Raw genomic sequence first — 44,929 nt, forward strand, 5'->3', positions numbered from 1 at the left:
TTCGCCTTTGGCGGTGAGGCCGTCCGCTGGCTCTGGCTCCAGCCCCCTCGCGCTCCCCCGGCCCTATGCCAGTTGGACACCTCTTTCCACCGGCCAGAGCCGCCATGAACGCGCGCTAGTGGACTGCATCGACCTGGTGCGCGACCTCCATCTGGCCAACGCCGGCACCTGATCACCCGCAACCCCATGAGCCCCGAAAGACTCCTGGGCGGACCCCGCTACGCCCTGCGGCTCGCTCGCCTGCCGACTCATGCTCACTTTTCGTGATTGCAGTAGCGCGGAGAGCGACGACATGTTGTCATTGGTCTCGCCCCTTCCCCCGGACGAGAACCTCCGATGCCACCACGTTCCCGTGCCCGCACCGCCGCCCGCCCCCGGACACAGAAAGAGCCGCAGAAAAAGAAGCCAGCCCGAGAAGAGGAGCCCCACAGGCGGCTCGATCGCCACACATTCCTGATGTGGCTGGCCGGAGCCGTGCTGATCCCAGCCATCGCCGCGATACCCGCCTATGTGCGCTTCCTCGGCGATGACACACCACCCTCGCAGACCGTGAAGGTGGCGCAGACGCTCCCATCCTTCGCAAAGGCGAGAAAGATCACTTATGCGGGCTCCGGTGTGCTCTACGCGATCTTCGCCGACGGAACCCTCCGCCGATTCGTCCACACCGACCCCGAGAACGGCGGCGCCAAGTGGCTGACCCCGCAGGGAGAGGAACTTGGCGGCGGCTGGAACCGATTCCGCTGGCTGGAGGCAGGAGCGGACGGTTCCCTTTATGGAGTGGACGTGTCAGGCGAGCTGTTCCGCTTCAAATACCAGCCGGGCGCACGCCTGGAAGCCGACTCCGGCCAGAGTATCGGGCACGGGTTCAGCGCATTCAAGGATTTCACCGCCGCTCCCGGAAACGGCTCGGACCAGATCTTCTACGGCCTCCGCCCTGACGGCGAACTCTGCTGGTTTCGCTATCTGGGACCTGACGCCGCCGAACCATGGATGAACGCCGGTCGTTGCAAGGTGGTCAAGCAGGGCTGGCAACACTACCGCCGCATCGTCGCTTCGGGAGGCGGTGTCCTGTTCACCATCGACGCACGCGGAGAGGCGTACTGGCACCGCCAGCGCGCACCCGAGAAAGGCGGCCGGACCTGGTTCAGAGACGAATATGAGCCCAACGGCACCGGATGGTGGATCCATCTGGACGAGACGGCCTACCGGGGCGTCTTTTACGTCCTGCTCCGCAGTGGCGAGCTTCTATGGTTCAAGTATCTCGAACCAGGCATCTACAAGCCGGGCTTCACCGGGTGGACATACCTCGGCAGACCACGTTTCCCCGCAGGAAAGATCACTAGTTGACAGGGAAGAACGCCGTCTGGCGCGCCACTCGGGCGCCGAGGCCCTCAGCGGTGCCGATGTCCCGATTCGTGGACCACATCCGGGCCCACGTCGAACGGGCTCTGGGAGCCGGCGCCCACGAAGTAGCCCAGCGCTTACGCCTCGGGGATGACGATCCCCATGCTGATCGGGTCCCGCTCGTCGGGATCCGGACCGCTGCGCACGCCGGTGTCGAGAGCGTCGACGCGGGCGATCTCCTCGGCGGACAGTTCGAAGTCGAACACATCGAAGTTCTCGGCGATGCGGGCGGGATTGACGGACTTCGGGATGGCGGAACGCCCCTGCTGCAAGTGCCAGCGGAGCATGACCTGCGCCGACGTCTTCCCGTGCGCGTCGGCGATCTCACGCAGCACCGGATCGGAAAGCACGCTTCTGCGGTGCTCGCCCCAGCCGGGATAGAAGGTGATGCCGCCGATGGGCGACCACGCCTGGGTGAGGATGCCGTGCTCGGCGTCGGCCCGCTGCACCTCGGGCTGGGTGAAGTAGGGGTGCAGCTCGATCTGGTTCACCGCGGGCACGACATCGGTGCGTTCGATCAGCTCGGCCAGGTGCCGGGGCATGAAGTTGCTGATCCCGATGGAACGGACCTTCCCGTCGGACAGGAGCTTCTCGAGCGCTCGATAGGCGGCGATGGTCGCGTCGAATCCCTTCGGCGCCGGCTGGTGCAGGATCAGGAGGTCGATCCGCTCCACACCGAGCTTCCCGGCGGCCTTGTCGAAGGCATGCAGAGTCTGGTCGTACCCGTAGTCGCTCACCCAGACCTTGGTCTCGATGAACACCTCCGAGCGGTCCAGCCCCGAACGGCGGATGCCCTCACCCACCTCGCGCTCGTTGCCGTACGCGGCGGCGGTGTCGATGTGCCGGTAGCCCGTCTTCAGCGCGGTCTCGACCGCCGCGGCGGTCTCTTCCGGAGACGACTGGAAGACGCCGAAGCCGAGAGCCGGCATCACGACACCGTTGTTCAGCTGGAGAGATGTAGTCGTCATGACATCCACTGTAGGAAGCCTCGGCCGTGCGAGGGAGAGCACCCCAGTACCTCCCAGGCCAGGAATAGATGGAGCGCCGAGCTGACAGCCCTGGGAACAGCTCCCCAGCAGGTCGGCCGGGGTCCTTGCCAGCACCCTCACCGCGCAGACTCCCACGTCACAGTTGTTTCCCGTTCCAATGCCCCGCTCTTCTCAAGCGTCCACGTGCTACCTCAGCAAAGACAGTCGACAACCTCGCCCAAACCATCCGCCGCATTTCTCGCGGCCTTTGCCGCCCTCGGCTCCATGTGACCAAGGAGCCGATAAATATCAGCTATGCCGCGGCCCTGACCCATACACTCCGACAATGACGGATGTGATCTTCCCTCCCAAGCTGACCGATGGCGACGTCGTACGAGTGGTGACGCCGGCCGTGTCCCGCGCGTTCGTGATGGAACACGACCACACCGACATCATCAACACGCGATTCGCCGAACTCGGCCTGACGCTCTCCTATGGCAGCCATGTCGACGAGCGAGACGCGTTCAACTCCTCCAGCATCGCCTCACGCGTCACCGACCTGCACGAGGCCTTCGCGGACCCATCGGTCGCGGCGATTCTGACGGTCATCGGCGGCTACAACTCCAATGAGTTGCTGCCGTACCTGGACTGGGAATTGATCCGCGCCAACCCAAAGATATTGTGCGGATACTCCGATATCACGGCACTGCAGAACGCCATCCTCGCCCGCACCGGGTTGGTCACCTACTCCGGCCCACACTGGTCAACCTTCGGGATGCGAGACCACCTCGAGCAGACCCTGCGCTGGTTCACCTCGGTCATGTTCGACACCGCTCCGATCACCCTGACCCCGGCAACACACTGGAGCGATGATCTCTGGTTCCTCGACCAGGACAAGCGCGAGCTGACATCCAACGAGGGATGGTGGCCGATCCGGCCCGGCGTCGCCGAGGGGCGAATCGTCGGCGGCAATCTGTGCACCCTCAACCTGCTGCAAGGCACCACCTTCATGCCATCTCTCGACGACGCGATACTGATCATCGAGGACGACTTCGAGTCGCAGCCGGCGACCTTCGCCCGCAATCTGACCTCGCTGCTGCAGCTTCCCGACGCTCCGGGAATTCGAGGGCTGGCGATCGGACGATTCCAGCACGCCAGCAATATGACCCGCCCGATGCTGGAACAGATCATCGACGCCCAGCCGGCACTGACCGGCGTCCCCGTCCTCGCCAACATCGACGTCGGCCATACCAACCCCTTGGCCACCTTTCCGGTCGGCGGCCAGGCCCAGCTCACCGTCGCCAACGTCCAGACAGGCCTGACGCTCCTACGTCACTGACGGGGGGCTGGCCAAGGTCGGTCCACACGACACGACGCTCGTGCATGTCGTGGCGCTTGGTGAACGAGACAGAAGCCGCAATATGCGAGAAGAAGATGGTGACTTATGAACGTCCATGCTGAGTTGGCCGCTGAACTGGCAGCCGCCACCTGGCGCAAGGCCACCAAGTCCGGCGCCAATGGAGGCGACTGCATCGAGGTCGCCCCTCTAGGCGGCGGCCGTGTGGCACTCAGAGACACCGAACGACCCGATTTGGCGCCATACGTGGTAAGCGGATCAGTCTGGGCGGCCTTTATGGATGGCGCCAAGAACGGCGAATTCGACTTCTGACCCCAACGCCGGCAGCACCACGACCGCCGTACGTGCACGAACCGCTTGCCGCGCCCGCCGGGCGAGTGGCAGCTTGATCGCCATGACTGCTGTGCCCCCCACCTGGGTTGATGACCTGTTCCCATTTCCCACGCCGCCCGCGCTCGCCAAACTGGTCGACATCGCCTGGCCGCACGCCTTCATCGACGAGGAGGTGTACGACGACGGACTCCTGACAGCGCACTACGACTTCATGTTCGACCTGGAATCCGTTCCCCGCGCTCCCGACGGCTGGGAAGAGGCCTATCCAGGTCCGGCGTGGCGAGGCGCCCACGTGCCGTTGTTCGCCACGCCGGAGTATCTGCAGTTCGGCCATCTGGGCAACGGCACCCACGTCGGATGGGTGGTGCCCGCGCCCGAACTGGGCGGAACCGATCACCCTGTCGCCCTCTTCGGCCAGGAGCCCGGAGGACGCGTCATCGCCAGGGACACCCGGGCCGGCCTGGAGTGGATGCTCTCGTTCGGCCTCCGCAAGGAGAACCTCAGCGACGACGACCGTTCCCTCATCGCCCGCGTCGCCACCGAACTCGACCTCGACCCCGCCCCTGAACGCGCCGTCACCCCGGACGGTTTCGACGTGGTGGTACCCCTTGAGCTCGCGGTCCCGTCCGGATGGAGACACGAGCCCGACGCGTACGGAATCGGCCCCGGGGTTCTGGCCCCGGCGGACGCGTTCGCCCCGGACGGCCCCATGGACTCCTACCGGCTGGATGACGTCCTCGCCGACGCCGCCCAACTGCTGGGCGCGGGGTTCCCGGCAACCGCCCTGCACGGAATCATGGACGCGTTCCACCGTGACATCGCCCACTTCACCAGCCTGCTCCCCTCTGGGTGCGCGCCTACCAGGACCTGGGCCACCGCAAATCACGACCCGGCTCGATCACATGCTGCCGATGTACGAAGGCCTGCAGCCGCTTTCGTTATTCGCGGAACTTCGCAACAGCCGGATTCATTTTCTGGACAGCACGAGCCCTTGGGGGAAGGTGGTCATGGGCACGAGCAGAACCAACTGCTCCCCCTGACGAACAAGGTGAGCGCCTAATCCCACCAAGTCTTCAAAACTGACAAAATTCCGAGAGGCGCGCATTACGACTACTCTTGACTTCTTCTGGAACTCCACTTTGACCTCCCCGGCTGGCGCGTTCCGATATGTGCACATATCGCAAGTGGCATGGCAGAACATAATGGTCCTGTTCTGTGGCGGGCAATGCAGCCGGTCATGCCGTAACTGACGAAGAAGGCCCTCGATGACATCGAACAAGCCGGATTTCATTACACTCGTGCTCGTAGGGGCATTCTCCCTCGCCCTGGCCGCCTGCGATGCCCATGGCCAGATGGCCATTCGCGGGAGCACATCCGCATCCCCATCGGGGGCAGCCGTCAACGCACCATCGCCATCCCCGTCCGTTTCTGCCACCGGGCTATCGACGACTGGGGCTACACCAGATCCGAACAACGACTCCCCTGTGCTGAACATGATCCAGGAGCGCGGAGGCGGCAGCCTTGCCGCCCCGAGGGGAGCCATGGCCTACAGCGACAATCCCAGGAATACTACGGTTGTAGTACCCCAACAAGAAGGTTCCGACTACTGGGGGACGGACTGGTGTCATTACTTCTACCGCCAGGCTCGCTGGTACGGGGATCTTTGCTTGCGACAGGCGCTCGCCGGTAATGGCCAAGCATTGACCAACATATACAACTTTTATCTCTACCAACCTGGCACGCTCGGCCAGTTGGTCCTGCAGGCTGATTTCAACGATCCACGCTGGAGAGTTATCAGCAGCCCGCTATTTCCGATGTCCAATGTGGTTCATTGGTTGGCGTGGCCAACTGCTGGCGAGGCGACGGCAAACACGCTGTGGCTTAACATGACAGACTACCAACAGAACCAGAATATCTGGCTTCCCTACCAGAAAGTGGCTGCTGAGATTCGAGCCGGAAACGGTTCCCGATTCGGCATTCAGGCAAACCAGCCACCACAAGACCTGTCCGCATGGGCTTGGGGGGTCTCCACTTTTACCAGCATGACCAACGCCATTGGCACACAATGGACTGCGCCGCAATGCGCCGCCAGCTATAACGGCTGCGGAACAGGTTGAATTCGTAGAGTGAACGCCACCTGGGCCTTCCATGCGCCTTCTTCCGCCTGTACCGACTCGACACCTGACAGCATCTGAGCTTCGACCATGAACCCGGCATCGCGCAGCCAGGCTGCCACCTGAGCGGGCTGACGGTGGTGAACGTGGACCTTCATGGGATGGCCGCCATAACCTTGCGTCTTCAATCGTGACCCGTCACCGACATGGAAGCCGACCAACACGAGTCCGCCGGGCCGCAGCACCCTCTGGAAGTGGCCGAAGACAGCGGGGATCTCAATATCTGGGACGTGAATCACCGACCAGAAGGCGAGCAGCTCGGCGTCTCAGGCCTCCTGGCCGAACTGACCGGGACCGGGGTGTGCGGCGTCCTCCGCTTCGCGGTCGACACCGGCGGCCCGGAGTCCTGATCCGGTGACGAGGGCGTCGCCGAGCTCCGAGCGTAGATAGAGGACCGAGCGGCCGTGGCGGGCGCTGGCGAGGAGGCCGGCGGCGCGGAGGGTGCGGAGGTGCTGGTTGACGGCCGAAGGGGTGACGCCAAGGCGGCCGGAGAGTTCGGTCGATGAGGCGGGGGTCTCGAGCATGGTGAGCAGCCCTGCCCGGGTGGCGCCCAGAAGGTCGGTGAGCACCCCTGGGGAGTGACGGGGCTCCGGTTGCCACAGCGTGCCGACGCCTCGAGTGCCGTACATGATCAAAGGGGGCTCGGACGGGGAGATGGGGACGGTGGAGGCCCGGGTGAAGAGGGTCGGGACCAGGGTGATGCCCTCGCCGCTGGTGGAGCGCCGGTAGCGGGTGTCGCTGATCAGCCTCATGCGTACGACGCCGTCCTTCAGCTGAACACGCTCGCTGAGGTCGGCGAACATCGCGGCCAGGCCGCGGGCCGAGATGACCTGGCCGCGGTGGACCACGTCGGCCTGCAGGACCGCGCGCATCCTGGGCCACCAGGGCGCGAAGCAGGTACGCCAGTAGTCCCGCAGCGCGTCCAGGATGCGGGACGACGGGTCGCCGCGCAGCGGCTCGGGGAGCCGGGGGTGGATGACGCGCAGGTCGTCGAGCACCCGGTCCACCGGGACGCGGGCGACTGTGGCGAGTTCGTCGTCGATGCGGGTGAGCGGGGCGTGGGGGCGGGGTGACAGGTAGTCCGGTGTCCACATGTCGTCGTTGGTGAGCGCTTTCAGCAGGGGCACGTCCAGCGTGGATCGGGCCTGCTCCGTGCGGCGCAGCCAGGGCAGGTGCACGGGATAGCGCCCGGGGTCGCGGAACGTGCGCAACGACAACGTGAGCTCGTTGAGCGGCGAGATGGCAAAGCGGACGTCGGCCACATCCATCCCCGCGAGCTCATACTCGACCAGCCCGGCCATGAAGCCATACGCTACATCAATTGGCGGCAAAGGCCCCATTGCGAGATAAAAGCCCCCGTGATTCAGACCTTCTTCCCTCAGGACCCCGTCGCCCGCTCACTGACCGTCAGCACGATGGCGTTCGCGCTCGCCAGCGGCGTCTTCTACACCGTCAGCACGCTGTACTTCACGCTCGTCATCGGGCTCAGCGCGACGACGGTGGGTCTCGGGCTGGGCATCGCGGGCGGCACCGGGGTGATGGCCTCGTACGCGGGAGGGTGGCTGGCCGACCGGGTCGGCGCGCACCATATCCAGACGGTGGCGACAGGGCTCAACGGGGTTGCGCTGCTCGCCTACGCGTTCGTCTCCGACGCCGTCGTGTTCGCCCTGATCGCCTGCTTGGCCGTGATCATGCGTTCGGTGTGCTCCTCGGCGAAGCAGGCGATGCTGGCGCGGTGGTACACCGGCCCGGAGCGGGTCGAGGTCCGGGCCCGGATGCGCGTGGTCACGAACGTCTTCATCGGCCTGGGTACGGTGTCCGCCGCGGCGGCGCTCCTGATCGGCACCGCGTCGGCGTACCGTGTGGCGATGATCGTCGCCGGCGTCTTGCTGCTGATGGCCACCGTGCCGCTGGCCGGGCTCGGACGTCAGGTGCCGGAACTAGCCGCCAGGATGACCGCCGTCGGGGAGCGCACCGCGTCCACCGGACCCTCGCCGCTCAGGGACCGTACGTACATCGCGAGCGTGGCGTGCAACGCCGTGGTGGCCACGCATTTCGGCCTGCTGAACGTCGGCATGCCGCTCTGGGTGGCCGCCACCGGCGCGCCCACCGCCATCGTCTCCGTGCTCCTCGTCCTCAACACCGTGGTCGTGGCCGCACTCCAGGTGCGCGCCTCGCGCGGCACCGACGACGTGCGCAAGGCCGGGCGCACGGTCATGCGCGCGTCGTGGCTGCTTGCGATGGCATGCGGTCTGTACGCCCTGGCCGGCTACGGAAACATGATCGTCGCCTGCGTCCTGTTCGTCCTGGCCGCGTTCGCCCACACCATGGGTGAGATCCTGGGCGAGGCGGGCGGCTGGGGCATGGCCTTCGAACTGGCCGACCAGCGCAGCGCCGGCGCCTACCAAGGCCTCAGTCAGACCGGCTACGCGATCGCCGCCATGTTCTCCCCGATCTTCGCCACCACCGCCGTCGAACACGGCACCGCGGGCTGGGTCGGTCTGGCCGCCCTCTTCGTCCTGGCCGGCACGGGCGCCACCGCCGTGGCCCGACACGCGGCCACGATGATCCCCGCCGCCTAGCGAAGAGGCGGAGCTGCGACGAGTCCACGTCCAGATGGTCCCGCTCCCGACCACACCAGGCACACCGTCGAGGCCGCTCACCGCGTGGATGGTGTGGCCGGAGAAGCAGTGGAACATCCGAAGATCATTCATGCGCGAGACCGCATCCCCGCTAGTGGGCGGTGTGGCGCGGGGGTGCCGGTACACCGTCCAGGTGTTCAGGTCCCGCTAGTCATGGATCGGAGGGCGTCGGTGACGTGCCCGCGGGCGAGCCTGACGCCGCGCGGATGGTTCCAGCCGATCGCCGCAGTGGGGACGCCGTCCGCTTCGGCCAGGGCGGCGAACCGGCCGCTGCCCGGCTCTCCGTCGAGTGGGCGCAAGCGGGCGCCGGGTGGGATGTGGCCGTGGATCTGGAGCTTGACGTCGTACTGGTCGGTCCAGAAGTACGGGATCGGGGTGTACGGCGCGCCGTCGCCCATGATGTCGGCGGCCACGGCCATGGCTTGCTGGGTGGCGTTGGTGCGGTTCTCCAAGCGGATGCTCGTACCCAGGAGCTCGTGGTGCCAGCGGGCCACGTCGCCCACGGCGTACACGCCCGGTGCGGCCCGGCAATGGGAGTCGCACTCGACGCCGTCGGTGAGCGACAGGCCGCTTCCGGCCAGCCAGCCGGTGGCCGGAACGGACCCGACGGCGATCACCACCACGTCGGCGGGGACACTCTCGCCGCTGGTCAACTCGACCGCACCGACCAGCCCGGCCGCACCGACTCGCTCGGCCGGACCACCCCCGCCCGGACCATCCCCACCTGGGCCGTCCCTGCCCGGACCATCCCCGGCAGCCGCTCCTGTCAGGCCGGCCACGCCCACCCCGGTGCGTACCCCGACTCCATGGCTTTCGTGGAGTGCCCCCACCAGGCTGCCGAGTTCGTCGCCGAGCTGGCGGACCATCACGGTCGGCAGGGGGTCGACGAGCGTGACCTCAGCTCCCAGGGTGCGAGCGGTGGCGGCGATCTCGCAGCCGAGTACGCCCGCGCCGATGACCGCGACCCGCCGCGCCCCGCGCAGCCGCTCGCGCAGGGCCAGGGCATCGTCGAGAGTGCGCAACGTATGCACCCCGACGAGGTCCTGAGCGCGCAACGTATGCACCCCGACAAGGTCCTGAGTACGCAACGCGGGCACCCCGACGAGGTCATCAGCGCCCAACGTGTGCACGCTGGCAAGGTCCCCCAGGAACGGCGGCCGGCGCGGGCTCAGCCCGGTGGCGATGACGAGCGTGTCGTACGACAGCGTCCGCCCGTCGTCGAGATCCACTGTACGGGCGGCGGTGTCGAGCCGTTCGGCGCGGCGGCCGAGGATGAACTCGGCGCCGAGCGCGTCGAGCCGAGCGGGTTCGCGCAGGAAGACGCGTTCGGCGGGCCAGGATCCGGCCAGCACCTCCTTCGACAGCGGTGGCCGGTCATAGGGTAAATGCGGCTCCTGACCGACCAGCCGGATCTGCCCGGCGTACCCCTTGGCTCGCAACACCTCCGCCACGGTGAGCCCCCCGGCCGAGGCGCCGACGATGAGCACGCCGCTCACCGCTCCTCCGTCAAAGCGATGGCCGTGGCCGGGCACAGCAGCGCGGCCTCGCGGACGGCCGTGTGCAGTTCGAGCGGCGGCGTCGGGTCGAGCAGGACCACTACGCCGTCGTCGGGATGCTGGTCGAAGACTTCAGGAGCGCTGAGCACGCACATGCCCGCGCCGCAGCAGCGTTCCCGGTCCCCGTCATGTGCATCACACCACGTCCCAGGTGACCGGGAGCCGGTGCACGCCGTAGATCATCATGTCGGTGCGCAGCGGTACCTCCTCGGCCGGTATGTCCAGGCGCAGCGTCGGGAACCGCTCGAACAGCGCGGGCAGGCCGACCTGCAGCTCGACGCGGGCCAGCTGCTGACCGAGGCACTGGTGGATGCCGTGGCCGAAGGCCACGTGCCCGGTGGCGGGGCTGCCCAGGTCGAGTACGTCGGGGTCGGCGAACTGGTGCGGGTCGTGGTTGGCCGCCGGGATCGACACGGTGACGGTCTGACCGGCCCTGATCAGCTGGCCGCCGAGCTCCACATCCTCCAATGCGGCCCGGTTCAAGCCGGGAACGATGCTCAGGTGGCGCAGCAGTTCCTCGACGGCCTTGCCGGCGTCGGCGCGCAGGAGCGCGAGCTGGCCGGGGTGGCTCATCAGGGCGAAGGCGCTCAGGGCGAGCATGTTCGCGGTGGTGTCGAAACCGGCGCCCATGAGGATGCCGCCGATGACGGACAGCTCGTCGTCGGTCAGGTCGCTGTTGTTGGCCAGGCCGCTGAACAGGTCATCGGTGGGCCGGGCGCGCTTGGCCGCCGCCAGGTCGCGCATGAACCCCTGCACCGCGGCGAAGGCGGCGACCTTGTCCTCCGGAGATATGCCCATGCCCCCGAGCACGGCCATGTGGTGCTGGAAATCGGCCCGGTCGGCGGTCGGCACGCCCAGCAGTTCGCAGATCATCAGGGCCGGGAGCGGCAGCGCGAACGCCTCCACCAGGTCCACCGGCGGGCCGTGCCGCTCCATCGCGTCCAGGTGTTCGGCGGTGATCTGCTCGATCCGTCCCGTGAGCTGGCGCATCCGGCGGACAGTGAACTGGCCGGTGAGCAGCTGGCGGTAGCGGGTGTGCTCGGGCGGGTCCATGGAGGGGAAGGCGCCGGGCGGTGCTGGCCGAGGCTTCGCGCTGAGAGTCGCCCCGGGGAACGGGCTGTGGGTGAGCTCGGCCCGGTGGCTGAAGCGCTTGTCGGCCAGGACAGAGCGGACCAGGTCGTGCCTGGTCACCAGCCAGCCGATATGGCCGTCGGGGTAGATCATCGGGGCCACGGGATGGTCGGCGCGCAGGTGCCCGAGCTCTTCGGGCGGGTCGAAGGGGCAGCCTGGGCGACGCGTCATCGGAATCGGAACAGGGCTCGGGATCGGGATCGGGCTCGAGGGTGCGGACATCTCATTCCTCTCTGCTCTGGAGGTGACGCGGCTTCACTTAACACCACTAAGAGTAAAAATACAACTGATGTAAAAACAGTCGTGATGTAAGCTCATCCCCGTGGAGGAGACACGGCGCGAGCGCAAGAAGCGCCAGACCAAGCAGCTGCTCGTCAGCACCGCGTACCGGCTGTTCAGCGAGCAGGGCTACGAGCGGACCACCGTCGCGCAGATCACCTCCGAAGCGGATGTGGCCACGAAGACGTTCTTCAACTACTTCCCGAGCAAGGAGGATGTGCTGTTCTCCGATGCCGAGCACTACTACGAGGCGGCGCTGGAGGTCCTCGCCGAGCGGGCGCCGGATGAAGGAGTGCCGGAGCTGCTGCTGCGGACCTACGACCGGGTCATCGCCCGATATCTCGCCGACGGCCCGCTGGCCGGCGACCGGGAGCGGATGGAGGTCTACGGCAACCTGATCATGACCGTCCCGGCCGTACAGGCGAAGGCCCTGCACGTCCTGTTCGACCTGCAAAGCAAGATCGCGGGCGCGTTCCTGAAGGCCTTCCCGGACGAGCTGGACCCGATCAGCGCGGCGGCCGCGCTCGGCTCCCTGCTGGGCGCCGTCCAGGCGGCGACGCGCACCTGCGGGGAGCTGCATGGGCAGTCGGAGGAGGAGTACTTGAAGGCCGGCCGCCGGGCCGTCGAGATCGCCATGCGCGGGCTGGGGACATTGTGACCGGGCTCGCACGTACGCATCCCCGCTAGGCCTGGTCCGCGACCACATGCTCAGGTGTGTCAAGCCAGAGCTACTGGGCCCCTGAGAAGTGACGGTCATGCCGTACCTGGATCGCTTAGGCCCGCCCACCGGAAGTAGGCGTCCACGGCCTCCTCCGGGAGTCGTCGGGCTTTCCGCTCCACTAGGTATTTCGCCTATCACGACGGCTTCTGGCGGACGCAGCGTGATCCGCGGCTGGATCGCTTCGTCGAGAAGGTCGTGCGCACCCGGGCGCCAGTCAACCGTCGCGTGCACCGGCGCCTTCAGACGTCACCGACGTGGGCGATGAGTGCTAGCAATATGATATCATTCAGATATCAGGCGGTACTGAGGCTCGTTGACTGCTGGACTCATCATGAGCGCGAACACGGGCAAGGACATGTCCGCACGTCGAATGGATCGACGGCGGCGGTCGCAGGCGTCAATCGCACGGCGGCCGAGCGCGAGATCTTCGGCCCGCGCGGCGAACGGTCCTCGCCGACCGGATCCGTCGAGCGACGTCGAGCCGGCCGCCACCTCTTCCGGCTGGGCCCGCGCTACGGCGATCGCGGACGCCTTACCCATACGACCGGTGGTGATCACGACCGATGGTTGACGGCGTGGATGTGACGACCCGATCGTGGGCGGTGCCGTGGCCGGTGTGGCTGGTGGCCGGGCTGATGGTCGCCGGGTTGCTCAGCCTGTCGGGGGCGTACGGCTTCCATGGTGACGAGATGTACTTCGCGGTGGCGGGGCGGCATCCGGCGTTCGGGTACGTGGATCAGCCACCGCTGAAGCCGTTGCTGTCGGCGGCGGCGGTCGCGATCCTGGGGGCCTCGCCGACGGCGGTGCGGATCCTGCCGGCGCTGGAGATGGCCTCGGTCGTGATGATCGTGGCGTTCATCGCCCGCGATCTGGGTGGCTTGCGCCGGGCGCAGATACTGGTCGCGGTGACGGCCGGCGTCTCGGGGTATCTCGGCGCGGGGCATCTGGACACCACCACCGAGCCGGACCTGCTGGTCTGGGCGGTGGTGATGTGGTTACTGGTACGGCTGCTCGCCGGCGGGGATCGGCGGCTGTGGGTGGCGGTGGGGCTGAGCGCGGGCATCGGGCTGGAGAACAAGGACACGCTGCTGTTCCTCGCCGCGGGGCTCGCCATCGGGGTGCTGCTGTGCCGGCGCTGGGAAGTCGTCCGCTCACCGTGGGCGTGGGCCGCGGCCGTGATCGCGGCCGTGATGTGGGCACCGAACCTGGCATGGCAGGCCGAGAACGGCTGGCCGCAGCTGACGATGGCCTCGCGGATCGCCGGGTACGCGGCGACGAACCGCGCCCAGGTCCTGCCGTTGCTGTGGCTGTTCACCGGTCCCTTGCTGTTCCCGGTCTGCGTCATGGGCCTGGTCTGGGTGCTGGGGTCGCGGGCCGCCGCGCCTTGGCGACCGCTGGGGGTCGCCGCCCTCGTGGCCATGGTCTTGGTCCTGCTCAGCGGCGGCAAGGCGTACTACGCGATCGGCAGCGCCGCGCTGTTCATGGCGGCCGGCGGGATCGTCCTGGACACGTGGATCGCCCGGGGCCATCGACGGCTCAAGATCGCGGGGTTCGGCGCGGCGGCCGTCGCCTCCGGTGGGCTGATCGCGCTGCTGACCCTGCCGGTCCTGCCGGTCGCTGCTTACGCCAAGACCACCCTGCCGGCCACGGTGCCCGACGTGGCCAACCAGATCGGCTGGCCACAGTACGTGGCGACCGTGGAACAGGTCGTGGCCGGGCTGCCCCCGGCGCAACGCGCCCACGCGGTGATCCTCGCCAACAGCTACAGCGAGGCCAGCCCTCTCATCCTCCTCGGCAAGAGCCTGCCGCCGGTCCACTCCGGCCACAATTCCTACTGGACTTGGGGACCTCCGCCCGCCGAGCGCACCGTCGTCGTCCACGTCGGGGACTGGCGGCCGGCCAACTGGGCCCAGTACTTCACCGGCTGCCGAGACGTGGCCCGTATCGACAATCGGCTCGGGATCGACAACGGCGAACAGGGCAAGCCGGTCACGGTGTGCACCGGCATCCGCGCCCCGTGGACAATGATATGGCCCGCCCTCCGCACCATCAGCTGACCCGGCAAGCCCGCCTTGACCAGCAGCGCCGAAGCCCGCGTCGCCGAGGCCCCTTGGTATCCCGATTCCGCGACATCGCCAGCGAAACGATCACCGGGAACGAGTTCAGAGAATTCGGCTAGGTCGCAGTACCCCAGCACTTTCAGGCGAAGAGCAGAGTCAGGCCCCCGATCGTGTAGCAGATCATCAGGACGAACAGCGGGATCTGCCCCGCCACCGCCCTGTCGGGCCGCAGCAGGCGGACGGAGCGGTCATGCGCGGCGACCACGCCCACCACGTGCCCGAGCACGATGGCCAGCATCTGGACTGTGGCGATCGTGGCCGGGCTGACGGCGTTCTGGTCCACCGAGGCGTCGAGGCCGAGTGACAGGATGGTCGCGCGCTGGCCCTCGATGAGCAGCAGCGAGAAATAGTGCGCGATCAGGTAACCGATCGCGATCGGCACCAGCGAATGGCGAAGCGGGGCGCCAGTCCCCTGGTCCCGCCGACCAGTCCGGCCAGCCCGAGGCAGGCGCCGTACAGCACCGCCTCCCCGGCGATGGCCGCCAGGCCGGGGGCCGGCTCGAGGGCGTCGAGGCCGTCGAACGGGTTGCGCAGCACCGGCTTGCCGTCGGTCCGCCTGCTGAGGGGGACTGATGGCCGATCAGGGTCGAGTACACCTCGAACGGGTCGCCCCTGGACAGCCACGCGTGGCCGTACACCAGGGTTCCGGCCAGCTGCGCCGTGCCGTACAGGCCGCAGAAGACCAGGAGCGTCGCGGGCGCGGCGGGCTCTGGGGCGACCAGCTCCATCCAGGTGGACGCCAGCAGGCCGACGGCGGCGGGCCAGTAGCCGAGCCGCGGCGGCAGCGGCGCGCGCGGCCGGTCGGGCAGCAGCCGGAACGGGTTCAGCACCCGCCACACCGGCCCGAACAGCAGCGAAGCAGGCACGAGCCCGACCCAGAAGAGCACATACACCAGGTACGGTCCGGCGTTGCCGTCAGCGGGGCCGATCACGAGCCAGCCCAGGGTGTACGCGACGGCCAGGAGGGTGAGCGCCCGTCATCGCACCGCCACCTGGGTGAGTACGAGTTTGCTCCGATGCGTCTCCACCTGGAACACGCCGGTCAGGTCCGCGGTGAACCGCAGCGTCACCGGCTCGCCGGGGCGCAGCTCGGCCTTGAGGTCGTACCCGTGCACGTGTACCTCGTCCGCGACGTCACTGGTCACCGTGATGCTGACCGGCCGCCCCTTGGCCACCTCCAGCCACCCTGACGGCAGGCTCACCTTGCCCCCGGCGATGGTGATCGCCGCGTTCGGCCGCGCGCTGGGCCGTCCCGTGGAGACCTCGTGGCTGTTGCCGGGGTTGTGGTGGGTCTGCGCCAACGGCCCGCACCCCGCCACCAGCACACACACCAGGGCGCACGCCAGAGCGGCGACGACTCGCCTCACGCCGGCACCTCAGCTGCGGCCGAGGCCGTGCTGCCGCGTCGCCTGGGCGCCAGGACGACCACCGCGCAGAGCACCCAGAACCCGGTGAGCAGCCCGCGAACCCAGCCGGGCCCCAACGGGATCACCGGAATCAGGTAGACCACCCGGTCGAACGCGTCCACAGCGGCCAGCAGCCCCAGCACGATCGTGAACCAGCCGAACACCGGCCGCCCCCGCCGCAGCGCCGCGCCCAGGCAGAGCCACCAGCCCGCCATGAGCAGCAGCGCGAGCGCCGCCATCAGCGTGCCGGCCGTGGCGGCGGCCACCACGTCGAACGCCAGACCCAGGAACCCGCACAGGCTCCCGGCCACGACCAGCCGGTGCCGGTACTCGCTGCGCGCCGCCATCGCCGGAGGCACCCCGTTGGCCGCCGGATCGCCCTTGCGCCGTCGTACGGCCTGGCCGGTCCGCCGCCAGAACAGGACCGCGATCAGCGCGAGCACGGCCGAGCCGCCCAGAGCGAGCTGAGCCTCCACCTTGCCGAGGCCGGCGGCGCCGAACCAGTCGCAGCCCGCGGGCAGCCGCGCCTGCGCGGCGCTGAAGTCGGCGCACAGGTAGAGCTTGATGAGCTTCACCGGCTCGGCCAGCCAGCGGTTGGAGCCACCGGACAGCGCGGGCGCCTTGGCCGCGCAGACCGGGAGCACCGCGGGCGAGGACCGGCCCACGTCCGCCTGCCAGCAGTTGCCGGTCCCCTGGCCGTCCCACCAGACGTCCAGAGCGTTGGGACGCCGCTCGCCGGTGGGGCTCACGCCGAAGAGGTTGCCCTCGTAGCGGTTGTAGTTGGCGGTGTCGGCCTGCTTGGCGAGGTCGTTCTCGCCCCTGATGAACGCGGGGACGCCGAAGAGCCCGAAGGCCGCGCGGTTGTGGCCCCAGATCTGGTTGTTCTTGAAGACGTTGTAGTTGCCGCCCGCGACCAGCACGCCGGTGCCCGGCGGGGCGCCCGTCTGGGAGCAGACCACGCCCTGCTCGTAGCCGCGCTGGGCGGGCGGCTTGGCGCAGGTGCCGTTGCGCGTGTACTCGTAGTAGTCCTTGTTGTTGTCGTGGATCTTGTTGTTCTCGAACGTGGCGTGGTTCTGCGGCAGGCCGGGGTGGCTGGGCCAGAGGCTGTCCATCGTGGCGCCGACCATGTTGTCGTAGAACTCGTTGTCGTGGACCCACATCGAGTCGCCCGCGGTGCCCGAGTAGCCGAGCGCGTTGTCGTGGCTCTTGCAGCGGCGGATCTCGATGGCGTACCGCGTGATCTCGTGGCCGCGGCCGTCATTGAGGTTGGAGGCGCTGCCGGGATAGAGGCCGCCGTCGCCGTTGCCGTACGCCTCGCAGTCGGTGTAGAGGCCGTGGTCGCTGGCGAAGGTCAGGAAGCCGTACTCGTCGTTCCAGCGGGTGAGCACCTGGTCGATGACGAAGCCGTCGGTCTCCAGGATGTACAGGGAGTTGAAGGTGGTGCGCTGGGCGGTGAGGTTCCTGAAGTAGACGCCGTCGGTACGGTCGGCGCGGATGGCGTTCAGCTTGCGGTACTGGGCGTCGACGATCACGTCGAGGGGGGACGCGCCGGTGCCCTCGATCTGGAGGTCCTTCTTGCCGAGGATGGCGACGAGGTTCTGGTTGTGCGGGCAGCGCTGCTGCTGTTCGAAGGAGAGGATCTGGTAGCCCCAGGTGGACCAGCGGGCCGGGAGGTGGGCGCAGTCGCCGGTCGGGGCGGCCTGGCTGGGCTCTTCCTGGTAGAGGCCGGGGAGTACGGCGATGGTCATGCCCGGCCGGTCGACCTTGTCGACGGCCTCCTGCAGATCCCTCACCCCCTGTTCCCGACATTTCGCGAAAAGCTGGAGGTTGCGTTGTTTGGTGGGTTCCGGGAAGGTCGCGATTCTTCGGGCGAAGTCGTCCGCGTCTGTTTTACAGACCAGCAGATCAGGCTCCGCCCTGCGTAAGACGGGTAAGGTGCCCGAACCGTCGGGCAGCGTGACCGGGCGCTCTTCGTGGGCCAGCGCCGGGGCGGCGAGCATGAGCAGCAGGGACGAGCTCAGGGCGACGACGGTGGCGAACCTGCGCATGGGGGGCATGGCCGCGACGCTAGAACAGGACTCATGTTCTGCCTAGAGCCAAGATCAAAACGGCCGGGAGAATCTCCCGGCCGTCCGAATCTCCATCCTGAGAGCTGGTCTCAGCTCTGGGGCCCGATCCCCGCTATGACCGCGTCGACGATCCGCTCGGGCAGGTCGGCGGGCAGGTCGCCGGCGGGCGCCCACTTGGTGTGGTGCATCATGGTCCCGGACAGCATGGCCATGGCGAGATCGATGTCGAGGTCCGGCCTCAGCTCGCCCGAGGCGACGCCACGCTCCAGCGTGCCGCGCATGGCCCGCTTGCGCGGCTCGACGGCGCGCTTCATGAAGCGCTCCATCAGCCGCGGGTAGCGATCCGCCTCGCTCATCGCGATGTTCATCACGCACCGGCCCCGGGCCTCGCCCGCTTCCTTGCGGATCACTTCCAGCAGGACGATCAGGTCGTCGCGCACCGACTCTTGGAGTAGCGGCGGCAGCGGTGCCCTGAGTGTGGCGAGCGCGTCGACCACCAGGTCTTCCTTGTTGGACCAGCGCCGGTAGATGGTCGTCTTGCCGACGCCCGCCCTCGACGCGATCGCCTCGATGGACAGCTCAGACACGCCCATGCCCTCGGCGATCAGGTCGAGTGTCGCCTCGATGATCGCCTTCTCGGCCTTTTCGCTGCGCGGACGGCCCGCCGGACGGGCCGTCGTGGATTCCTGGATCGTCATCGCGGCCTCACACTACCGCTGGTTCTTTCTTTTCCACCTGCTGGACCGGGCGTGCCTTGCCCGGCATCCACTTCAGCACGACCAGCACGCCCAGCAGCGCGATGACCGCGGAGACCAGGGCCGTGGTGTGCATCCCGTGGAGGAAGGCGTTGAAGGCGGGCTGGATCAGCGCCTGCCCGTGCTGGCCGAGGGCGTGCGCGGCGCCGACCGTCGCCATGATCGACTCACCGGCGGCGTGCTGGGCATCGGCCGGAAGGCCGAGGCCGGACAGGGCGGGCGCGATCTCGCCCCGGTAGCTGGAGGACAGCACCGAGCCGAGCACGGCCACGCCGAGCGCGCCGGAGATCTGCCGGACGGTGTTGCTCATGGCCGAGCCGACACCGGCCTTCTCCCTGGGCAGCGCCTCCATGATCGCGGTGGTCGCCGGAGGCATGATGTTGGCCATCGCGGCGCCCTGCACGAAGAAGATGATCTCGATGACCACGATCGGCGTGCTCTGGTCGAGGAACGCGTAGCTGGTGAGCGCCGCGGTGACCACCAGCATGCTGACCACGGAGGAGAGCTTGGCGCCGAAGCGCTGGTTAACCCGCTGGCTGAGCGGCGCGAAGATGAGCTGCGCCGCGGCGAACGGGATCATCAGCGCGCCCGCCTGCACCGGGGTGAAGCCCAGCACGATCTGCATGTAGAAGGTCAGGAAGAACATCCCGCCCATCATCGCGAAGAAGACGATGCCCATCATGCCGATGGCGGAGGAGAACCGGACGTTGCCGAAGTTACGCACGTCGAAGGCGGGGTGGTCGGTACGCCGCTCCCACCAGACGAACGCCGCCAGCACCGCCACACCGATCAGCGTCGGGGTGAGCACCTCGGCGGAGGCCACGGTGGCCAGTTCGCCGCCGCGGATGATGCCGTAGACGATGGCGACCAGGCCGATGATGGACAGCACCACGCCGATCGGGTCGAGCTTCGACGGCTTGGGGTCACGCGACTCCGGCACGACCGTGCCGATGAGGATCATGCTGATGATCACGATCGGCACGTTGACCAGGAAGACCGAGCCCCACCAGAAGTGCTCGATCAGCACGCCGCCGGTGATCGGGCCGATCGCCACCGCCAAGCCGACACCACCGGCCCAGACGCCAATGGCCTTGCCCCGCTCACTCGGCGGGAAGACGTTGGAGATGATGGCCAGGGTCGCCGGCATGATGGCCGCGCCGCCGATGCCCATCGCCGCCCGGGCCAGGATCAGCTGCATCGGATCTTGCGCGTAGGCACTGGCCAGCGAGGCCAGGCCGAACATCAACATGCCGATGAACAGCATCCGCTTGCGTCCGGTGCGGTCACCGATCACCCCGAAGGTGAACAGCAAGCCGGCGAACACCAGCGTGTAGGAGTTGATCGCCCACTCCAGCTCGCTCTGGGTCGCGCCCAGACCGACAGTGGGGTCCGCGATGGTCTTCATCGCCACGTTGAGGATCGTGTTGTCGAGCACGACCGCCAGCAGGCTGAACACCAGCACGCCGAGGATGGGCCAGCGGCGTGGATGACCTGTGTTCGCATCCATGGAAAGCACCTTAATTTCGATACGCTTGAGTTTCGCAACGCTACCGTATCGCAAGGATATTCCGATACGCAACGGACTCGTTTCGTAAGGGTTAACTCGTGGCGACGACTGGCTCCGCGACCTCGACCGGTGGCGCCTCGACGGGCTGGGGCCGCCGCCGCCAGAACGGCAGCGCGACCAGCACCATCGCCACCCCCGTGAACCCGGCCACCACGAACGCCCAGGCGGGGCCGTGCGCGTCGATGACCGCCCCGGCGACCGGCGCGGAGAGCGCCCCGCCGATCAGCAGGGCGGTGCCGTGGAAGCCCATCGCCTCTCCCCTGGCGCCCGCGGGCACCCAGCGGCTGACGGTGTCGACCGTGGAGGACAGCGAGGGGGCGCAGAGCACACCGGCGGGCAGCAGGGCCAGCATGAGCCACCACCAGTCGCCACCGGCCAGCGAGGCCAGAACGGTCAGCAGGCCCATGCCCGCGATGAGGGCCAGGGGCGAGACGCCGCGCGACAGCCCACCGTACACGAAGCCGCCCGCCAGCGAGTAAAGGCACCAGATGGCGACCGCGAGCCCGATCCACGGGGTCTGATCGGCGTGCTTCATGGTGCCGACCAGGGCGAGCTCGGTCGCGGTGAGGACGAACGTGGCCGCGGCCACCGTGCCCAGCAGCGCGACGAAGGCGGGCGTGAGCCACTGCCGCCGGGGCACCTTCATCGCGGGCGCCTTCAGCTCCTCGGCCGACCGGGTCGGCGGGTTGAGCGCGATCAGCGCCACTCCCGAGCCGGTCAGCCCGACCGCGATGCTCGCCAGCGTCGGCCCGCTGCCGAGGGTGGTCATCCCGGCCACGGCCAGCGCCGGGCCGACCATGTAGGCGAGCTCGACCAGCATCGAGTCGAGCGAGAAGCCGGCCCTGCGGTGCTCGAGCGGCACCATGGCCGCAAGGCATTGCCTGATCACGCTGAACACCGGCTGCCCCAGCAGCCCCGCCACCGCCGCCGCCACGACCAGCGCCGCGTACGGCAGCGCCCACGCGCTCGCCCAGAACGCCGCCTGCGCGACGGTGGTGACGGTGAGGATCGGCCGCAGGCCGTATTTGTCGACGAACCTGCCCGTCAGCGGCGACCCGACGGCCATGCCGACCGTGCTGGCCATGGTGACCAGCCCCGCCTGCCCGAAGCCGAGCCCCAGGCCGTTGACGACATAGAGCGTCAACGCCATGCCCGTCGCGGTGGTGGGGATGCGGGCGATCAGGCCCACCAGGAGTAACGTCCGCACGCCGGGCAGCCGGAACAGCCGCTTGTAAGGGTCGAGAGCCATGTTGATTGCTTACCTCCAGGTCCATTGTGGCAAGCGGCACCGACAATTCCGCCACCGGTTATCGCCGTGCGCCGTCGGCCGCGTGCCATCATCGGAAGGGTCCGGGTACGCCACAGGGGCGCCTCGAGACTTCACCGGAGGGTTGTCATGTCCTCTTCCACAATGCTGTACGGCGGCGCCACCGGCCGCCGCGTCACCGTCCGCGACCTCATCGCGGCCAAGGAGCGCGGAGAGAGGTGGCCCATGGTCACCTCCTACGACGCGATGACGGCCCGGGTGTTCGACCAGGCGGGCATCCCGGTCCTGCTGGTCGGCGACTCCGCGGCCATGGTCGTCTACGGCTACGACTCCACGCTGCCCGTCACGGTCGACGACCTGCTGCCGCTGACGGCCGCCGTCGTCCGCGGCTCCGCGCGCGCCCTCGTGGTCGCCGACCTGCCGTTCGGCTCGTACCAGGGCTCACCCCAGCGGGCGCTGGAGACGGCGGCGCGTTTCATGAAGGAGGCCGGCGCGCACGCGGTCAAGCTGGAAGGCGGCCGGCGCGTCCTGCCGCAGGTCGAGCTGCTGGTCTCGGCGGGCATCCCGGTCATGGGGCACCTCGGCCTGACCCCGCAGTCGGTCAACGTCCTCGGCGGCTACCGCGTCCAGGGCCGCGGCCAGTCGGGCGACGAGCTCATGTCGGACGCCAAGGACCTCGAACGGGCGGGCGCCTTCTCGGTGGTGCTCGAATGCGTGCCCGCCGAGCTGGCCGAACGGGTCACCACCTCGCTCGCCATCCCGACGATCGGCATCGGCGCGGGACCGGCCACGGACGCCCAGGTGCTGGTGTGGCAGGACCTCATGGGGCTCACCCCGCGTCCGGCCAAGTTCGTCAAGCAGTACTCGGAGCTGGCCACGGAGATGGACCGCGCCGTCCGCGCCTACGCTGCCGACGTGACCTCGGGCGCCTTCCCGGAGGCCGGTCATTCGTACGAGTGACCAGTGACCGGCCACGGACAGGACCCTGGACACACCCCGACAAATAGGAAAAAGTTTATTGACTGCTTATAGTCCGGCCGGGTTGGGGTGCGCGTCATGCCTTTCGTGGGACGAGAGCACGAACTTCGGCAGCTGGCCGACGCCCTGAGCCGTCCCCCGCTCGTCCTCCTGATCGAGGGCGAGGCGGGCGTCGGCAAGACCCGGCTGCTGCACGAGCTGACCGGCCAGCCGATGCTCGTCGGGAGCTGCCACCCCATGCGGTTCCCGTACGGGCCGGTCGTGGAGGCGTTGCGGGACGTCCGCCCGCTGCGCGACCTCAACCCGATCACCGGGGCGTTACGCCCGTTCCTCCCGGAATGCGGCCATCTGCTGCCGCCCACCCCGCCCCCGATCCAGGACGCGATGGTGGAACGGCATCGGCTGTTCAGGGCGGTGCTGTCGCTGCTGGGCTCGCTGCGGCCGATCACGCTGGTGGTCGAGGACGTGCACTGGGTCGATCCGGGGACCAGGGAGCTGCTGGCGTTCCTGGCCCGCTGCCTGCCCGACGGGGTCAACCTGGTGGTCACGTACCGCACGGAGGACCTGGGCCATCCGGTGACCGAGCTGCTCGCGCACCTGCCACCGAGGATCGACCACGCCGAGATCGCGCTCGCCCCGCTCGCCACCGCCGAGACCGCCCTCCTGGTCAAGCACCTGCTGCCGGGCGCGGCCGACCTGTGGCCGCTCACCGGCGGCGTACCCCGCGCCATCGAGGAGCTGACCCGCATGCTGGCCGACGGCCAGGAGCCGGGCACGCCGCCCGCGCTGCGCGACGCCGTGCTGGTGAAGCTGGCCGCGCTGCCGCGCGCGGCGCGCCACATCGTGCAGGCGGCCTCCCAGGTCGAGCATCCGGTGTGCGAGGACGTGCTGACGGGCGTCGCGGGCGTGCCGCCGGAACAGGGCGAGCGCGGCCTCACCGAGGCGGTGCGGTGCGGCCTGCTGCGCGAGTGGGCACCCGGCAGGTACGGCCTGCGCCAGCCGCTGGTCAGGCAGGCCGTCTCGGAGACGATCACCCCGGCGGCGAGCCGGCGGCTCCGGCGCAGGCTCGCCGGCCCGGCCGCACCTCAGGGCACGCTGTCGCCGCGTGAGGAGGAGGTGGCCAGGCTGGCCGCGGACGGTCTCACCAACAAGGAGATCGCCGAGAGCCTGTTCCTGTCGCCGCGCACGGTGGAGGTGCACATCGCCAACGCGTTGCGCAAGCTCGGCCTCAGCTCACGCAGGCAGCTCAACGTCGGCACGACGTGAAACGCACTAAGTAGTCGCAATACGTGTCCTCCACGTATGGCCGCGAGCGCGCTTCTGCCTCATGTTTTCAGTGATCCCCGTCCAATACCCAGGAAGGGTTCACACCTGTCATGCGACCACGCACCCTGATGCTCGCATCGCTCGTCGGCGCGCTGGCTCTGTCCGCGGCGCCGCTCCCCGCCTCGGCCGCCGCGCCGGAGACCAGCACGTACATCGTGCAGCTCAACCCCAACGTCCGCGCCGGCACCCAAGCCGCCGCCCAGGACCAGGTCAGCAGGTACGGCGGGCACCTGATCGGCGTCTACGAGGACGCCTTCAGGGGCTACACCGCCACCCTGACCGCGGAGGCCGCCGAGAAGCTCCGGCAGACCCCGAACGTGCTCACCGTCGAGAAGGACGCCGTCGTCACGGCGTTCGCGCAGACGGTCCCGACGGGCGTCCGGCGGATCTTCGCCCCGTCCAACCCGAACCTGGACATCGACGGCGTCGACGACGTCCAGATCAACACGGACGTGGCCGTCGTGGACACCGGGGTGGACTACACCCATCCCGACCTGAACGTGGTGGCCCGGACCAACTGCGTGACCGGCGTCTGCGTGAACAACACGGGCACCGACGACAACGGCCACGGCTCGCACGTCGCGGGCATCATCGGCGCGCGCGACAACACCATCGGCTCCGTCGGCGTGGCCCCGGCCGCCCGCATCCACGCGGTGAAGGTGCTCAACGCGGCCGGCTCGGGCACCCTGTCGGCCATCGCCGCCGGCCTCAACTGGGTCGTGGCCCGCGCCTCGACCATCGAGGTCATCAACCTGAGCCTCGGCTGCAACGGGTGCACGAGCAGCGCGATCAGCACCGCGATCACGAACGCCACCAACGCCGGCATCGTGGTCGTCGTCGCGGCGGGCAACAACCACGCCAACGCCTCGTCGTTCTTCCCGGCCAACCACCCCGACGTGGTCACCGTCTCGGCGCTGACCGACAACGACGGGCTGGCGGGCGGCCTCGGCGGCAGCACGCTGTCGTGCCGCAGCGAGACCGACCAGGACGACACCTCGGCGTTCTACTCGAACTTCGGCGCCACGATCGAGATCACCGCACCCGGCACCTGCATCTACTCCACGTGGATGAACGGCGGCTACAACACGATCAGCGGCACCTCGATGGCCAGTCCGCACGTCGCGGGCGCGGCCGGCATCCTCACCTCGGGCGCCCGCAAGCCGACCACCCGGGCCGGGGCGCTGGCCGTGCGGAGCAAGCTGATCGCCACCGGCAACTCCAACTGGACCGACGACTCGGGCGACGGCGTCAAGGAGCCGCTGCTCGACGTACACGACGCGACGCAGTACTGACCGTTCCCCCTCACTGACCGTTCCCCCTCACTGACCGCTCCCCCTCACTGACCGCTCCCCCTCCAGGTGCCCGGCCCGCCGGGCGCCTGGAACGGCGGCGTCAGGCCAGCGTGGCGGGGTCGGTGTTAGAGCCGCACACCACCACCGCGACCCGCTCGCCGTCGGCGGGCACGTACGCCCCGGACAGCAGCGCGGCGTACGCGGCCGCTCCCGCGTGTTCGGTGGCCACCCGGTGCTCCTCCCAGAGGGTATGGCGGGCGGCCACGATCGCGTCGTCGGACACCAGCACGCTCTGGACGTCCGCCCGGGAGAGGACGTCGTAGGCCACGCCGCCGATCTGACTCGCGCCCAGCGCGTCCGCTCCCACACCGCTGACCTGCACCGGCACCGGATGGCCCGCCCGAAGCGCCTCGTGCAGGGTCGGGCACAGCACCGGCTCGACGGCGACGATCCGCGGCCCGCTCCCGACACCGATCGTGATGCCCGCGGCGAACCCGCCGCCTCCCACGGCCACCACCACCGTGTCCACCCCGCCCGTCTGCGCCATCAACTCCAGACCCGTGGTCCCCTGTCCCGCCACGACCTCCGGCTGGTCGTAGGCGTGCACCGTGAGCGCCCCGGTCTCCGCCGCCCGCTTGGCCGCCGCCTCCGCGGCCTCCGAGTAGATGGCCCCGACCTGGTTGGTCTCCGCGCCCAGCCGCCGCAGCCCGGCCACCTTCACCGGGCTGGTCACCTCCGGCACGAAGATCTCCGCCCGGACGCCCAGCGCCCTGGCGGCGTAGGCGACGGCGAGCCCGTGGTTGCCGCCGCTGGCCGCGATCACCCCGCTCGGCGGCAGCTCACCGGCCGACAGGATGCGATTGAACGCCCCCCGCACCTTGAACGACCCCGAGTGCTGCAGCTGCTCCAGCTTGAAGAACAGCCCGGGAGAGATCTCCAGCACCGGTGTACGCAGCACATGCCCGCCGATCCGCTCGGCCGCGCTCGTCACGTCCTCGTACGTCACCGTCATCGAGATCTCCCTCCGAAGCATTTAGGCATTTTCCTAATTCTTTTCCCTAAAGTCCCCAAGCCCTATGTCAACGCCTGGGAGATGTCCGCCCACAGATCCTCGGGGTGCTCGATGCCCACGGCGATGCGTACGGTGCCCTCGCTGACCCCGTGCCTGGCCAGCTCCTCGGCGCTGAGCCCGAGGTGCGACGTGGTCGCCGGGTGCATGACGAGCGTCTCGACACCGCCCAGCGAGGGAGCCAGCAGCGCCAGCTTGATCGAGGCCATGAACTTCTCCCCCGCGGCCCGGCCGCCGACCAGGTCGAAGGAGAACACGCCGCCGAAGTCGGGCAGGAGCTTGGCCGCCAGCTCGTACGACGGGTGCGACGGCAGCCCCGGCCAGTGCACGGCGGAGACCGCCGGATGCTCGGCGAGCCGGGTGGCGAGCAGACGGGTGTTGGCGCAGTGGCGTTCCATGCGCAGCGCCAGCGTCTGGATCCCGCGCAGCGTCAGCCACGCGGCGAACGGGTCCGCCGAGGCGCCCAGCTTGGTCGCGAAGCGCCACGCCTTCTTGTACAGCTCCTCGTCGGCGAACACCGCGATGCCGCCCACCACGTCGGTGTGCCCGGACAGGTACTTGGTCGTGGAGTGGACGACGATGTCGGCGCCCAGTTCGAGGGGACGGCACAGCATCGGCGAGGCGAAGGTGTTGTCCACGACGGACACGATGCCGAGCTCCCGGGCGACGGCGCACATCCCGGGCAGATCGGCGACCTGGGCGATCGGGTTGGCGATGGTCTCCAGGTAGACGAGCCTGGTCTCGGGGCGCACGGCGGCGCGCAGGGCGGCGGGGTCGTCCTCGGGCACGTAGGTGACCTCGACGCCGAACCTGGCGACCAGGTCGTTGATCATCCCGGCCGTCCCGCCGTACAGGGCCTTCTGGGCGATCAGGTGGTCGCCCGGCTTGAGCAGGCCCAGCAGCACGGTGTTGATCGCGCCCATGCCGGAGCCGGTGGCCAGGGCGGCGACTCCGCCCTCCAGGCCGGAGACGGCCAGCTCCAGCGCTCGGACGGTGGGGTTGCTGTAGCGCCCGTACACGAACGGGCCGTCGGGGCGGCCCATCGCGTCGGCCATGACCGCCGGGTCGTCGAAGACGAAGCCGGAGGTCTGGTAGATGGGCATCGTGATCGGACGGCTGTCCTCGATGGGTGGCTGGGGCAGATGCACGGCTCGGGTCTCGGGGTGCAGTTCGCTCATACAGCGAGAATGTCCCAAGATGTGGCCTTTTGTCAGATCCAATGATAGAGAATTGGTCCATGAATGGGGCCAATCTCGATGACCTCGTCGACCTGCTGGGCCGCTGGGCGTCCGGGCGCGGGCCTCTCTACCTGCTGCTCACGGGCCGCCTGCGGGCGCTCATCGACGACGGCGTACTGCCGCCCGGCGAGCAGTTGCCACCTGACCGGGCGCTGGCCAGGCGGCTGGCGGTCGGCCGGGGCACCGTCGTGGCCGCCTACGACCTGCTCCAGCAGGAGGGCCGCGTGGTGCGCCGCCAGGGCAGCGGCACCCGCGTCGCGGCGTGCGACCTGCCCTCGACCCGCGCCACGGACAGCGTCGTCGCCAACCCGCTGCTCCTGCACATCCTCCATCCCCCGGACGGCGTACAGCTGCTGACCTGCGCCGCCCCCGACGACCCGCCGCCCGAGCTGATCGAGGCGTACCAGGAGGCGGCCACCCGCCTGGCCGGCGTGCGCGACCTGGGTTACCAGCCCGCCGGGAACCCCGCCCTGCGCGAGGCCGTCGCCGCCTACTACCGCGAACGCGGCGTGCCCACCACCGCCGGGGAGATCCTCATCACGAACGGCGCGCAGCAGGCGCTGACGCTGCTGGCGGGCCTGCTGATCTCGCCGGGAGACACCGTGCTGACCGGGTCGCCGACGTACCCGGGCGCGCTGGAGGTGTTCAGGCACGCCGCCGCGGCCGTCCGCCCGGTGACGCTGGCCCCGGTCCCCGCCGAGGCGATGCGCGAACGGCCCGCCCTGGTGTACGCCGTGCCGACCGCCAGCAACCCGGCCGGTTCGATCATGGAATCGGCCGACCGGCGGCGCCTGGCCGCCCTCGCCGCCGAGTACGACGTGCCGGTGATCGACGACGAGGTCTGCGCGGAGCTCTGCTTCTCCGGCGAGATCCCGCCGCCGCTGGCCGCGTACGGGCCCTGTGAGCAGGTGATCACGATCGCCTCGCTGAGCAAGCTGGTCTGGGGCGGGCTGCGCGTGGGCTGGATCCGGGCGTCCGCGCCCCTGGTCTCGCGGCTGGCCCGGCTGCGGGCCGTACACGATCTGGGGGGCGAGATCCTCGGCCAGCTCGCCGCCGCCACGCTGCTGGGGCGGCTGGCGGAGATCAGGCGGGCACGCGTACAGACGCTGCGGGCGCGCCACGACCACCTCTGCGCCGAGCTGCGCGAACACCTGCCCTCGTGGGAGTTCGAGCCCGCGCGCGGCGGCCAGACGATCTGGGTACGGCTGCCGCGCGGCGAGGCCGACTCGTTCGCGCAGGTGGCGCTCAGGCACGGGGTGGCGGTGCCGCCGGGGCGCTCGTTCGACCCGCTCGGCGGGCATGCCGAGTACACGCGGCTGCACTTCCTGTTCCCGGAGGAGGAGCTGTCGCGGGCGGTCGCCGGTCTGGCGCGGGCCTGGCGCTCGTACGACGGCGCCCACGAACCCGCCGCCCGCCACACACTGATCGTCTGATCGTCCGAGTCCGCCGATCCCCCAGCCGGGCGGTCCGCTGATCCGCTTTCCGCTGAGTCCGCCGACAGCTGACAACGGCGTGGCCGGATCACCGCGTGCGGGAAAGTAGGCACATGAACGTGACGTTCGTGCTCGTGCACAGCCCGTCAGTGGGGCCTTCGACGTGGACTCCGGTGGCCGAGGCCCTGGGCCGCAGAGGTTATGCCGCCGTGGTGCCCGACCTGACCGGCGTGGCGCGGCGCGGCTCGCCGTACTGGCCGAAGGTGGTGGAGGCGGTGCGCGCAGCCGCCCCGGAGACGCCGATCGTGCTGGTCCCGCACAGCAACGCGGGGCTCTTCCTGCCGGTGATCAAGGAAGGGCTGGGCGATCGGGTGGTGTCGTGCGTGTTCGCCGACGCGCACATCCCGCCCCGTGACGGGCTGGTGCGGGCGGCGCAGGAGGCGTTCCTGCCGTTCCTGCGCGATCTGGCCGACGACGACGGCGTCCTGCCGCGCTGGACCGACTGGTGGAGCGACGACGACGTGGCCGCCATGCTGCCCGACCCGCGGGTGCGCGCCACAGTGGTCGAGGAGCAGCCACGCCTGCCGCTCGGCTACTACACCGAGCCCATTCCCGTGCCCGCCGGGTGGGACGCGGTCAGGTGCGCCTGTCTCTGGTACGGCCCGCCCTACGACAAGGTGGCCGAGGAGGCGCACGGGCGGGGCTGGCCCGTGCTGCGGACGCCCGGCGAGCACCTGCAGCAGGTCGTCGATCCCGAGGGGGTGACCGACGCGCTGCTGAAGCTCTCCCGGAAGTCGTGAATTCTTCACGGGCGCCGAACCACACCGCCCGAAATAGTCGTACATATGACAGCAATTCATGTGGAAGAGGTCAGGAAGCGCTACGGGGACTTCGCGGCGGTCAACGGCATCTCGTTCGAGGTGGCCGAGGGGGAGATCTTCGCCCTCCTGGGACGGAACGGCGCGGGCAAGACCACGGTGATCGAGCTGCTGGCCGGGTTCCAGCAGCCGGACGGGGGCGTCTGCCGGGTGCTCGGCCTCGACCCCGCACGGGACCGGGCGGCCGTCAGGCGGCGCACCGGCATCATGCTGCAGGACGCCGGGTTCTTCCCGGATCTGACCGTCGCCCAGACCGTCGACATCTGGCGTGACTTCACCGTCGCGCCGAGGCCCCGCGAGGAGGCGCTGGAACTGGCGGGCCTGCTGCCGAAGGCGGGCACCCGGGTGCGCCAGCTCTCCGGCGGCGAGAAGCGGCGGCTCGACCTGGCGCTGGCTCTGCTGGGCCGTCCCGAGGTCCTGTTCCTGGACGAGCCGACCACCGGGATGGACCCCGAGGCGCGCCGCAACACCTGGGAGGTCATCCGCGACCTGGCCGGGCAGGGCACCACGGTCCTGCTGACCACCCACTACCTGGACGAGGCGCAGCGGCTGGCCACCTCGATGGCGATCATGGACGGGGGCGAGATCATCGCGTCCGGCGGGATGGCGGAGACGCTCGCCGCGCGGAGCGGGCGGGTGGCGTTCCGGCTGCCGCCCGGGACGGCACCGGACGACCTGCCGCTCCCGGTGACCCTGGAGGGCGAGACGGCCGTGTGCCGGGCGGCCGACCCCGACCTGGCCGCGCAGACGCTGCTGAGCTGGGCGGCCGAACGCGGCCTGCGCCTGGCGGGCCTGGAGGTCCGCACCGCCACCCTCGAAGACCTCTTCCTCGACCTGTCCAGGAGTGCCCGATGAGCTATGCCGCGACCTACCGGCTCGGCACCAGGTTGTTCTGGCAGGACCGGGCCATGCTGCTGGCCTCGGTGGTCACGCCCGTGGGGCTGAGCGTCGGCCTGCCGGTGCTCATGCGGCACGTGACGGCCGACGGGGTGGCCGGCGCCACCCAGCTCTCCCACGGCATGACCTCGATCCTGCTGTCGCTCACCGCGTTCATGAACGTCGCCGTGGCGCTGACCACGCGCCGCGACCAGCTGGTGCTCAAGCGGCTGCGCGCCACCGTGCTGACCGACGGGCAGATCCTCTCCGGTCAGATCGCCAGCACCGCCACGCAGACCGTGGTCGTGACCGCGCTGTGCGCCGTGGCGGTGCGCCTGCTCGCCGACGTGCCGGTCCCCGCGAACCCGCTGGTGTACGCCGGGGCGGTCGTCGTGGGCGCGGTCGTCATGGCCACGCTCGGCGTCGCCTACACCGTGGTGATCCCGCGCGCCGAACTGGCCGCCGCCACCACGATGCCCATCTTCCTGGTGTCCGGGATCGCCTCCGGCGCGATGGGCCCGATCCGCGAGGTCCTGCCGGCCTGGGTGGGATCCGTACTCGACCTGCTGCCCACCTCCGCCGTCGTGCACGCCCTCAGGACCGGCGAGGTGGCGCTGCCCGCGCTGAACCTGGCCGTGTGGGCGGTCATCGGCGTCGTCGCGATCCGGCTCTGGTTCCGGTGGGAGCCCCGGCGGTCATAATAAGTCCGGACATGAACTCGTCCTCCGCGCAGCGGCTCGCCCGTGTCCTGATCACGGCCGTATCGGTCGCGTACTCGTTCATCGGGCTGGTCTACTTCGCCAGCGGCCCGCGCAACGGATTCGTGGCGAGCGCGGCCGTGATCGGCGTCGTCGTGACCCATTACCTGAACATGCGGGCGGGGCTGCGCGGCGAGCGGCCGCCGCTCTTCCCGCTGACGCTGGTGCTGCAGCTGCTCGCCACGTACGTGCCCGACTACCTGCTGCCCTCGGGCTGGTCGGCCGTGTCGGCGCCGATGCTGGCCGGGAGCCTGCTGGTCTTCCTGCCGCTGCGCTGGAGCGGTCCGCTGGTCGGCGCGATGACGCTGTGGGACGGCGGCTCGATCTTCGCCTGGTCCGCCAACCCGGTTTTAGCCCTCTTCTACGGTCTCTCCGTATCCACCACCGGCGCGATGATCTACGCCATGGTCCGGTTCGTCCGCGTGACCGTGGACCTCTCACACGCCAGGGCGGAGCTCGCCGAGGCCGCCGTACTCAAGGAACGGCTGCGCATCTCTCGTGACCTGCACGACGGGCTCGGCCGCAGCCTGACGGCGATCGCCCTCAAGGGCGACCTGGCCGCCCGCCTGATGGACCGCGACCCCGCTGAGGCTCGCGGTGAGGTGGATGAGCTGGTGCAGGTGGCCAGGGAGGCGGCTCAGGATGTACGGCGGGTGGCGCGGGGATACCGGGAGCTGTCGCTGGTGAGCGAGGTGGATCGGGCGGTGGCGCTGCTGGAGTCGTCGGGGGTGGCTTGCCAGGTGCATCTGGTGGACGCCACGCTGCCGGAGCGGTCGGAGGCGGCGCTGGCGTGGGGCGTGCGAGAGGCCGTCACCAACGTCCTGCGCCACAGCCGCGCCACCACCTGCACGATCAGCACGTCCCTGACGGAGGACCGGCTGCGGCTCGAAGTGGTCAACGACGGCGCCGATCACGATGGTCACGAGTCCGGCGGCGGGTTGACGGGACTGGCGGAGCGGGCCGCCCAGGCAGGCGGGACGGCCGAGGCCGCCGCGACGGGCACCGGCGGATTCCGCCTGAGCATGGAGGTGCCCGCGTGATCCGGGTACTGCTGGCCGAGGACATGCACATGATCAGAGCCGCCCTCACGGCCCTGCTTCGTCTGGAACCGGATATCGAGGTGGCCGCGGAGGTGACCCGGGGCGACGAGATCGTACCCGCCGCCCTGAAGGCCCGGCCCGACGTGGCGATCGTGGACATCGACCTGCCGGTGATCGACGGCATCACCGCCGCCGCCGAGCTCCGCGAACGGCTCCCGTCGTGCCGCATCCTGGTGCTCACGGCGATGGGCCAGCCCGGCCAGGTGCGTCGCGCGCTCGGGGCGGGCATCGAGGCGTTCCTGGTCAAGGACGCCCCCGGCCACCGCCTGGCCGACGCCATCAGGCGCACCGCCGCCGGGCTCCGCGTACTCGACGCCGAGCTGGTGGCCTCGGCGATGGAGTACGGCGAGAGCCCCCTCACCCCACGGGAGACCACCGTGCTGCGGGAGGCCGCCCGTGGCGCGTCGGCGGAGGAGATCGCCGCCCGTCTCCACCTGTCGGCGGGCACGGTGCGCAACCACCTGACGGGAGCGATCACGAAGACGGGCGCCCGCAACAAGATCGACGCCATCCGCATCGCGGAGGACGCGGGCTGGCTCCCTCTCCCTTGACGCTCTTTTGGCTCTTTTAGCGACGTCGGCTTTTAGCGCGTCGGCCCGTGACGGTCAGACGTCGGTGACGCGTACTCCGGCGTGGGCCTTGTAGCGGCGGTTGATGGAGATCAGGTTCGCCGTCAGGGCCTCGACCTGGAAGGCGTTGCGGAGCCGCCCGCCGTAGACGCCGCGCACGCCAGGGATGACCGACGCGAGCGCCTGCACCGTGTCGGTCGCCTCGCGATCGTCACCGAGCACCAGCACATCCAGATCGACCTTGTCCACGGCCGGATCCATCAGCACCACCGCCGACACGTGGTGGAACGCGGCCACCACCCGGCTGTCCGGCAGCACCGCGGCGGCCTGCTGGGCGGCGCTCCCCTCCTCGACGGGCAGCGCGTAGGCGCCCTGCTTGTCGAAGCCCAGCGGATTGACGCAGTCGACCACGATCTTCCCGGCCAACTCGGTACGCAGCGACTCCAGCAGCGCCTTGTGCCCGTCGTAGGGCACCGCCACGATCACCAGATCGGCCTCGGTGGCGACCACCGCGTTCTCAGCCCCTCGGGCGCCGGACCCGATCGAATCGGCCGCCTCCTGGGCACGAGCCTCGCTCCGCGAACCGATCAGCACCGGGTGCCCGGCCAACGCGAACCGCCGCGCCAGCCCCTTCCCCTGGTCTCCGGTCCCACCCAGAATCCCAATCGAAATGCCGTTCACAGTCATTCCGCATTCCTATCAGCCCGCATCACCTCCGAGCACGCCGGGCCCCAAGGGCGCAAGGCATGGTCCCTCATGAGGGCGCGCTTCGCGCGTGGTGATTTCGGGGCTGTTCTTCCCAGGGACCTGCCGGCCCCTTCGACCCCGGCCCTTGACCGTCTGGATGATCATCATTAGGCAACGGTGGCGCATGGAGAGCTGAGGGCGCAGCGATTCCGTAATAGGCGACCAGTCCAGCTGTCCCGGTCTCCTCAGCGAAGAAGAAACAAGCCCACAGCGACCTAAGGACTCGCACGTGGCCAGGGCCTACTAGGTTGTCCCGTTCTTCAACGACCGCTTTCCCCACGTTGTCCGGCCGGTTAGTTTCGATCATTAGATCTGGCATCTGATCGGACCTGCTCACGGGCGCGATTCATCCCGCCCGCGGCGCAGTCCACGCAGCGGAGGAACCCCCTGATGCGAGTTGCCCAACTATTAACCGCGACGGTCGCCGTCCTGGCCGGCCTGACCGGGTTGACCACCCCGGCCACGGCGCAGACCACACCCGCCGACACCGCCCAAACGCGGCCCATCGAGGTCCGCCGCAACCACCCGGACACGCGAGTGCCCGTAGTCGTGCGGAAGTCCGGCGAGGCCCTCATCGACCTGAACGCGTCCGCGCCAGGCACGGACTGGGCGAAGGCAGGCGCCGAATCGGCCGTCGTGTCCATCTCGGTCGACAACCGATATGTCGCCGACCTCGTGGTCTCCGGCGCCCAGCCCCTTCACCGCCAGCTCGCGCTGGGCCGACTCACCACAGGGGTACACCAGCTGCGCCTGCACTTCGCCGCCGAGCGCTCCGCCGCGACGAGCAGATCCATCGTGCTGGACACGCTGCGAGTCTCGACCTACGCCAAGGGCAGTCCCGAATACCTCGTGCTGCGGTACGCGCCCGTCGTCTATGGCCGCAACATTGCCGCCCTCGGCAACCCGTACCAGAACGCGACGACCGACACCCCGCTCATCGCCTGGCACGACTCGGCACCGGCCACCACCCCCGGTCACACGAAGCTCACGTACTCGGTGGTGTGGAGCAACGAGGACGGCGGCACGAACACCCCCGCGCTGATGGCCCGCTGGGGCCGCACGACCGACATCGAGTGGATCTACAGCGTCGAAGTCGACCAGAACGGCGACCGGGTCGCGGGCAGCGACACCTACCAGGCCCCCGACCACCAGACACTGCACTTCACCGGCCGGTACGAGAACGACCACGCCCTCCTGCAGACCTGTACGTCGAACAACAACATGTGCGACACCGTGGACGACCCGATGCGGTTCTTTCTGTCGTACCTGCCGACGCTGCCGGCCGACCAGGCCCGCGAGTACCTCATGGACGCCAACCCCTGGACCTACGAGATCATGGCCAAGGAAATGCTCCGCGAGGGCAAGATCGAGGCCCCCTCAGCCACCACACCGGCCACGCCCGAGGTGAGCGACCAGCGCAACTATCTGTACGCGGTGCTCAAGAAGACCACGCAGCCGGCCAACGCGGGCTCGTCATGGGTCGGCGTCTCGCTCGGCGTACGCCTCGTGACCGGCGAGACCGTCTATCTGTCAAACCACGTGGACCCGACCTGGTCCCTCCAGCGCGACGACCCGGCGGCGACCACAGTGGAGCTGCCCGCGGGCACGACGGCTGAGGACATCGCCGAGGTGACCGCCCACCGCGTCGTGGTCGGCACCGACACCGGCGCCACCGTGCACGTCACCGAGATCAAGCGCGGCTTCCTCCTCGGCCAGAACTACCTGCCCCAGGAGTCGTTCCTGACCTGGAACGGCGACGTCACCCTCAACAGCACCACCACCTCAGCCGTCCTCTGGCACCGCTGATCCCACTTGCGTGGCGGGCGCCGGACGGCGCCCGCCACGTCAGTAATGGGCGGTCGATGGGCTCCACGCCTCACCTCTTCAGTGGAGTAGCCCGAGCAGCAAGGCGTTCCACCGCGCATCCGCCTGCTTGGCAGGCCATCGATCGCTTTCGTCGACGATCCGCTTCTCCGGCCCGTTTCGGGTGCGGCGGATGAACCGCTGCCCGCCCGCCTGGCACAGTTCGTAGAAGGGGCTGCCGCACTCGCACGTCCACGTGACGACACACACTTCACGGCCGTGGTCACGTGGCACGTTCCACACCAGCTGCTCAGCATGCGACTGCGCCGGGCACGGATGCGGGCTGATGCAGTGCGGAGGAAACCACGCTGGATCATCCATCCAGGACACTCCAAAGCACCTCACTTTGTGCCCTCACCTCCTTACCGCACAGGCGGACGTACCGCTTTTCGTGGACATCGCCGCCCACACCACCCGCCGCTGGTAGCCCTCATCGCGTACGCCCCATCTCACCGGGACCGCTTCCACCAGCCACAGCCCTCGCCCACCACACTCCTCGGCGTCGGCCTCGTGCACCTCGGGAACGGTCACCGCCGACCCGTCGTCGATCACCTCGATGTAGGCCGTCACGGCGTTCAAGGAGGAGACCTCCACCGTGACGAACCCGCCGGGCTCGCCGGACGCGCTGTGTGACGTGGCATTCGTCACCAGCTCACTGACCACCAGCAGTACGTCGTCCACGTCCTCGTGCCCAGCCACCGCCAGGACCTCTCCCACACACCGGCGAGCCACCGACACCGAACGCTTCACCCCCGGCAACACGATCTCGGCCAGGAACAACCCGCTCATTGCGCAAGCTCCCAGATTCGATCGGACACGTTCACGTCAAGCGCGCCCACCTCTCCGCGTCGGCCTCGGCCGCTCGAAATGGCGATGAACAGCTCCCCGCCGTGCAGTAAACGAACCAGGGCGGGGACCCCCTTTTGACGCATAACACAGGCCGACCCCTCCAAGCAGAGGAATTCGTCTCGATCCCGAATGGGTCGAGTCCGGTTATGCCTCATCGCTCCAACCGCCCTTCACCCGCAGGAACCACTAGGGGCATTCGCGCCGTATGCGCACAATGCCCGAGTCTGTGAAATTGCACCTTTCGTACTGCACCTGCCGGCACTCGCCCAACAGGCTTAAACACTCTGGCCCATAGCCGTCCAGACGCGTCACGATGTCGTACGACCAGTTCAGGGGTTTGCCTCGCCGCAGCTCTACCGCCATGTGATCGCCCATGGCCAGGAGGAACGACCCGCATGAAGGAAGGAACCGCCCCCACCTATGGCGTAACGCCACATTAATCAAGTACGAATAGAACTGTGCCGATTGCACCATTTCACACATCCGCCCTTCCGCACGCAGTCATCATGGCGCCGCTCTGCGCTACCCGTCAATGCACTGTGCATCTTCTAAGCAATTGGAGCAACTGATGGGCTCGCCCATCGCCTACCTGGCACACTGGCCTCCATGCCATCGACCTATAGTCCGACAGTGAGATTGCGGCGACTTTCGCGTGAATTGCGCAGAATGCGAGAAGAAAAAGGATTGACCCCCGATGCCGCCGCCGCCCAACTCGGCTGGAGCCGAAGCAAGGTAAGCCGCATCGAAACCGGCCGTACCATGGCAAGTCGTTCCGACGTTGCCGCCGTCTGCGATCTGTACGGAGCCAATTCGTCAGAGCGCGCCGGCCTGATACAGCTCGCAAGCGAGGTACGCCAGCGTGGATGGTGGACCGCTTATGCCGACGTGTTCACCGGCTCCTACATCGGACTCGAAGACGAGGCGGCTCTGATCCGTCAGTGGGAAGTCCAGCTCATCCCAGGCCTCCTGCAAACGGAAGACTACGCTCGAACCGTCATCTCTATGCATCGCCCCGAGGGCGACGCACAGCGCCGCGTCATGGCGCGTATGGCGCGACGTACGCTGCTCAGTCAACCGAACGCGCCGAGCCTCAACGCCATCCTGGATGAAGCTGTCCTCCGTCGCCCGATCGGCGGCCGTCGAGTGATGCACGAACAACTGGAAGCGTTGCTGATAGCGGCAAGGCGGACCAATGTAACCATCCAGGTAATTCCCTACCAAGCAGGCGAACACGCCGGGCTGGAGGGAGCCTTCACCATCCTCAGCTTCTCCGACGAGAACGACCCCAACGTCGCCTATGTGGAGAGCACGGCCGGCGATATCTACATCGAAAGCACGGAGCAAGTCGAGCGTTGTACGCTCATATTCGAGCGGATCCGCGGTGCGGCCCTGTCCCCAGAGGACTCCCTGCGGCTCATCTCTCGAACCAAGGAGGACCTATCTCATGATTGATCTCTCACAGGCCGATTGGCACAAGAGCAGCCACAGTGGCAGCGGCAACAACTGCGTCGAGGTGGCTCACAACCTTCCGAACGTTGTCGCGGTTCGGGACAGCAAGGACCGCAGCGGACCGGCGCTGATCTTCACTCCCAGTGAGTGGCACGCCTTTCTGGCAGGCGCCAAGGACGGGGAGTTCGACCTGGCCTGAACCCGGCATGGGTTCAGGGAGCTCTGAGGTGATCGTCTGCGTCATGGGTAAGACGCGTTCGTAGCCGAGGATGAAGCCTTGATCATTGCGCCTGCTTTGTCTTGCATGAGGTGAGCGGAATGGGCACCATCGAGGCACTTCAGCCCGCATGGTCACCTGACCACAACGTGACCCGCCGCTTCGCAGCACTCCTCAGTCATGCCGCGCTGCGCCGCATCCGCCTCCACGATTTACGGCACTCGATGGAAGGTGGGGTATGGCTGAGGCGTGGACGGGCTCCGCAATGCCGCGTCGCCAGTTCGCCCCTAACCTACGCAACCTACGTAACGGCTCGTACCTGACGGCCAGGGTGGCGGCGTTGAGCCTGGAAGGTTGGATCCTGACGAGTCGATTACCTTTATTGATTCTCTCGAAAAATCGGAGGAAAGCGCCCGATGACGGTTTCCCGAGAGCCACGTGTCGCGTGGCGCAAGAGTAGCCACAGCACCAATGGCGGAGATTGCGTCGAAGTGACTTCGATCGCTCATGGCTCAGACGCCTCCCCCGGCATTACAGTTCTGATGCGCGACTCCAAAGACCCTGCTGGACCTAGGCTCGAATTTACTGATGCCGGGTTCCAGACTTTCGTGCAGGCAGTAAAAGACGGAGAGTTCGACGGTCTGATCTAGCCGCTGAGAGCCGTCTCACCACATCCTTGCATCCGCTGCCTGATTGGCCGGGAAGCAGACGGAACCTGAGCAGGGACGATCAACCACCCGGCCACGCGACCTGACGATGGGCGGGAGTGCGCATTCCGGGTGGCAAAAATATCACTGCAGTTCCACGCCGAGCCTGGCGAGATCATCGAGTTCGCCTGGGCCGAAGGTATGAAACTGCAAGTCGCCGGCGAAAGGATTGGCGCGGAGTAGGTGAACCGATCGCAGCCAAAAACCTGCGTCCGGATTCACCGGCGGTCGCTGGAGTCAACCTCCTCTATCTTGCTCCGGCCACAGCCGTTCTGGAGGCGTCCACATCGGAGGCCTTCCATCGTCACAGCCCCGGTGCGCTGATGATTAACATCGGGAGGCGTTCGGCAGATGCGCTGCGCGAGTCCTTTTTTGGAGTGATAACCGAAAAGGATGCCGAGCTCGCTCTGTGGAGAAAGATTCGGCGTCAAGCCGTTGGTTCCATGCGCAAGGGAGCATGAGTGGTCAATCCGCTCTCCAATGCCCGGCACGAATACAAGTACCACTACTACACCGAGGGGGCGATGCGCTTGGCGAGCCACGGCGTGCGGATGTTGGCGTGTGCGGGATGGAACGAGTACGAGTTCTCGTCGCAGTAGATCACTTTTCGCAGCAGCAGGCCTAGCCCGATGAGCGAGAGGAATCGTGCCGTTCTTCCGCCGCATCTTCGCTTACCTCGCCGATGGGTAGTGGACGGCCCTGAGCCTTGCCGGAGCATCCCCGGTAGGGCTTCCCAGCAAGCCCCATCAAAAGACTTTATAGCACTTACGCAAACGGGCCGGATACCCCCTCCCAAACAAATTCTTTTAGACCCGAAACGAACATGTATAGGAACTCCCCAAAAGAGGGAGCTATTATGGCGGGCCCGCTTGTCGATCCTAGAGGAGGGTAATAGCAGCCGTTACGGATTTCCCCCGGCTTGAGTAGGTATACCGGCGCTCCGACTGGAACAGGAACAGCGTATAGCGACCCACCACCGCCCGAACCGAGAGCCATGATCTCACTCATACCGGCTTCGAGCATCACAGCGCCCGGCTCTCTACTGCCGTGAACTGACACGATCCATGTGGGAGGGCCGATAAAGTAGCCATTCCGGAAGTCGGGTAGTGCAATGCGGGCGATCGCATAGAAGAATCTGCTTATCTCGAACGGAACTTTGAGCCAAACTCAGTCGCGAGGATTACAGCGTTTTCGCGAGTCGAGGCGGCCTCTATGACATTCTCACCTGGAGGATATCCATATGTTTCCTCGAAGGTTGAGAGGTGCTCACGCGCTAGGGCCTTGAGCCTCTCCCGGAGTTCTATCGCTTCCACTGTTATTTTCTCCACCAATGTCCATAGAATGTCTTATCTAGTGGCAGGCCTACCATGCGCACCCAGATTGAGCAACTGAGAGAGGTCTCCCACCTACCGAACATCACTCTACGAGTGATCGCTTTCAACATCGGGGCACATCCAGGCATGTACGGAAGCTTCGCGATCCTCCGCTTCCGAGAGGCTCGGGATGTCGCCTACATAGAGTCCGGGCCAAGTGACCTCTTCCTCGAAAGCCAGGAAGATATCGGAGGGTATAACGTAATGTTGGGGCACATCGTGATGAGGGCCGCCGATGCAGACACCACGGAAATGGTCTTGGCGCGTGCCCTCGAACAAGCGTGAGAGGAGGGATGGCATGGAAGACAAGGACCTGCTTGGTGCCAGTTGGCGGACGAGCAGTCTCAGTGGTGGCAACGGTCAGTGCGTAGAGGTTGCCTTTATCGGCCAGCATGTAGCCGTGCGAGATAGCAAGAACCCTGATGCGGCCGTGCTGATCTTCACCCCCGGCGAGTGGCGAGCCTTCACCGGCGGCGTCCACCTGAACGAATTTGAATTCCCTACCGACTGAGCAGCCGGACCACGACTGATCTCCTCACGGAGAACAATCCCTTCCCGGGACCTTCGAGAGCCCTCACCATTCCTGGTGAGGGCTCAAATGTGCGTTCGCCTGCAGCCTGGCGAACGCGTGGGGAACTGCCACTGCAAAGGGCCATATGTCGGGCTCAAGGAGCTGGCCCACGCGCCCGCTGCTGGTGCTGTCAACCGCTGATCGCAAGCGGCTCCTGCGCACCATCATCGAGGCCGTCACTGTCCATGGCGAATCCGGGCAGGTCACCTGGGCAGACAGACACACCACCACCGATGGCTTCGTCCGGTCGGCCCAAGACACGGCCCGAGCGCCACCCAGCTCAGCTAACGAATGGCGACTGCCGTATTACGCTAGTGATCATGAATCGCCTGAACTTCGATTTCGAGTACGCCAACGGCATCACCCATGCCCGGCTGATCGCCGAGTTCGGGCAGGACGTTATCGAACGCCACTGGGCTGGCCTCTACGAGCTCGACTATCCCGACGACCCGCAATACAACCCCTTGCTCCGCTACGGCGTTAACAACAACAACCGGGAGGAAGTTGCGGTCTATCTCGGTCTGGCCTGGGCGTTCACAGCCGGACAACATCGGTTCGCTGTCCCGACCTGGGCACGCGACGAGGCGATCCGTTACCTGGGGCGGCACGACTACGGCTTCATAACCTGGGAATATGAGATCGATGCCGAGCGGGCGGACTGGCCGACCCGCGACCATGGATTCGTCGTCCCCCGCGTCATGCTGCCCACTCGACCGGCTCCCACCGACTGGCAACGTGCACATCGACACGAGGCCGGACTTTTCGCTGCCCGCGACCTGCGTGAACTGACGGCCCTTACCACCAGCACGCTGATGGACGTCGACGGCAACGTGAACCTTTTCGGCCTCGCTGACGCTGACCGCAAGAACGGGCTGCTTGAGTCACTGCGCGGACAGTCGCAACCCGAACTGGCGACCCTGCTCGCACCAGGTGACGTCTTCGTCGACATCACCATCGGCTGCGACCTGGGAACCTACGACTCCCTCCTCGTCGTTGCCACCGGCGACCATCGGCATACCTGGCAAGCGATCATCGACGAGTACCGACGTCGCATCCACGCCTACGAGAAGGCCATCGACTCCTTGCATACCTTTAACGACCTCTGCTTGGCGTTAGCCGCGCTGCAGAGCTCAGTCAACGACAACACCGAATAGCACCCAAGCAATCTCCGCTGAACTACGTCGCTGGGGTGATCCGCCGGCATCGCAAGACGATCGGGTCGGCCTGGCGGCTGCTCAACGCGGGTCAGCAGGCATTGCTGGTGCTGGTCTACCTGCGCAAGGGCGAGACGTTCACCGAGCGCGGAGCCGGTTTTGGGCTGTCGACCGCGACCGCGTGGCGGTATGTGGAGGAGACGATCGCGCTGCTGTCGGCCCGGTCGCCCAAGCTCGGCCAGGCGCTGCGCAAGGCCAAGCGGGACGGGCTGCACTACCTGGTGCTGGACGGCACGCTGATCCACACTGACCGGATCAAGGCCGACCGGCCGTACTTCTCCGGCAAGCACCGCGTGCATGGCATGAACGTGCAGGTCCTCGCCTCACCGAACGGGACGATCCTGTGGACCTCCGGAGCGTTACCGGGCAAGGCCCACGACCTGAGCGCCGCCCGCATCTGGGGCATCCTGCGCGCCCTCGAGGAAGCGGGCTTGGCCACCCGCTCACGCAGCGCGCAATACACGCCGCGCATGACGTGATCTCGCGTATACCTTCTCGTCTCGCTCACCGCGCCCGACCCATCCGGTAGTACTGAACCGGCGCTACTTTGTCGAGGCTACTCCCACCCTCCTTGGTGATCCCCGAGTCAGGCTGCCTCCAGCTTTACCCCGCCGCTACGACGGCGAAGAAACGGATGGTCTTCCACCTCCATCCGGAAATAACCGCGCCTCGTGGCGCACTTGTACTCGTCACACAGTCTTGATCACGAGCGGCTGCTCTCGTTGTTCCCGCTTCCGGTCACAAGATCGCATCGGCCTATCGCGCATTCATGCTGGTCACGCCGTGAATAGCGACTGCCGTATTAGCGGGGCTCACCTATCCGTACAGCTTCTCAGCGCCCAGGATCAGGTCAGGACCTCAAGCGAAACCGTTGCGATTGCAGCGATCACGTCGAACTGTACCGGTCCCTCTACCCTAAGCCAGAGCAACGGCGGCAAGGAAGTTGAGCGTACGAGGTCAAGAGAGATACCGTCGGGCCAAGGCGCATTCTCAGGTCCCAGCACCGTTGCCATCACCTGATCCAGCGGCCCGGCTCCGGGCCCGGGAGTCCTACCAATGGAGAAGAAATACAAATCTCGAAAGGCGAGCATAATATCCGGCTTCTCGGGCCCCCAGCGGAGACCGATCTCAAGAGCATCAACGTCATCGACTTGCGCCAAAGAGAGTCGATCCACGACGTACCCCTCGCAGCGCGGCGCAACCTTGAGGAACTGATCAAATGCGCTCATTGTACTACGAACTCCCCCGTTGAATGCCCAGTTGCGACCTTTCCGTCCGGGCCGTATCTGACACTGTAGTTCTTTTGGTTCGGACCAGGATCAATCTTCGGTCCGATCCTTTGAACTTCTCCGTTCGGCCGGATCCAAAGCACACTCCCGTCTGAATGGTCGTACCTCCGGTATCCACCCTTGGTCTCCGACTTAAAGGTAAAGCCACGGCTGTAGATCTCCTGCTCGGCTTCAGCGAGAGATTTCCCGTGAAGGTTTGGCAGGGTTGCAACGCTACAGGGCCCATTGCTGTTGTGGACGAGGACCGGGGTGGCAGCTGCGAGCACATAGTACGCGTGGATGTCGTCGATTGTCAGGTTGTACATGTACTGCGCGCCGGCGAAGGCTCGCACCTTGACGATTGTGACGCGGCCACCACGGGGTGTCCGGAGGGTATCCGCGGGATGCAAGTCAGCGGCATCGACCCAGGTCTTTTTGGTGGCGTTCCAGAAGGGGTGGTGCTGGGTCGTGTGGATGGTGGCGTGGCCATCGGCGGTCGGGATGGTGATGTCGGCCAGGTCGGTGTCGCGGTTGCGGTGGAGTGCTGTGACCTTCTTGGCGCCGCTTTTGCCCGTCTCGGGGTCGTCGGCGAGCACTTTGTCGCCGACCTTGATCTCTTCTATTCGTTTTTTGGTGCCGTTGGCCATGAGGACGTAGGTGCCAGCCGCGAAGCTATCGAGACACTTGCGAAGTGCCTTGACGCCCTTAGTGCCGACCGCGACTTCAGCCTCTTTAACGGCTGTCTTTGCTCCAGCGCGCGCTGCGGCACGAACCAACGCCGCGCCGATGCCTTTAACGACTCCGCCTATGCCGGTTACAGCCCCGATGATGTTCGATACGTCATCGTTTTCTTCGACCCGACCCTCGTCGCATTTGTTGTGACCCTTGCATGGAACCTGCGACTTCATGGCGTCGTCTTCCCGCTGCTGCCGAATCTTGTCTGCAGCCAGAGCGTCGCGGGTTCGATTGCGCTCGTTTGCGGTTGCCTGCTTGTGCAGCCGCTTTCTTTCTTTCCTTTCGAGCTTGATCTCCCATGTCTTCTTTTTCTGGCCGCTGGGCTTGTGTGTTTTAGAGAAGGTTTTGTCGGATTTGGCGTTTCCGGTGTCGACGCGGCGACCGTCGGGGTCGGATTGGGTGATGGGGTCGTTGGCGGCGTAGCTGTAGGGGTTGGCCCATTCGGGGGTGCGTAGGTCGAGTTCGGGGTCGGTGGAGATGAATTTGGCGATGGCGGGGTCGTAGTAGCGGGCGCCGAGGTAGTCCAGGCCGGTGGCGGCGTCTTCGATCTTGCCGAGGAAGCCTCGGTCGGTGAACAGGGCCGAAGCGTTCTCAGGTCGTGAGACCGAGTAGGTGCATGCCATCGGCTGGGTGGCTGCGGTAGTAGTCGGCGGCGGAGGCGATGTTGGTC

At 67.6% G+C, this 44,929-nt stretch carries 44 protein-coding genes and 2 pseudogenes; 25 read left to right on the forward strand and 21 right to left on the reverse strand.

Features of this window, described 5'->3' with window-relative positions:
• The first annotated feature begins 456 nt into the window (after nt 1-456).
• On the forward strand, nt 457-1,347 hold the full coding sequence (locus AB0B61_RS54765; RefSeq protein ID WP_358449809.1) for a tachylectin-related carbohydrate-binding protein: 891 nt from the start codon (nt 457-459) through the stop codon (nt 1,345-1,347).
• Nucleotides 1,348-1,481: 134 nt separating this feature from the next.
• On the opposite strand, the gene AB0B61_RS54770 is transcribed toward AB0B61_RS54765, so the two are convergent.
• The gene (locus tag AB0B61_RS54770) at nt 1,482-2,372 is read right to left on the reverse strand and encodes an aldo/keto reductase (protein ID WP_358449811.1); all 891 of its coding nucleotides are present in this window, start codon (nt 2,370-2,372) and stop codon (nt 1,482-1,484) included.
• Between the two features lie 346 nt (nt 2,373-2,718).
• On the opposite strand from AB0B61_RS54770, the gene AB0B61_RS54775 reads away from it, so the two are divergent.
• The 4 genes from AB0B61_RS54775 (at nt 2,719) to AB0B61_RS54790 (ending at nt 6,179) form a co-directional block, all read left to right on the forward strand.
• Complete coding sequence (locus AB0B61_RS54775) at nt 2,719-3,711, forward strand: S66 peptidase family protein (RefSeq protein WP_358449813.1); 993 nt, start codon at nt 2,719-2,721, stop codon at nt 3,709-3,711.
• A gap of 105 nt (nt 3,712-3,816) precedes the next feature.
• A complete protein-coding gene (locus tag AB0B61_RS54780; RefSeq protein WP_358449815.1) occupies nt 3,817-4,041 on the forward strand; it encodes a DUF397 domain-containing protein in 225 nt (74 codons plus the stop codon).
• Between the two features lie 82 nt (nt 4,042-4,123).
• A complete protein-coding gene (locus tag AB0B61_RS54785) occupies nt 4,124-5,122 on the forward strand; it encodes a hypothetical protein (RefSeq protein WP_358449817.1) in 999 nt (332 codons plus the stop codon).
• Between the two features lie 205 nt (nt 5,123-5,327).
• Nucleotides 5,328-6,179: a hypothetical protein gene (locus AB0B61_RS54790; protein WP_358449819.1), complete on the forward strand. Its 852-nt coding sequence runs from the start codon at nt 5,328-5,330 to the stop codon at nt 6,177-6,179.
• Here AB0B61_RS54790 and AB0B61_RS54795 read toward each other — a convergent pair.
• Both AB0B61_RS54795 and AB0B61_RS54800 read right to left on the reverse strand, forming a co-directional pair.
• Nucleotides 6,155-6,475 carry a hypothetical protein gene (locus tag AB0B61_RS54795; RefSeq protein ID WP_358449821.1) on the reverse strand — a complete coding sequence of 107 codons (321 nt, stop codon included), beginning with the start codon at nt 6,473-6,475 and terminating at the stop codon, nt 6,155-6,157. The genes AB0B61_RS54790 and AB0B61_RS54795 overlap by 25 nt on opposite strands.
• 27 nt (nt 6,476-6,502) lie before the next feature.
• Nucleotides 6,503-7,537 (reverse strand): DUF5937 family protein, encoded by a 1,035-nt coding sequence (locus AB0B61_RS54800; RefSeq protein WP_358449823.1) that lies wholly within the window; start codon nt 7,535-7,537, stop codon nt 6,503-6,505.
• 57 nt (nt 7,538-7,594) lie between these two features.
• Between AB0B61_RS54800 and AB0B61_RS54805 the strand changes: the two genes are divergently transcribed.
• Nucleotides 7,595-8,818 carry an MFS transporter gene (locus AB0B61_RS54805; protein ID WP_358449825.1) on the forward strand — a complete coding sequence of 408 codons (1,224 nt, stop codon included), beginning with the start codon at nt 7,595-7,597 and terminating at the stop codon, nt 8,816-8,818.
• Between the two features lie 197 nt (nt 8,819-9,015).
• On the opposite strand, the gene AB0B61_RS54810 is transcribed toward AB0B61_RS54805, so the two are convergent.
• From AB0B61_RS54810 to AB0B61_RS54820, 3 genes and pseudogenes are all read right to left on the reverse strand, one after another.
• The gene (locus AB0B61_RS54810) at nt 9,016-10,374 is read right to left on the reverse strand and encodes an FAD-dependent oxidoreductase (RefSeq protein ID WP_358449827.1); all 1,359 of its coding nucleotides are present in this window, start codon (nt 10,372-10,374) and stop codon (nt 9,016-9,018) included.
• Nucleotides 10,371-10,556 (reverse strand): annotated as a pseudogene (locus AB0B61_RS54815) (ferredoxin); the annotation flags it as partial. The gene AB0B61_RS54810 and the pseudogene AB0B61_RS54815, both read right to left, overlap by 4 nt.
• Nucleotides 10,557-10,569: 13 nt before the next feature.
• Nucleotides 10,570-11,736 (reverse strand): cytochrome P450, encoded by a 1,167-nt coding sequence (locus AB0B61_RS54820; RefSeq protein WP_358449829.1) that lies wholly within the window; start codon nt 11,734-11,736, stop codon nt 10,570-10,572.
• A gap of 151 nt (nt 11,737-11,887) precedes the next feature.
• Here AB0B61_RS54820 and AB0B61_RS54825 point away from each other — a divergent pair, with 151 nt between their 5' ends.
• Nucleotides 11,888-12,502, forward strand: coding sequence for a TetR family transcriptional regulator (locus AB0B61_RS54825; RefSeq protein WP_358449830.1), 615 nt, complete (start codon nt 11,888-11,890; stop codon nt 12,500-12,502).
• A 345-nt stretch (nt 12,503-12,847) separates the two neighbouring features.
• Here AB0B61_RS54825 and AB0B61_RS54830 read toward each other — a convergent pair whose 3' ends face one another.
• Complete coding sequence (locus AB0B61_RS54830) at nt 12,848-13,123, reverse strand: hypothetical protein (protein ID WP_358449832.1); 276 nt, start codon at nt 13,121-13,123, stop codon at nt 12,848-12,850.
• 17 nt (nt 13,124-13,140) lie between these two features.
• On the opposite strand from AB0B61_RS54830, the gene AB0B61_RS54835 reads away from it, so the two are divergent.
• On the forward strand, nt 13,141-14,622 hold the full coding sequence (locus AB0B61_RS54835) for a glycosyltransferase family 39 protein (protein ID WP_358449834.1): 1,482 nt from the start codon (nt 13,141-13,143) through the stop codon (nt 14,620-14,622).
• A gap of 142 nt (nt 14,623-14,764) precedes the next feature.
• Here the strand turns inward: AB0B61_RS54835 and AB0B61_RS54840 are convergent, their stop codons facing one another.
• The 7 genes from AB0B61_RS54840 to AB0B61_RS54870 all read right to left on the reverse strand — a co-directional run bounded on the left by AB0B61_RS54840 (nt 14,765) and on the right by AB0B61_RS54870 (nt 21,731).
• Nucleotides 14,765-15,067, reverse strand: a complete 303-nt coding sequence (locus AB0B61_RS54840; protein WP_358449836.1) for a hypothetical protein — start codon at nt 15,065-15,067, stop codon at nt 14,765-14,767.
• Nucleotides 15,043-15,222 (reverse strand): hypothetical protein, encoded by a 180-nt coding sequence (locus AB0B61_RS54845; protein WP_358449838.1) that lies wholly within the window; start codon nt 15,220-15,222, stop codon nt 15,043-15,045. Before AB0B61_RS54845 ends, AB0B61_RS54840 begins: the two co-directional genes overlap by 25 nt.
• 440 nt (nt 15,223-15,662) lie before the next feature.
• Nucleotides 15,663-16,052: a hypothetical protein gene (locus AB0B61_RS54850; RefSeq protein ID WP_358449840.1), complete on the reverse strand. Its 390-nt coding sequence runs from the start codon at nt 16,050-16,052 to the stop codon at nt 15,663-15,665.
• Nucleotides 16,049-18,148: a right-handed parallel beta-helix repeat-containing protein gene (locus AB0B61_RS54855; protein WP_358449842.1), complete on the reverse strand. Its 2,100-nt coding sequence runs from the start codon at nt 18,146-18,148 to the stop codon at nt 16,049-16,051. Before AB0B61_RS54855 ends, AB0B61_RS54850 begins: the two co-directional genes overlap by 4 nt.
• Before the next feature lie 101 nt (nt 18,149-18,249).
• Nucleotides 18,250-18,858 (reverse strand): TetR/AcrR family transcriptional regulator, encoded by a 609-nt coding sequence (locus tag AB0B61_RS54860; RefSeq protein ID WP_358449844.1) that lies wholly within the window; start codon nt 18,856-18,858, stop codon nt 18,250-18,252.
• A gap of 7 nt (nt 18,859-18,865) precedes the next feature.
• A complete protein-coding gene (locus tag AB0B61_RS54865; RefSeq protein ID WP_358449846.1) occupies nt 18,866-20,422 on the reverse strand; it encodes an MFS transporter in 1,557 nt (518 codons plus the stop codon).
• A 91-nt stretch (nt 20,423-20,513) separates the two neighbouring features.
• Entirely contained in the window at nt 20,514-21,731 is a 1,218-nt protein-coding gene (locus AB0B61_RS54870; RefSeq protein WP_358449848.1) for an MFS transporter, read from the reverse strand.
• Between the two features lie 147 nt (nt 21,732-21,878).
• Between AB0B61_RS54870 and panB the strand changes: the two genes are divergently transcribed.
• The 3 genes from panB to AB0B61_RS54885 all read left to right on the forward strand — a co-directional run bounded on the left by panB (nt 21,879) and on the right by AB0B61_RS54885 (nt 25,345).
• On the forward strand, nt 21,879-22,709 hold the full coding sequence (panB, locus tag AB0B61_RS54875) for a 3-methyl-2-oxobutanoate hydroxymethyltransferase (protein WP_358449850.1): 831 nt from the start codon (nt 21,879-21,881) through the stop codon (nt 22,707-22,709).
• A gap of 96 nt (nt 22,710-22,805) precedes the next feature.
• Complete coding sequence (locus AB0B61_RS54880) at nt 22,806-23,993, forward strand: AAA family ATPase (RefSeq protein ID WP_358449852.1); 1,188 nt, start codon at nt 22,806-22,808, stop codon at nt 23,991-23,993.
• A 110-nt stretch (nt 23,994-24,103) separates the two neighbouring features.
• Nucleotides 24,104-25,345, forward strand: coding sequence for a S8 family peptidase (locus tag AB0B61_RS54885; RefSeq protein ID WP_358449854.1), 1,242 nt, complete (start codon nt 24,104-24,106; stop codon nt 25,343-25,345).
• Nucleotides 25,346-25,445: 100 nt separating this feature from the next.
• On the opposite strand, the gene AB0B61_RS54890 is transcribed toward AB0B61_RS54885, so the two are convergent.
• A complete protein-coding gene (locus AB0B61_RS54890; protein WP_358449856.1) occupies nt 25,446-26,357 on the reverse strand; it encodes a serine/threonine dehydratase in 912 nt (303 codons plus the stop codon).
• Nucleotides 26,358-26,419: 62 nt separating this feature from the next.
• Nucleotides 26,420-27,592 (reverse strand): aminotransferase class I/II-fold pyridoxal phosphate-dependent enzyme, encoded by a 1,173-nt coding sequence (locus AB0B61_RS54895; RefSeq protein ID WP_358449858.1) that lies wholly within the window; start codon nt 27,590-27,592, stop codon nt 26,420-26,422.
• 59 nt (nt 27,593-27,651) lie between these two features.
• Here AB0B61_RS54895 and AB0B61_RS54900 point away from each other — a divergent pair, with 59 nt between their 5' ends.
• From AB0B61_RS54900 to AB0B61_RS54925, 6 genes are all read left to right on the forward strand, one after another.
• Entirely contained in the window at nt 27,652-29,085 is a 1,434-nt protein-coding gene (locus AB0B61_RS54900) for a PLP-dependent aminotransferase family protein (RefSeq protein ID WP_358449860.1), read from the forward strand.
• 113 nt (nt 29,086-29,198) lie between these two features.
• A complete protein-coding gene (locus tag AB0B61_RS54905) occupies nt 29,199-29,885 on the forward strand; it encodes an alpha/beta hydrolase (protein WP_358449862.1) in 687 nt (228 codons plus the stop codon).
• A 45-nt stretch (nt 29,886-29,930) separates the two neighbouring features.
• On the forward strand, nt 29,931-30,818 hold the full coding sequence (locus AB0B61_RS54910) for an ABC transporter ATP-binding protein (RefSeq protein ID WP_358449864.1): 888 nt from the start codon (nt 29,931-29,933) through the stop codon (nt 30,816-30,818).
• The gene (locus tag AB0B61_RS54915) at nt 30,815-31,540 is read left to right on the forward strand and encodes an ABC transporter permease (RefSeq protein ID WP_358449866.1); all 726 of its coding nucleotides are present in this window, start codon (nt 30,815-30,817) and stop codon (nt 31,538-31,540) included. Before AB0B61_RS54910 ends, AB0B61_RS54915 begins: the two co-directional genes overlap by 4 nt.
• Nucleotides 31,541-31,551: 11 nt before the next feature.
• Nucleotides 31,552-32,637, forward strand: coding sequence for a histidine kinase (locus AB0B61_RS54920; RefSeq protein ID WP_358449868.1), 1,086 nt, complete (start codon nt 31,552-31,554; stop codon nt 32,635-32,637).
• Nucleotides 32,634-33,248 carry a response regulator transcription factor gene (locus tag AB0B61_RS54925; protein ID WP_358449870.1) on the forward strand — a complete coding sequence of 205 codons (615 nt, stop codon included), beginning with the start codon at nt 32,634-32,636 and terminating at the stop codon, nt 33,246-33,248. The genes AB0B61_RS54920 and AB0B61_RS54925 overlap by 4 nt, the downstream gene beginning before the upstream one ends.
• A gap of 54 nt (nt 33,249-33,302) precedes the next feature.
• Here AB0B61_RS54925 and npdG read toward each other — a convergent pair whose 3' ends face one another.
• The gene (gene npdG, locus AB0B61_RS54930) at nt 33,303-33,953 is read right to left on the reverse strand and encodes an NADPH-dependent F420 reductase (protein ID WP_358449872.1); all 651 of its coding nucleotides are present in this window, start codon (nt 33,951-33,953) and stop codon (nt 33,303-33,305) included.
• Nucleotides 33,954-34,403: 450 nt separating this feature from the next.
• On the opposite strand from npdG, the gene AB0B61_RS54935 reads away from it, so the two are divergent.
• On the forward strand, nt 34,404-35,819 hold the full coding sequence (locus tag AB0B61_RS54935) for a hypothetical protein (RefSeq protein WP_358449874.1): 1,416 nt from the start codon (nt 34,404-34,406) through the stop codon (nt 35,817-35,819).
• 78 nt (nt 35,820-35,897) lie between these two features.
• Here the strand turns inward: AB0B61_RS54935 and AB0B61_RS54940 are convergent, their stop codons facing one another.
• Both AB0B61_RS54940 and AB0B61_RS54945 read right to left on the reverse strand, forming a co-directional pair.
• Nucleotides 35,898-36,197, reverse strand: a complete 300-nt coding sequence (locus AB0B61_RS54940) for a hypothetical protein (protein WP_358204990.1) — start codon at nt 36,195-36,197, stop codon at nt 35,898-35,900.
• Nucleotides 36,198-36,230: 33 nt separating this feature from the next.
• On the reverse strand, nt 36,231-36,665 hold the full coding sequence (locus AB0B61_RS54945) for an ATP-binding protein (protein WP_358449876.1): 435 nt from the start codon (nt 36,663-36,665) through the stop codon (nt 36,231-36,233).
• A gap of 666 nt (nt 36,666-37,331) precedes the next feature.
• Between AB0B61_RS54945 and AB0B61_RS54950 the strand changes: the two genes are divergently transcribed.
• The 7 genes and pseudogenes from AB0B61_RS54950 to AB0B61_RS54980 form a co-directional block, all read left to right on the forward strand.
• Nucleotides 37,332-38,177: a helix-turn-helix transcriptional regulator gene (locus AB0B61_RS54950; protein ID WP_358449877.1), complete on the forward strand. Its 846-nt coding sequence runs from the start codon at nt 37,332-37,334 to the stop codon at nt 38,175-38,177.
• On the forward strand, nt 38,170-38,373 hold the full coding sequence (locus AB0B61_RS54955; protein WP_358204969.1) for a DUF397 domain-containing protein: 204 nt from the start codon (nt 38,170-38,172) through the stop codon (nt 38,371-38,373). The genes AB0B61_RS54950 and AB0B61_RS54955 overlap by 8 nt, the downstream gene beginning before the upstream one ends.
• A 434-nt stretch (nt 38,374-38,807) precedes the next feature.
• Nucleotides 38,808-39,041: a DUF397 domain-containing protein gene (locus AB0B61_RS54960; protein ID WP_358204965.1), complete on the forward strand. Its 234-nt coding sequence runs from the start codon at nt 38,808-38,810 to the stop codon at nt 39,039-39,041.
• A gap of 1,424 nt (nt 39,042-40,465) precedes the next feature.
• Nucleotides 40,466-40,756, forward strand: coding sequence for a Scr1 family TA system antitoxin-like transcriptional regulator (locus AB0B61_RS54965; protein WP_358204960.1), 291 nt, complete (start codon nt 40,466-40,468; stop codon nt 40,754-40,756).
• 13 nt (nt 40,757-40,769) lie between these two features.
• The gene (locus AB0B61_RS54970) at nt 40,770-40,982 is read left to right on the forward strand and encodes a DUF397 domain-containing protein (protein ID WP_358204945.1); all 213 of its coding nucleotides are present in this window, start codon (nt 40,770-40,772) and stop codon (nt 40,980-40,982) included.
• Nucleotides 40,983-41,362: 380 nt separating this feature from the next.
• Nucleotides 41,363-42,196 (forward strand): hypothetical protein, encoded by an 834-nt coding sequence (locus AB0B61_RS54975; protein WP_358204934.1) that lies wholly within the window; start codon nt 41,363-41,365, stop codon nt 42,194-42,196.
• A pseudogene (locus AB0B61_RS54980) lies at nt 42,193-42,690 on the forward strand (transposase family protein); the annotation flags it as partial. The gene AB0B61_RS54975 and the pseudogene AB0B61_RS54980, both read left to right, overlap by 4 nt.
• A 411-nt stretch (nt 42,691-43,101) precedes the next feature.
• Here the strand turns inward: AB0B61_RS54980 and AB0B61_RS54985 are convergent.
• Nucleotides 43,102-43,485 (reverse strand): hypothetical protein, encoded by a 384-nt coding sequence (locus tag AB0B61_RS54985; RefSeq protein ID WP_357961394.1) that lies wholly within the window; start codon nt 43,483-43,485, stop codon nt 43,102-43,104.
• The coding region (locus tag AB0B61_RS54990; protein ID WP_358449878.1) for a polymorphic toxin-type HINT domain-containing protein at nt 43,482-44,929 on the reverse strand (1,448 nt) is incomplete at its 5' end. The genes AB0B61_RS54990 and AB0B61_RS54985, both read right to left, overlap by 4 nt.

This window comes from Nonomuraea sp. NPDC049158, assembly GCF_040648335.1.
GTDB lineage: Bacteria > Actinomycetota > Actinomycetes > Streptosporangiales > Streptosporangiaceae > Nonomuraea.

Bases quoted from the DNA above. Each gene is read 5' to 3' on its own strand.
- AB0B61_RS54940 (WP_358204990.1), bottom strand. From the start codon at position 36,197: ATGGATGATCCAGCGTGGTTTCCTCCGCACTGCATCAGCCCGCATCCG.
- AB0B61_RS54965 (WP_358204960.1), top strand. From the start codon at position 40,466: ATGCGCACCCAGATTGAGCAACTGAGAGAGGTCTCCCACCTACCGAAC.
- AB0B61_RS54765 (WP_358449809.1), top strand. From the start codon at position 457: ATGTGGCTGGCCGGAGCCGTGCTGATCCCAGCCATCGCCGCGATACCC.
- AB0B61_RS54895 (WP_358449858.1), bottom strand. From the start codon at position 27,592: ATGAGCGAACTGCACCCCGAGACCCGAGCCGTGCATCTGCCCCAGCCA.
- AB0B61_RS54790 (WP_358449819.1), top strand. From the start codon at position 5,328: ATGACATCGAACAAGCCGGATTTCATTACACTCGTGCTCGTAGGGGCA.
- AB0B61_RS54770 (WP_358449811.1), bottom strand. From the start codon at position 2,372: ATGACGACTACATCTCTCCAGCTGAACAACGGTGTCGTGATGCCGGCT.
- AB0B61_RS54865 (WP_358449846.1), bottom strand. From the start codon at position 20,422: ATGGATGCGAACACAGGTCATCCACGCCGCTGGCCCATCCTCGGCGTG.
- AB0B61_RS54870 (WP_358449848.1), bottom strand. From the start codon at position 21,731: ATGGCTCTCGACCCTTACAAGCGGCTGTTCCGGCTGCCCGGCGTGCGG.
- AB0B61_RS54985 (WP_357961394.1), bottom strand. From the start codon at position 43,485: ATGAGCGCATTTGATCAGTTCCTCAAGGTTGCGCCGCGCTGCGAGGGG.
- AB0B61_RS54860 (WP_358449844.1), bottom strand. From the start codon at position 18,858: ATGACGATCCAGGAATCCACGACGGCCCGTCCGGCGGGCCGTCCGCGC.
- AB0B61_RS54820 (WP_358449829.1), bottom strand. From the start codon at position 11,736: ATGACGCGTCGCCCAGGCTGCCCCTTCGACCCGCCCGAAGAGCTCGGG.
- AB0B61_RS54960 (WP_358204965.1), top strand. From the start codon at position 38,808: ATGACGGTTTCCCGAGAGCCACGTGTCGCGTGGCGCAAGAGTAGCCAC.
- AB0B61_RS54775 (WP_358449813.1), top strand. From the start codon at position 2,719: ATGACGGATGTGATCTTCCCTCCCAAGCTGACCGATGGCGACGTCGTA.
- panB (WP_358449850.1), top strand. From the start codon at position 21,879: ATGTCCTCTTCCACAATGCTGTACGGCGGCGCCACCGGCCGCCGCGTC.
- AB0B61_RS54905 (WP_358449862.1), top strand. From the start codon at position 29,199: ATGAACGTGACGTTCGTGCTCGTGCACAGCCCGTCAGTGGGGCCTTCG.
- AB0B61_RS54900 (WP_358449860.1), top strand. From the start codon at position 27,652: ATGAATGGGGCCAATCTCGATGACCTCGTCGACCTGCTGGGCCGCTGG.
- AB0B61_RS54935 (WP_358449874.1), top strand. From the start codon at position 34,404: ATGCGAGTTGCCCAACTATTAACCGCGACGGTCGCCGTCCTGGCCGGC.
- AB0B61_RS54915 (WP_358449866.1), top strand. From the start codon at position 30,815: ATGAGCTATGCCGCGACCTACCGGCTCGGCACCAGGTTGTTCTGGCAG.
- AB0B61_RS54920 (WP_358449868.1), top strand. From the start codon at position 31,552: ATGAACTCGTCCTCCGCGCAGCGGCTCGCCCGTGTCCTGATCACGGCC.
- AB0B61_RS54890 (WP_358449856.1), bottom strand. From the start codon at position 26,357: ATGACGGTGACGTACGAGGACGTGACGAGCGCGGCCGAGCGGATCGGC.
- AB0B61_RS54970 (WP_358204945.1), top strand. From the start codon at position 40,770: ATGGAAGACAAGGACCTGCTTGGTGCCAGTTGGCGGACGAGCAGTCTC.
- AB0B61_RS54950 (WP_358449877.1), top strand. From the start codon at position 37,332: ATGCCATCGACCTATAGTCCGACAGTGAGATTGCGGCGACTTTCGCGT.
- AB0B61_RS54800 (WP_358449823.1), bottom strand. From the start codon at position 7,537: ATGGCCGGGCTGGTCGAGTATGAGCTCGCGGGGATGGATGTGGCCGAC.
- AB0B61_RS54955 (WP_358204969.1), top strand. From the start codon at position 38,170: ATGATTGATCTCTCACAGGCCGATTGGCACAAGAGCAGCCACAGTGGC.
- AB0B61_RS54880 (WP_358449852.1), top strand. From the start codon at position 22,806: ATGCCTTTCGTGGGACGAGAGCACGAACTTCGGCAGCTGGCCGACGCC.
- AB0B61_RS54855 (WP_358449842.1), bottom strand. From the start codon at position 18,148: ATGCCCCCCATGCGCAGGTTCGCCACCGTCGTCGCCCTGAGCTCGTCC.
- AB0B61_RS54785 (WP_358449817.1), top strand. From the start codon at position 4,124: ATGACTGCTGTGCCCCCCACCTGGGTTGATGACCTGTTCCCATTTCCC.
- AB0B61_RS54910 (WP_358449864.1), top strand. From the start codon at position 29,931: ATGACAGCAATTCATGTGGAAGAGGTCAGGAAGCGCTACGGGGACTTC.
- AB0B61_RS54975 (WP_358204934.1), top strand. From the start codon at position 41,363: ATGAATCGCCTGAACTTCGATTTCGAGTACGCCAACGGCATCACCCAT.
- AB0B61_RS54780 (WP_358449815.1), top strand. From the start codon at position 3,817: ATGAACGTCCATGCTGAGTTGGCCGCTGAACTGGCAGCCGCCACCTGG.
- AB0B61_RS54945 (WP_358449876.1), bottom strand. From the start codon at position 36,665: ATGAGCGGGTTGTTCCTGGCCGAGATCGTGTTGCCGGGGGTGAAGCGT.
- npdG (WP_358449872.1), bottom strand. From the start codon at position 33,953: ATGACTGTGAACGGCATTTCGATTGGGATTCTGGGTGGGACCGGAGAC.
- AB0B61_RS54885 (WP_358449854.1), top strand. From the start codon at position 24,104: ATGCGACCACGCACCCTGATGCTCGCATCGCTCGTCGGCGCGCTGGCT.